The sequence below is a fragment of the Marinobacter sp. genome (genome assembly GCF_041687235.1).
In the GTDB taxonomy this organism is placed as follows: Bacteria; Pseudomonadota; Gammaproteobacteria; order Pseudomonadales; family Oleiphilaceae; genus Marinobacter.
Map to the genome: position 1 here is coordinate 1 of NZ_JAWLCH010000017.1, position 55,422 is coordinate 55,422.

At 59.1% G+C, this 55,422-nt stretch carries 52 protein-coding genes; 24 read left to right on the forward strand and 28 right to left on the reverse strand.

Going from position 1 to position 55,422, the window contains the following annotated elements; all coding sequences use genetic code 11:
* Positions 1–1,046, reverse strand: a 1,046-nt coding sequence (locus ACESMK_RS17360) for an acyl-CoA dehydrogenase family protein (protein WP_373001435.1), incomplete at its 3' end; no start/stop codon positions are given.
* 2 nt (positions 1,047–1,048) lie between these two features.
* Positions 1,049–1,681 (reverse strand): TetR/AcrR family transcriptional regulator, encoded by a 633-nt coding sequence (locus ACESMK_RS17365; RefSeq protein ID WP_104321109.1) that lies wholly within the window; start codon positions 1,679–1,681, stop codon positions 1,049–1,051.
* 272 nt (positions 1,682–1,953) lie between these two features.
* On the opposite strand from ACESMK_RS17365, the gene ACESMK_RS17370 reads away from it, so the two are divergent.
* From ACESMK_RS17370 to ACESMK_RS17390, 5 genes are all read left to right on the forward strand, one after another.
* Positions 1,954–2,175 carry a hypothetical protein gene (locus ACESMK_RS17370; protein WP_064229770.1) on the forward strand — a complete coding sequence of 74 codons (222 nt, stop codon included), beginning with the start codon at positions 1,954–1,956 and terminating at the stop codon, positions 2,173–2,175.
* 346 nt (positions 2,176–2,521) lie between these two features.
* Entirely contained in the window at positions 2,522–3,358 is an 837-nt protein-coding gene (locus tag ACESMK_RS17375; RefSeq protein ID WP_373001437.1) for a lipase secretion chaperone, read from the forward strand.
* Between the two features lie 141 nt (positions 3,359–3,499).
* On the forward strand, positions 3,500–4,519 hold the full coding sequence (gene hemB / locus ACESMK_RS17380; RefSeq protein WP_373001439.1) for a porphobilinogen synthase: 1,020 nt from the start codon (positions 3,500–3,502) through the stop codon (positions 4,517–4,519).
* A 50-nt stretch (positions 4,520–4,569) separates the two neighbouring features.
* Positions 4,570–6,711, forward strand: a complete 2,142-nt coding sequence (ppk1, locus tag ACESMK_RS17385; protein WP_373001441.1) for a polyphosphate kinase 1 — start codon at positions 4,570–4,572, stop codon at positions 6,709–6,711.
* 21 nt (positions 6,712–6,732) lie between these two features.
* Complete coding sequence (locus tag ACESMK_RS17390) at positions 6,733–8,022, forward strand: DUF945 family protein (RefSeq protein WP_373001443.1); 1,290 nt, start codon at positions 6,733–6,735, stop codon at positions 8,020–8,022.
* A gap of 58 nt (positions 8,023–8,080) precedes the next feature.
* Here the strand turns inward: ACESMK_RS17390 and coaD are convergent, their stop codons facing one another.
* The 4 genes from coaD to ACESMK_RS17410 all read right to left on the reverse strand — a co-directional run bounded on the left by coaD (position 8,081) and on the right by ACESMK_RS17410 (position 12,765).
* Positions 8,081–8,557, reverse strand: a complete 477-nt coding sequence (gene coaD, locus ACESMK_RS17395) for a pantetheine-phosphate adenylyltransferase (protein ID WP_008173494.1) — start codon at positions 8,555–8,557, stop codon at positions 8,081–8,083.
* 337 nt (positions 8,558–8,894) lie between these two features.
* Positions 8,895–10,484 (reverse strand): GMC family oxidoreductase N-terminal domain-containing protein, encoded by a 1,590-nt coding sequence (locus tag ACESMK_RS17400; RefSeq protein ID WP_373001445.1) that lies wholly within the window; start codon positions 10,482–10,484, stop codon positions 8,895–8,897.
* 27 nt (positions 10,485–10,511) lie between these two features.
* The gene (locus ACESMK_RS17405) at positions 10,512–11,150 is read right to left on the reverse strand and encodes a hypothetical protein (RefSeq protein ID WP_373001447.1); all 639 of its coding nucleotides are present in this window, start codon (positions 11,148–11,150) and stop codon (positions 10,512–10,514) included.
* 169 nt (positions 11,151–11,319) lie between these two features.
* A complete protein-coding gene (locus ACESMK_RS17410; protein ID WP_373001449.1) occupies positions 11,320–12,765 on the reverse strand; it encodes a coniferyl aldehyde dehydrogenase in 1,446 nt (481 codons plus the stop codon).
* 192 nt (positions 12,766–12,957) lie between these two features.
* Here ACESMK_RS17410 and ACESMK_RS17415 point away from each other — a divergent pair, with 192 nt between their 5' ends.
* Positions 12,958–13,638 carry a TetR/AcrR family transcriptional regulator gene (locus tag ACESMK_RS17415; protein ID WP_373001451.1) on the forward strand — a complete coding sequence of 227 codons (681 nt, stop codon included), beginning with the start codon at positions 12,958–12,960 and terminating at the stop codon, positions 13,636–13,638.
* 186 nt (positions 13,639–13,824) lie between these two features.
* On the opposite strand, the gene yihA is transcribed toward ACESMK_RS17415, so the two are convergent.
* Positions 13,825–14,472, reverse strand: coding sequence for a ribosome biogenesis GTP-binding protein YihA/YsxC (gene yihA, locus ACESMK_RS17420; RefSeq protein ID WP_373001453.1), 648 nt, complete (start codon positions 14,470–14,472; stop codon positions 13,825–13,827).
* Positions 14,473–14,648: 176 nt separating this feature from the next.
* On the opposite strand from yihA, the gene ACESMK_RS17425 reads away from it, so the two are divergent.
* The 3 genes from ACESMK_RS17425 to ACESMK_RS17435 all read left to right on the forward strand — a co-directional run bounded on the left by ACESMK_RS17425 (position 14,649) and on the right by ACESMK_RS17435 (position 16,957).
* A complete protein-coding gene (locus ACESMK_RS17425) occupies positions 14,649–15,257 on the forward strand; it encodes a c-type cytochrome (protein WP_373001455.1) in 609 nt (202 codons plus the stop codon).
* 143 nt (positions 15,258–15,400) lie between these two features.
* Positions 15,401–16,036, forward strand: coding sequence for a thiol:disulfide interchange protein DsbA/DsbL (locus ACESMK_RS17430; protein ID WP_373001457.1), 636 nt, complete (start codon positions 15,401–15,403; stop codon positions 16,034–16,036).
* Positions 16,037–16,096: 60 nt separating this feature from the next.
* Positions 16,097–16,957, forward strand: coding sequence for an endonuclease/exonuclease/phosphatase family protein (locus ACESMK_RS17435; RefSeq protein WP_373001459.1), 861 nt, complete (start codon positions 16,097–16,099; stop codon positions 16,955–16,957).
* A gap of 66 nt (positions 16,958–17,023) precedes the next feature.
* Here the strand turns inward: ACESMK_RS17435 and rpmG are convergent, their stop codons facing one another.
* The 3 genes from rpmG to radC all read right to left on the reverse strand — a co-directional run bounded on the left by rpmG (position 17,024) and on the right by radC (position 18,330).
* Entirely contained in the window at positions 17,024–17,179 is a 156-nt protein-coding gene (gene rpmG / locus ACESMK_RS17440; RefSeq protein ID WP_008173465.1) for a 50S ribosomal protein L33, read from the reverse strand.
* Positions 17,180–17,190: 11 nt separating this feature from the next.
* Complete coding sequence (gene rpmB, locus ACESMK_RS17445) at positions 17,191–17,427, reverse strand: 50S ribosomal protein L28 (protein ID WP_008173462.1); 237 nt, start codon at positions 17,425–17,427, stop codon at positions 17,191–17,193.
* Positions 17,428–17,655: 228 nt separating this feature from the next.
* Positions 17,656–18,330, reverse strand: a complete 675-nt coding sequence (gene radC, locus ACESMK_RS17450; RefSeq protein WP_373001460.1) for a RadC family protein — start codon at positions 18,328–18,330, stop codon at positions 17,656–17,658.
* 186 nt (positions 18,331–18,516) lie between these two features.
* On the opposite strand from radC, the gene coaBC reads away from it, so the two are divergent.
* The 7 genes from coaBC (at position 18,517) to argA (ending at position 27,883) form a co-directional block, all read left to right on the forward strand.
* Positions 18,517–19,716: a bifunctional phosphopantothenoylcysteine decarboxylase/phosphopantothenate--cysteine ligase CoaBC gene (gene coaBC, locus ACESMK_RS17455; protein ID WP_373001462.1), complete on the forward strand. Its 1,200-nt coding sequence runs from the start codon at positions 18,517–18,519 to the stop codon at positions 19,714–19,716.
* 42 nt (positions 19,717–19,758) lie between these two features.
* The gene (gene dut / locus ACESMK_RS17460; RefSeq protein WP_373001464.1) at positions 19,759–20,220 is read left to right on the forward strand and encodes a dUTP diphosphatase; all 462 of its coding nucleotides are present in this window, start codon (positions 19,759–19,761) and stop codon (positions 20,218–20,220) included.
* A gap of 96 nt (positions 20,221–20,316) precedes the next feature.
* Positions 20,317–22,959: a phosphomannomutase/phosphoglucomutase gene (locus tag ACESMK_RS17465; RefSeq protein WP_373001466.1), complete on the forward strand. Its 2,643-nt coding sequence runs from the start codon at positions 20,317–20,319 to the stop codon at positions 22,957–22,959.
* Between the two features lie 60 nt (positions 22,960–23,019).
* Entirely contained in the window at positions 23,020–23,916 is an 897-nt protein-coding gene (gene argB, locus ACESMK_RS17470) for an acetylglutamate kinase (RefSeq protein ID WP_373001468.1), read from the forward strand.
* 24 nt (positions 23,917–23,940) lie between these two features.
* The gene (locus ACESMK_RS17475) at positions 23,941–25,191 is read left to right on the forward strand and encodes an acetylornithine deacetylase (RefSeq protein ID WP_373001470.1); all 1,251 of its coding nucleotides are present in this window, start codon (positions 23,941–23,943) and stop codon (positions 25,189–25,191) included.
* Between the two features lie 26 nt (positions 25,192–25,217).
* Positions 25,218–26,387 carry an acetylornithine deacetylase gene (gene argE / locus ACESMK_RS17480; protein WP_373001472.1) on the forward strand — a complete coding sequence of 390 codons (1,170 nt, stop codon included), beginning with the start codon at positions 25,218–25,220 and terminating at the stop codon, positions 26,385–26,387.
* 188 nt (positions 26,388–26,575) lie between these two features.
* Positions 26,576–27,883 carry an amino-acid N-acetyltransferase gene (argA, locus tag ACESMK_RS17485; protein ID WP_373001474.1) on the forward strand — a complete coding sequence of 436 codons (1,308 nt, stop codon included), beginning with the start codon at positions 26,576–26,578 and terminating at the stop codon, positions 27,881–27,883.
* Here argA and ACESMK_RS17490 read toward each other — a convergent pair.
* A complete protein-coding gene (locus tag ACESMK_RS17490) occupies positions 27,857–28,927 on the reverse strand; it encodes an aminopeptidase (RefSeq protein ID WP_373001476.1) in 1,071 nt (356 codons plus the stop codon). The genes argA and ACESMK_RS17490 overlap by 27 nt on opposite strands.
* A gap of 171 nt (positions 28,928–29,098) precedes the next feature.
* On the opposite strand from ACESMK_RS17490, the gene ACESMK_RS17495 reads away from it, so the two are divergent.
* Positions 29,099–32,866 (forward strand): DUF1631 family protein, encoded by a 3,768-nt coding sequence (locus tag ACESMK_RS17495; protein WP_373001478.1) that lies wholly within the window; start codon positions 29,099–29,101, stop codon positions 32,864–32,866.
* Positions 32,867–32,884: 18 nt separating this feature from the next.
* On the forward strand, positions 32,885–33,751 hold the full coding sequence (locus ACESMK_RS17500) for a phosphoribulokinase (RefSeq protein ID WP_373001480.1): 867 nt from the start codon (positions 32,885–32,887) through the stop codon (positions 33,749–33,751).
* 4 nt (positions 33,752–33,755) lie between these two features.
* On the opposite strand, the gene ACESMK_RS17505 is transcribed toward ACESMK_RS17500, so the two are convergent.
* The 3 genes from ACESMK_RS17505 to ACESMK_RS17515 all read right to left on the reverse strand — a co-directional run bounded on the left by ACESMK_RS17505 (position 33,756) and on the right by ACESMK_RS17515 (position 36,218).
* A complete protein-coding gene (locus ACESMK_RS17505) occupies positions 33,756–34,604 on the reverse strand; it encodes a pirin family protein (protein WP_373001482.1) in 849 nt (282 codons plus the stop codon).
* 135 nt (positions 34,605–34,739) lie between these two features.
* A complete protein-coding gene (gene speD, locus ACESMK_RS17510) occupies positions 34,740–35,534 on the reverse strand; it encodes an adenosylmethionine decarboxylase (protein WP_064229797.1) in 795 nt (264 codons plus the stop codon).
* Between the two features lie 237 nt (positions 35,535–35,771).
* Positions 35,772–36,218: an OsmC family protein gene (locus ACESMK_RS17515; protein ID WP_373001484.1), complete on the reverse strand. Its 447-nt coding sequence runs from the start codon at positions 36,216–36,218 to the stop codon at positions 35,772–35,774.
* Between the two features lie 264 nt (positions 36,219–36,482).
* On the opposite strand from ACESMK_RS17515, the gene crp reads away from it, so the two are divergent.
* Complete coding sequence (gene crp / locus ACESMK_RS17520; protein ID WP_007153756.1) at positions 36,483–37,124, forward strand: cAMP-activated global transcriptional regulator CRP; 642 nt, start codon at positions 36,483–36,485, stop codon at positions 37,122–37,124.
* 93 nt (positions 37,125–37,217) lie between these two features.
* Here the strand turns inward: crp and modC are convergent, their stop codons facing one another.
* The 6 genes from modC to ACESMK_RS17550 all read right to left on the reverse strand — a co-directional run bounded on the left by modC (position 37,218) and on the right by ACESMK_RS17550 (position 42,534).
* Positions 37,218–38,300 (reverse strand): molybdenum ABC transporter ATP-binding protein, encoded by a 1,083-nt coding sequence (gene modC / locus ACESMK_RS17525; protein WP_373001486.1) that lies wholly within the window; start codon positions 38,298–38,300, stop codon positions 37,218–37,220.
* Entirely contained in the window at positions 38,297–38,977 is a 681-nt protein-coding gene (modB, locus tag ACESMK_RS17530; protein ID WP_373001488.1) for a molybdate ABC transporter permease subunit, read from the reverse strand. Before modB ends, modC begins: the two co-directional genes overlap by 4 nt.
* The gene (modA, locus tag ACESMK_RS17535) at positions 38,977–39,723 is read right to left on the reverse strand and encodes a molybdate ABC transporter substrate-binding protein (protein WP_373001519.1); all 747 of its coding nucleotides are present in this window, start codon (positions 39,721–39,723) and stop codon (positions 38,977–38,979) included. Before modA ends, modB begins: the two co-directional genes overlap by 1 nt.
* 41 nt (positions 39,724–39,764) lie before the next feature.
* Positions 39,765–40,727, reverse strand: coding sequence for an alpha/beta fold hydrolase (locus ACESMK_RS17540; RefSeq protein ID WP_373001490.1), 963 nt, complete (start codon positions 40,725–40,727; stop codon positions 39,765–39,767).
* Entirely contained in the window at positions 40,693–41,679 is a 987-nt protein-coding gene (locus ACESMK_RS17545; RefSeq protein WP_373001492.1) for a sterol desaturase family protein, read from the reverse strand. The genes ACESMK_RS17540 and ACESMK_RS17545 overlap by 35 nt, the downstream gene beginning before the upstream one ends.
* Positions 41,680–41,787: 108 nt before the next feature.
* Positions 41,788–42,534, reverse strand: coding sequence for a glutathione S-transferase family protein (locus ACESMK_RS17550; protein WP_373001494.1), 747 nt, complete (start codon positions 42,532–42,534; stop codon positions 41,788–41,790).
* A gap of 138 nt (positions 42,535–42,672) precedes the next feature.
* Here ACESMK_RS17550 and ACESMK_RS17555 point away from each other — a divergent pair, with 138 nt between their 5' ends.
* On the forward strand, positions 42,673–43,647 hold the full coding sequence (locus ACESMK_RS17555; RefSeq protein ID WP_373001496.1) for an META domain-containing protein: 975 nt from the start codon (positions 42,673–42,675) through the stop codon (positions 43,645–43,647).
* Here ACESMK_RS17555 and ACESMK_RS17560 read toward each other — a convergent pair.
* From ACESMK_RS17560 to ACESMK_RS17575, 4 genes are all read right to left on the reverse strand, one after another.
* Positions 43,623–44,462: a substrate-binding periplasmic protein gene (locus tag ACESMK_RS17560; protein WP_373001498.1), complete on the reverse strand. Its 840-nt coding sequence runs from the start codon at positions 44,460–44,462 to the stop codon at positions 43,623–43,625. The genes ACESMK_RS17555 and ACESMK_RS17560 overlap by 25 nt on opposite strands.
* Before the next feature lie 85 nt (positions 44,463–44,547).
* On the reverse strand, positions 44,548–45,606 hold the full coding sequence (locus ACESMK_RS17565; protein ID WP_373001500.1) for a glycine betaine/L-proline ABC transporter ATP-binding protein: 1,059 nt from the start codon (positions 45,604–45,606) through the stop codon (positions 44,548–44,550).
* 11 nt (positions 45,607–45,617) lie between these two features.
* Complete coding sequence (locus ACESMK_RS17570) at positions 45,618–46,652, reverse strand: ABC transporter permease (protein WP_373001502.1); 1,035 nt, start codon at positions 46,650–46,652, stop codon at positions 45,618–45,620.
* Between the two features lie 98 nt (positions 46,653–46,750).
* Positions 46,751–47,716 (reverse strand): ABC transporter substrate-binding protein, encoded by a 966-nt coding sequence (locus ACESMK_RS17575; RefSeq protein WP_373001504.1) that lies wholly within the window; start codon positions 47,714–47,716, stop codon positions 46,751–46,753.
* Positions 47,717–48,015: 299 nt separating this feature from the next.
* Between ACESMK_RS17575 and ACESMK_RS17580 the strand changes: the two genes are divergently transcribed.
* From ACESMK_RS17580 to ACESMK_RS17595, 4 genes are all read left to right on the forward strand, one after another.
* Positions 48,016–49,116 carry a M14 family zinc carboxypeptidase gene (locus ACESMK_RS17580; protein ID WP_373001506.1) on the forward strand — a complete coding sequence of 367 codons (1,101 nt, stop codon included), beginning with the start codon at positions 48,016–48,018 and terminating at the stop codon, positions 49,114–49,116.
* A 41-nt stretch (positions 49,117–49,157) separates the two neighbouring features.
* Positions 49,158–49,892 (forward strand): alpha/beta fold hydrolase, encoded by a 735-nt coding sequence (locus ACESMK_RS17585; protein ID WP_373001508.1) that lies wholly within the window; start codon positions 49,158–49,160, stop codon positions 49,890–49,892.
* Between the two features lie 91 nt (positions 49,893–49,983).
* Positions 49,984–50,601, forward strand: coding sequence for a glutathione S-transferase family protein (locus ACESMK_RS17590; protein WP_373001509.1), 618 nt, complete (start codon positions 49,984–49,986; stop codon positions 50,599–50,601).
* A 36-nt stretch (positions 50,602–50,637) separates the two neighbouring features.
* Positions 50,638–51,255: a DUF4202 domain-containing protein gene (locus ACESMK_RS17595; RefSeq protein ID WP_373001511.1), complete on the forward strand. Its 618-nt coding sequence runs from the start codon at positions 50,638–50,640 to the stop codon at positions 51,253–51,255.
* Positions 51,256–51,300: 45 nt separating this feature from the next.
* Here ACESMK_RS17595 and trpC read toward each other — a convergent pair whose 3' ends face one another.
* From trpC to trpE, 4 genes are all read right to left on the reverse strand, one after another.
* Positions 51,301–52,113, reverse strand: coding sequence for an indole-3-glycerol phosphate synthase TrpC (gene trpC, locus ACESMK_RS17600; protein WP_373001513.1), 813 nt, complete (start codon positions 52,111–52,113; stop codon positions 51,301–51,303).
* Between the two features lie 164 nt (positions 52,114–52,277).
* The gene (trpD, locus tag ACESMK_RS17605; protein ID WP_373001515.1) at positions 52,278–53,306 is read right to left on the reverse strand and encodes an anthranilate phosphoribosyltransferase; all 1,029 of its coding nucleotides are present in this window, start codon (positions 53,304–53,306) and stop codon (positions 52,278–52,280) included.
* A gap of 11 nt (positions 53,307–53,317) precedes the next feature.
* Positions 53,318–53,899, reverse strand: coding sequence for an aminodeoxychorismate/anthranilate synthase component II (locus ACESMK_RS17610; RefSeq protein WP_373001517.1), 582 nt, complete (start codon positions 53,897–53,899; stop codon positions 53,318–53,320).
* A gap of 16 nt (positions 53,900–53,915) precedes the next feature.
* Entirely contained in the window at positions 53,916–55,403 is a 1,488-nt protein-coding gene (trpE, locus tag ACESMK_RS17615; protein WP_373001521.1) for an anthranilate synthase component I, read from the reverse strand.
* Between the last annotated feature and the right edge of the window lie 19 nt (positions 55,404–55,422).

Here is a 55,422-nt window from a genome sequence, read left to right on the forward strand (position 1 = left end):
GCGCCGAAGGCGCTGCGGTGACGGCAGTGGTGACTGGCCTGGGCGATGGCCTGACGCATGCCGGCGGAGCTTCCGATCATGCAGTCGAAGCGGGTCATGGCCACCATTTCGATGATGGTGGGTACACCACGGCCTTCTTCACCAACCATCCAGGCCAGGGCACCGCGCAGTTCGGCTTCGCTGGAGGCGTTGGCGACGTTGCCCATCTTGTTCTTCAGGCGCTGGACCTGCCAGGGGTTCTTGGTGCCGTCCGGGCGCCAGCGGGGCATCAGAAAGCAGGACAGTCCCGCCTGTGTCTGAGCCAGAACCAGGAAGGCGTCGCACATGGGCGCAGAGACGAACCATTTATGGCCCACCAGCTCATAGGCCTGGCCGGGGCCTCCTGCGCCGATCGGATAGCCTCTGGTGCTGTTGGCACGAACGTCACTGCCACCCTGTTTCTCGGTCATGGCCATGCCGATGGTGACCGAGGTTTTCTGGCCGTCTGGCAGGTTACGGGGATCGTAGCTGTCGGCCAATATCCGGGCTTCCCAGTCCGCCGCGAGCTCCGGTTGTTTGCGGATCGACGGAATGGCGGCGAAGGTCATGGTCACGGGGCAGCAGTGGGCGGCCTCAACCTGGGAGTGCATGTAATACTTGGCGGCGCGGGCCACATGGGCGCCCTGACCGGGATGGCTCCAGGGGCTGCTGTGCAGGCCATTGTCGAAGGCAATCCGCATTAGCTCGTGATAGGCCGGATGGAAGTCCACTTCGTCGATGCGGTGGCCAAACCGGTCGTGGGTATTGAATACCGGCTTGTTGGCGTTGGCGCGGAAGCCAAGATCGATAGTCCCGGCAGCTCCGGCCAGGGCGCCGAATGCCTTGAGGTCCTCGGCGGCTTTGCCGGCACCTTCCCGGAGGGCAGCCTCCTGCAGAGCGACATCCTGCTCGAACAGGTTGTAGTTCTCCAGAGCCGGGGGCTGATTGAAGACCTCGTGAGTGCTGGCCAGGTAACGGTCATCCTGATCAGTTGATGGCATGTCGGGCCGGGGCTGCCGCGCGTTCATAGCTACCTCCTGGTGCCGGTCAACCCCTGCATACAAAAGCGGATGATGGAATTGACCAGCGGGTCATTGTTGTCTTCTGTTGCGCTGTTTTCCTGGCTGGTTTGTGTTGGTGACAGTGGGCCAACCAGGCTTTCCGCGATGGCGCCGACCAGGCATGTACTGCTCTGGCGGGCGTCCTGATCCGGGATGCATTCTTCTTCAATGCCTTCGCGGATCGCTTTCTCGAACAGATTGGCGTAGGCCTTGCGGTACGCCAGCCGTTCCTCCTCAACTTTCGGGTCGACCGGCTCGGCAATCAGTGACCACGCCATTTGCGGGCCTTTCAGCGCCCGCTCGGCAAATTGTCTCAGGGCCCGCTCCAGCCGCTCGGCGCCATTCCCGCCAGATGCCAGGGCTTCGGCGACCTTGTCGACTTCCCGCTGGGTCGCCAGTCGGAAAATTTCGGCGAACAGGTCTTCTCTGGACTCGAAATGCCGGTAAATAGTTCCTGTGGCAACACCGGCCAAGCCAGCGATACGGGTCACCCGGGCGCTTCTGAAACCGCCTTCGGCCACGCACTGATAGGTGCAGTCCACGATCCGTTTTCGCGCCTCGGCCTTACGCTGGCGCATTTTCTCCGTTTCTCGATAGGCCATTCCGGCTCCCTATAAGCAGTGAATCACTATTCATTTCTTGTGTCAATTTTTTGAGCTACAGACGATTATAAAATTTCCTGATACAATTCAATTGGTTGTTGATAGTTACAAAAAATTACAAAAAAGACGTTGCCAGGAAATAGCGTGGTCACAAAAAGCAGATTATAAAGACGCCAAGACGAAGCCGCAGGCGGTCGTTCGTCGATACGGAGTGAGGTTCCCTGCGGGGTCGCAGCACTCGACCATCTGTTTTCGTTGATGGAGAAAAGATCATGAGTGAATTCGACGAAAGCAACCTGGAGCAGTCCGGAAGCTGGACCAGCGACAGTGACGACAACCATTCCATCGCCGGCCGCGCGCGGGTTCGTGCGCAGTTGCAGGCAGACATCGAGGCGTTTTTGAGCCAGGGCGGGAAAATACAGGAAGTGGATACCTCCTTCCGCTCTGACACTCCGCGTAAAGTGGAAGTGGGTTTTAACAACCGCTCCCTCTGAACGCTGGCATGACGGTCCGGGGCGTTCCGCCCCGGCCCTGTTTTTGATCCCGGTCTCGGTATGGCTTGTCAGTCTGGTTTATCCTCGTTTTCTATTACCCTGTCCCGCTAACCGGGGCAAATCGCCAGTCACCCGATGATTCCGGACCCCTGTGGCCATGACATCCCGTATCCGTCTTTTTCTTATATTACCCGTGATAATAGCAGTTGTCGGCGGCTTCTGGCTGATGGGCAGAGATCCGGGAGGGGCGGCCGGACCGGCCGATTCGGGATCGGCGAACGAACCTCCGGTATCCGTTGCTGCCCAAGAGACTGGTGGTACAGGACCTTCGGAACTGGTTGGCAGGGTGTCTTCGGTCGATGTTCCGGAGCAGGTGCCCCCCTCGCTTGCCGGCACTTCGGTCCCGGGTGGCTGGGCGCAGACCGATCGGCACGGGAATCTGGTACCAACCCCACACCTGCGGCAACTGTTTGAGTATTTTCTTTCGGCCCTGGGCGAGGAGACGCTGGAACAGTTGGTGGCCCGCATCGAAGCGGCACTCTCGGCACTGGAGGAGCCAGCAAGGTCCCAGGCTCTGGCGACCCTTGGTGCCTACCTGGAGTACAAACTTGCGGTTTCAGAGCTGGAGCAGAGTTACAGTCAGGTGTCCGGGCTTGAAGCCGGGGAAATGCAGCGGCGTATGGCCGAGATTCAGGCCTTGCGCCGGACCTGGCTGGACGCGGATACGGCTGACGCTTTCTTTGCCGATGATGAGGCGGTGGACCACTTCCAGATAGAAAAGCTGAAGATTGCCGGAGATGACAGCCTGACGGACGCGCAGAAAGCTGAGGCTTTGCAACGGGCCGAGTCTTCGTTGCCTGCCCCTCTGCGGAAGGCCAGGGAGGAAACCCGCCGGTTTTCTGACTATGAGCAGGCACGTCTGGCGCTGGCCGATGATCCCCGGGCCCTTGAGGCCTGGCGGCAGGAGGCCTTTGGTGAGGAGGTGGCCGGTAAGCTGGCCCGGCTTGAGGAAGAACAAAAGGACTGGGACAGTCGCTGGCAGAGCTATTCCCGGGACCGGCACCGGCTGATGTCGTCCGGGCTGGCAGCACCCGAGCGCCAGGAGGCACTGGAACGGCTCAGGGCAAGCTACTTCAACGAGACCGAACGAATTCGTGCCGAGGCGCTGGATTCGATCCGGTAATCAGTCTGTCATTTAATCGCTTTATCCTGCTGAGGGAGTCTGCAACCAGCGGCGCTGGCCGTGTATGATGGCGCAAAGGGCGCCCGGCGGATGCCGTGACGGTCCATCAGACTTTTTGTTCAGCCATTCAGGAGGTTGTCAGTGCCGATTCCGACTCCCCGTGCTTTTCCCGCCACCCGTCTTCGCCGTAACCGGGCCAGTGACTTTTCCCGTCGCCTGGTTCGGGAAAACCAGCTCACGCCGGACAACCTGATCTATCCGGTGTTCGTGCTGGAGGGTGAGGGCCAGCGGGAACAGGTGCCTTCCATGCCGGGGGTGGAGCGTCTGAGTATAGATCTGCTGGTGGAGCAGGCGGCGGAGCTGGTGGACTTGGGGATCCCGGCCATTGCCCTGTTTCCGGTGGTTCCGGTTGAGAAGAAAAATCTCTCCGGCTCCGGGGCCTGGGATTCCGACGGTCTGGCCCAGAGAGCGGTTCGCGCCCTGAAAGCCGCCCATCCGGAACTGGGTGTGATTACAGACGTGGCGCTGGACCCGTTCACCACCCATGGCCAGGACGGCATCATCGACAATGACGGGTATGTTCTCAATGACGTAACCATCGAGGCGCTGGTCAATCAGGCGCTTTCCCATGCCGACGCCGGCGCCGATGTGGTGGCACCGTCAGACATGATGGATGGGCGGATTGGCGCCATTCGCGAAGCCCTGGAGAACGGCGGCCATGTGAATACCCGGATACTGGCCTATTCTGCCAAGTACGCATCAAGCTATTACGGACCTTTCCGGGATGCGGTGGGTTCGGCGGCCAACCTTGGCAAGGGTAACAAGGCCACCTATCAGATGGATCCGGCCAACGGCGATGAGGCATTGCATGAGGTCGCCATGGACCTGGCCGAAGGCGCGGATATGGTGATGATCAAGCCGGGTATGCCGTATCTCGATATCGTGCACCGGGTGAAGACGGAATTGCGGGTGCCGACCTTTGTCTATCAGGTCAGCGGTGAGTACGCCATGCACATGGCTGCGGCCCAGAACGGCTGGCTGGACGGCGATGCAGTGATGATGGAAAGCCTGATGGCCATGCGCAGGGCAGGTGCCGACGGCATCCTCACTTATTTTGCCGTGCGCGCGGCCCGATTGATGCGGGATCGTCAGAACGGATAAGCCAAGCAAGTCATTCGCCGGTAGCGGCGAACACACTGGAATCGAGGAATATGACAACGGAAACGGCGAAGAATCAGACGGCAGGGGATGAGCGGAGTGTGCCTGCGCCGGTAGAGGTACCCCCGGTTGGTGAGGAGATCAACCTGGATGCCAATGAAAACTACTTTAACCGGGAGCTGAGCCAGCTCCAGTTTAATTACCGGGTGCTCAAGCAGGCCCTGGATACCACGCACCCGCTGATTAACCGTCTCATCTTCTGCTGCATCTTCAGCAGCAACATGGACGAGTTCTTCGAGATCCGTGTGGCGGGGCTTCGGCAACAGATGAAATACGGCCGGGAGACGGTCGGTGCCGACGGCATGATGCCGGACCAGGCGCTGGCGGAAATTAGCCGGGTTGCCCACGAGTACATTCGCGAGCAATACGACATACTCAACAATGTCCTGATTCCCGAGATGGAGCAGGAAAACATCCACTTTGTAAGGCGCCGTGAGTGGACGCCGGCGCAGGCGGAGTGGGTACGCAACTATTTTGAAGAAGAGATTCTGCCGGTGGTCAGCCCCATCGGGCTGGATCCGTCACACCCATTCCCCCGCCTGGTAAACAAGAGCCTGAACTTTATCGTGGAACTGGATGGCAAGGACGCCTTCGGCCGGGAAACCGGCATGGCGATCGTGCCGGCTCCCCGTTCGCTTCCGCGTCTGGTGCGGCTGCCCGACGATGTTTGCAACGGTGGCGAAAACCTGGTGTTCCTGTCGTCCATGATCCACGCCCATGCCGATGAACTGTTCCCCGGCATGGAAGTGAAAGGCTGCTATCAGTTCCGGCTGACCCGCAACGCCGACCTTGAGCTTGAGGACGACCTGGAGGACCTGGCCTCGGCCCTGCGCGGTGAGCTGCTCAGCCGCCGGTTTGGTGACGGGGTGCGTCTTGAGGTTGCTGACAACTGCCCGGAAGAGCTGGTGCAGTTCCTGCTCAAGGAGTTCGGTCTGACCGAGCGGGATCTTTACCAGGTGCATGGCCCGGTCAACCTGACCCGGCTGATGGCGGTCGGTGGGCTGGTGGACCGGCCGGACCTTACCTATTCCGGCTTTTCGCCGTCGATCCCCAAGCAGATCCGCAGCAAGGAATCGATGTTCGACGCCATCCGCAAGCGCCCGATCCTGCTGCTGCATCCCTATGAGAATTTCAGCCCGGTGGTGGATCTGCTGCGCCAGGCCGCCAAGGACCCCCAGGTCCTGGCGATTCGACAAACCCTCTATCGTACCGGCGCCGATTCGGAAATCGTGGAAGCCCTGGCGGATGCCGCGCGCCGTGGCAAAGAGGTTACCGCAGTCATCGAGCTGCGGGCCCGTTTCAGCGAGGCCGAGAACCTGGAGCTGGCCAGCCGGCTGCAGGAGGCCGGGGTGATCGTGGTGTACGGCGTTGTGGGCTACAAGACCCACGCCAAGATGATCCTGATTGTCCGCCGCGAAGAGGGTCGGCTGCGTCGTTATGTGCACCTGGGCACAGGCAACTATCACGCAGGTAACGCCCGTCTTTACACCGATTACAGCTTCATGACCTGCGACGAATCCATCAGTGATGATGTCAACAAACTGTTCCAGCAGCTGACGGGCATGGGCAAGGCCCTGAAGATCAAGAAGCTCTTCCATTCGCCGTTCACCCTGCATTCGCGCCTGCTCAGCCTGATTGAACGCGAAGCGGGTTACGGTGAGGATGGCCGGATTATCTTCAAGTTCAATGCACTTACGGAGATCCAGTTGATCAAGGCACTTTACCGGGCCTCCCAGGCGGGTGTGAAAATCGATCTGATTATCCGTGGTATCTGCTGTCTGCGTCCGGAGGTGCCGGGTCTTTCCGAGAACATTCGGGTAAGATCCATCATTGGTCGTTTCCTTGAGCACACCCGGGTGTATTACTTCGGTAATAATGGTCGACCGGATGTGTATTGCTCGAGCGCTGACGGCATGGAACGGAACCTGCTCAGCCGTGTGGAAACCGCGTTTCCCCTGGATGATCCGGAGCTGGCTGCCCGGGTCAGAGAAGATCTGGACACCTACCTGGCCGACAATTGCCAGTCCTGGGTGTTGCAACCGGACGGCAGTTATATCCAGAACCAGCCTGCAGAAGATGAAGAACGCCTGGCCTCCCAGCTTGTTTTGCTGGAACGGCTGACTGGAAAGACCTGATTCCCGAACTGGAGAAAGCGTTTGAATGCCAAATGGATGATTGCCGGCGCCGGTGTGCTGGTTGTGGCGGGCGGTCTGCCCTGGGTTGTGGGGTACGTTACTGAACAGCAGTGGCAGCAGGCAACGGAGGAGGTGAACAATTCACAGCCGTTCCTGCGCCTGGAAACTGATGATTATCAGCGGGGCATGCTTGGAGCCCGGTTCACGGGTTCGGTGAACCTGAAGAATCCGGAAACCGGAGAATCCCGGCAGTTCGCCTATCGCGCCAATGTAACCCATGGGGTGACCGGCAGTCTGATGGATTTCCAGCCCGAAGATGGCTGGTCTTCCGGGGATACCGAGTGGTTTTCGGATGAGGAGCCAAGGCTGACCCTGGAAACCCGACTCTGGGGTACCGCGGTGCTGGAACTGGAAGCGCCTCAAATGAGCGTGACAGACGCGGATACCGGGGAGACGCTGACCTCAAGCGGTGGTTTGGCAAGAATCGAGATCAGTGACGCGGGTACCCAGGCTGACGCTTTGATGGTGTGGCCCGGATTGGCCCTGTCAGGTCCTGACGTGGATATCCGGGTCAGTGACTTCCGGCTGGAACAGACCATGAGCCACCTCACCGGTGATGTCTGGACCGGCTCCGGCGAGATTGTGGTGGATTCTGTTGCTGTTACGGCAGGGCAGGAGCCGCCCTTCAGCCTGCAGGATATTTCGGTTCGCAGCAGCAGCGAGCCCGTGAATGATGGCGAGCGTCTGGATTCACAAATGGCCTTTGAGGTTGCCGGGGTGTCAGTGGCCGATGACCGTTACGGCCCGCAGCGGCTGGTGTTCGCACTGTCGGGCCTGGATGTGGCGGCCTGGGGTGGCCTGACGGAGAGCCTGTCCGCATTGCAGACGCTGGCCATCAGCCAGACGTCCGGCGGTCCGGAATCGTTTGAACAGCAGATGGTTGCCATGCAGCAGGTAAACACCGCCGTACGTGACCTTGCTGCTGCCGGGTTTTCGGTTGGTTTTCCGGAACTGACCATAACAACCCCGGAAGGCGTGATCGAGGGCAGCGCCCGGATTACCCATCCTGAGCTGACTGCGGATCAGAAAGCCGAGATGCTGATGGTGATGCAGCAGCTCACCGGGGAAATGGGCCTCAGTCTGCCTCTGGCCCTGGCGGAGGAATACCCGGAATTCCAGATGCAGCTGGCGCCCATGATCAAGCAAGGGCTACTGGTCCAGAAGGGGGACCGATTGGTTCTGAATGCCAGCATGAATGATCTGATGCTTGATGTGAACGGGGTGGAGATTCCTCTGCCGCCGTTGCTCTGAACCCTGATCCAGTGTCAAAAAAAGCCCCGTTCCTCGGGGCTTTTTTCTGTCTAGAGGCTTAGCTGAACTTCTTTTTCAGGGCTGCCTCTACTGCCGGGTCGACAAATTCCGAGACATCCCCGCCCAGGGATGCGATCTCCCGGATCAGGGTGGAGGAGATGTAGGACAGGTGATTGGCCGGTGTCAGGAATACACTCTCCACTTCCGGCGCGAGGCGACGGTTCATGTCGGCCAGCTGGAATTCATATTCAAAATCGGACACGGCGCGAAGGCCACGCAGGATCACGGTGGCGCCCTGTTCACGGACGAAGTCGGCGAGCAGGTTGCTGAAGCCGGTAACGCTGACATTGGGGAGGTGCGCAGTAGCCTGGCGGACCAGTTCGCAGCGTTCTTCCAGATCGAGAAGTGGCTGTTTCTTGGGGTTGTAGGCGATGGCGACGACGATTTCATCAAACATTCTGCCGGCCCGTTCGATCAGGTCGGTGTGGCCGTTGGTGATGGGATCGAAGGTGCCCGGATAGATGACTTTGGACATGCACAGCTCCTTTCTTTGCAAGAGCCTAGGATAGCAGCATTTTTGGGCCACCTGTAGTTGGCGGCCAGGGCATTGGTAAATGCATGTTGGCTATGCGGGTGGTGCCAGCTGGAAGCGCTGATCCGGGAAACGCTACGAGCACCCCTTCGGGGTCCGGCCAGCAATCACAGATTGCTGTCGTTCGCCTGCGCATGAAGCTTCGCTTCATAATCGCTTGCCTCACCCATGTGCGCTTGAGCGAAGCCATCCCTGGCTTCTCACATTCCCGGATCAGCCCTTCCAGCCGGCCCTATCATCCCCGTGCAAGTCTCCCCGACTGGCAGCGTTAGCCGGATGATCAAGACAGTTTCTGCGCAAGCCTGGTGCTGTTTCTTGCGGCTAAAGCGTAAACCGATAGCTGCGGGTTTGCGCCGATGCTGGTGGGGAAGATGGAGGCATCGTGGATGCTCAGATTGCTGACGTGGTGGTGTTCGCCAAAGCCGTTGACGACCGAGTCTTGCGGATTGCTTCCCATGGCGCAGCCGCCCATCTGGTGGGCGGTGAACAGGCGGGCCCGGTGGGGTGCCATGGGGAGTTGGTTGATGGCGGCTTTGGCGTCGGCCCAGTTGGTGTACCAGTCGGAATCCAGGTGCATGAGGCGGACTTTGTCGGCGCCGGCGGCGAACTGGATTTCGGCCATGGTGTGGAAGGCTTCGCGGATGCCGGTCCAGAGGTAGTCGGTGACCGGGTAGTCCAGTACCGGGCTGCCGTCGTCTCGCAGCGACACGGTGCCGCCGGGGCTTTCAGGGTGGAAGCCGTCCCGGAGCAGGGCGATGACGGATTGCATGTAGGGCAGGCCGGCCATGTTGTTGATCTGGTTCTCGCCGTGGCCCGGGATGACACCGCTGGACATTCCCGGGTGCAATGGCGGTACCTCCAGTTTGTAGCCAACCGGGCCGTCAACGCCGTTGCGGAAGTTGAACTCGTCCGAGTAGATGGACTGCGGAGCGCCATAGTATGGTTCGACTCGTTGCGGCATCTGGGCCACGGTGGCGTTGACCGGGTGGATGAACGACCGCTTGCCGATGCGTTGGTTCGGGTCCGGAATCTCGGAGCGAAGGAGCAGGCCGGGGCTGCCGATGGCGCTGGCGGCGACCACGAAGTGTCTGGCTTTGAGCGTGACTTTGACCCCGGTCCGAGTCACGCCATCGGTCGCGAACGCGGAGGCTTCCAGGTGGTCGATCTGGTCCTGTTTCATGACCAGGCGGTCGGCGCGCAGGCTGTGGAATAACCGGGCGTTGTTATCGAGCGCGCCCGGGATGGTGGTCATCAGGGCGCCCTGTTTGGCGTTGGTCGGGCAGCCGACGCCGCAATAGCCCAGGTTCCAGCAGCCTTTGACGTTGCGGGGAATGATCTGCCAGCTGTAGCCCAGTTTCTCGCAGCCCTGGCGCAAGATGTCATTGTTGACGTTGGGGTCTGCCTGCCAGGGCGACATGGAATGCCGTTGTTCCCGGCCATCAAACCAGGGCGCCATGGCGTCTGGCCGGAGTTCTTCCAGGCCAAACCGCTCGGCCCAGTAATCAAGGGTCGGTGCTGGTGTCCGGAAGCTGCTGGTCCAGTTTACGGTGGTGGAACCGCCCACACAGCGGCCTTGTAAAATGGCTATGGCGCCATCCCGGGTTACCCGGCTCATGCCCTCCTGATACAGATTGGCATAGGAGGTCTGCTCGTCCATTTTGAAGTCTTTCTGGTAGTAAAATCGGCCCTCTTCCACAAGAATTACCGATAACCCGCTGCGGGCGAGAATTTCTGCTGTGGTGCCGCCACCGGCACCGGTTCCTACAACAACAACGTCGGCTTCTGTGGTCAGGTTCTCGGTCAGGTGGGCGCCGTCGGTGACCTTCCAGCCGGATTCCAGGCCCTGGGCAATGCGATCGGTTAATGACATGGTTGGCTCCGTCAGATCAGCTGGCAATCAGGCATTTTGAAATTGTGGCAATGCGTCGACCGCGTATTGCGGCGGTCCGGGATAACCGGACAAATGCCAGAAATCCCGGTAGCCATAGAATGCCACGTTGCTGATCTTGGTCAGCGCAATGTAGCCGTTGTTGAACAGCCCGATCCGGCTCGTACGCCAGCGCTCCAGAAACGCATGGGCTTCCTCTGTGGTTACATTTGGCCAGCTGGACCAGACCCGGGCAACGGTCACCCGGGTGAGCCCGAAGTTCAGCAGATCGAACAACCGCCGCAGTTCCTTCTGGTTGGCCGGCCCGAATTTGTGGATGCCGGCATCAATCCGCTCGATTGTCCCGGCAATTGCACTGTTCCTGGCCTGGGGCTGCTCCGGCAACCCCGGGCCAATCATGGCCGGCAACAGGGCCTCGAACAACGCAATGTCCTCCTTGGTCAAAAACCGGAACTGGTAACTGGCATCCATCCGGGTGCCAACGGCACTCAGCCGACCCGCCGGCTGCGTGGCACAACCGCTCAGGCCGGCGGTCACACTGACGGTACCCAGAAACAGAGCGCCGCCCAGTCCGGTTTTCAGAAAGCTTCGGCGATCAATGTTGGTTAGCTGGGATTGATCTGACGGATCAGAGGTCGCGTTGTTCATGAATCGCTTCTCTTTATTGTTTTTGGATAGCGGGGAAAATGCCGAATCGTCGAGGGCTGGTAGCCCCTTCCAAAACTGTGCAAAACAGGGATGTTTTGCTCAAGCCTACACGGACGTATTCACGGCGTGTTTTGGAAGGGGCTACCAGCGCTCGACAGATTCCCGGGTCTCAGCGGATAAAGAACTTGTAAACCATCTTGTGTGCAGTCGTTCCGTGGGGCGCGTAGACAAACTTGCCGCTGTTGAACTTCTGCTTGGTGAAAATGGCCCGGTGATGGGAGAAGGTCAGGAACCCTTCGCGGCCGTGGTAGTGACCCATGCCGGAATCCCCGATGCCGCCAAACGGCAGGTCGTCCTGGGCCACATGCATCAGGGAATCGTTGATACACATGCCGCCGGAGTGGGTGTTATCCACCACATGCTGCTGCTGGGTCTTGTCGTAACCGAAGAAATACAGGGCCAGGGGCCGTGGACGGTCATTGATATAGTGGATCGCCTCATCCAGGCTGCCATAACTGACGACTGGCAGAATCGGGCCAAAGATTTCATCCTGCATCACTTTCATATCCGGCGTAGTCTTCAGAACCAGCGTCAGCGGGATCTTGCGGGTGCCGTCCTTAAGGTTTTCCCGGGCCGGATTGATCTCCACCAGCTCAGCACCTTTCTTCCGCGCGTCCTCCAGGTAGCCCTGAAGACGATCATACTGTCGCTCGTTGATGATGGCCGTGAAATCGTCGTTGTCCCGCAGACTCGGATACATCTCGGAAAAGCGGGAGCGGAATTCGTCCACAAACGACTGAACCCGGTCGGCCGGGCAGAGCACGTAGTCCGGCGCGACACAGGTCTGTCCTGCGTTGAACGCCTTGCCGAAGGCAATTCGCTGGGCCGCGTCTTCCATCGGGATATCCGGCGATACAATGGCCGGTGATTTGCCGCCCAGCTCCAGCGTGACCGGTGTCAGGTTCTCCGCGGCCGCCCGCATGACCAACTTGCCCACAGACGTGGAACCGGTAAACAGCAGGTGATCAAATGGGCGTGACGAGAAGTCCGCCGCGACATCGGCCTCACCATTGATGACCGAGACCAGGTCCTCCGGAAAACTGGCTTCGATCAGTTCCTTGAACAGGGCGGAGGTGTGGGGTGTGTATTCCGACATCTTGATCATGGTGCGGTTGCCCGCAGCCAGAGAGGCGACCAGGGGGCCCACCGCAAGATAGAGGGGGTAGTTCCAGGGCACGATCACTCCCACTACACCCTTGGGCTGATAGTGGACCTTGTTGCTGGCCGGTTGGAACAGAACGGATACGTGGCGTTTGGACGGCTTCATCCAGCCGCTGAGATTTTTCAGCGTGTAGTTGATGCCCTGGATGGATGGCATGACCTCGGCAATCAGGGACTCGTCCTTCGAGCGGCAGCTGAAATCACGGTCAATGGCATCCAGAAGCCGATCCTGATTATTGAGCAGTACCCGCTTCAGGCGTTTCAGGTTTTCCTGCCGTTCGGTCAGGGAAGGCATGGGATTGTTACGGAACGCCTTTTTCTGATCCCCAAACACCCGGTGAGTGTGCTGGATCTGTTTCTTGCTCTCGGTGAGCTGGACGACAGTGGCTCCCATGATGCTTTCTCCTCTTTGGCGCTGATCAGAGTCAGTCAGCGACCTGTTATCTCAGGTATTGAACGGTTGGCGAAAAAGTGTTCAATTTGCGTCTGAGGGTATTATTAGAGTATATACTCTAGTGAGTCAAGCGGAGGCGGGTGGCGAATCAGGCCATCTGTGAGCTTTACAACAACAAACGCCGACGGGTCTATGAAGACAAGAGACAAAATACTGCTCTCCAGCCTGGAGTTGTTCAACGAACGGGGTGAGCGCAATGTCACCACCAATCACATTGCCGCGCACCTGGCGATCTCGCCGGGCAACCTCTATTACCACTTTCGCAACAAGTCGGACATCATTTACGAGATCTTCCTGGAATACGAAAAGCTGGTGGATTTCTATCTGGACATTCCGGAAGACCGGGCCATGACCCTGGATGACATGACCTTCTATCTGGAGTCGGTTTTTGACGGTCTCTGGAGTTACCGGTTCTTCCATCGGGATCTGGAATATCTTCTGGACAGCGACAAGCGGCTGCGACAGGACTATCGCGACTTCACCAACCGCTGTCTGGCGTCAATCAGTCGGATCTTCGAGAAGTTGGCGGAAGCGGGCATCATTGAGCCGCAGGAGGAAGACCTGCGGTCGGCCATGTCGCTGAACGTATGGCTTGTGATTACCAACTGGATGGCGTTCCTGAAAACGGCCCACGCAGCCGAAGAATCGGCCTGCCTGACGCTCACTGAGCTGAAACAGGGCATCTACCAGGTGCTTACCCTCGAGATTCCCTACCTGACCCCGGCCTACAGGGACCGGGTGATGGCGCTGAGAGAGAAATATCGGCCGTCACTGCACGACAGGGGCGATATGGATACCACTGTGTGTAAGTGAAACCCGAAAATATGGTCAAAAAATGATCTAACCCGGAACTTTCGACGAAAAAATCACTCATAGGGGGTGACGTCGGGAATTCGGACATTCCTTGCGTCTCCTGAGTGCGATCTCAGGTTTTAGCACGTCGCAAACCCTGACGTTTCACCGGTCTGTCATCTGGCAGGCCGGTTTTTTTTAGCCTGCTCAGAGGGCCGCATCTTCTTCCCCGAAATCGCCTTCCAGCCAGTTGATCAATGCATCCCGGCACTCGTCCACGCCACGCTTTGACGTCGCGGAGAACATGATCAGGTGCTCCACGCAGGTGTAGGCTTTCAGATCCCTGGCAATACCCAGCATGGCGGTCTTGGCCTGACCAAACTTCAGTTTGTCTGCCTTGGTGGCCAGAATCATCAGCGGCAGGTTGTTATGCTCGCACCATTCCACCATCATTTGGTCAAAATCGGTTAGCGGGTGGCGGATGTCCATCACCAGAACCAGGCCGCGCAGGCAGCGCCGGTCATTCAGATAGTGGCCCAGGTGTTGTTGCCAGTCGTCTTTCATGTCCCTGGAGACTTTGGCATAACCATACCCGGGCAGATCGACCAGGCGGCACTGCTCCCGATTGAGGGAGAAAAAGTTGATCAGCCGAGTACGGCCGGGGGTCTTGCTGGTGCGGGCCAGCTTGCCGTTCGCGGTAATGGCGTTAAGCGCACTGGATTTGCCGGCGTTGGAGCGGCCGGCAAAGGCAACTTCGGCGCCGATGTCAGGTGGGCACTCATCCAGACGGGAAGCGCTGATGAGAAAACGGGCGCTGTTGAACGAGAGGCTTTTTTGAGTCAGATCAGGGTCCACAGTGGTTGGCTTTCCTTTGGATTTCAGTTATCAGGGATTAATGTATAATGCTACACCAATTCCGGGCGGCGCGCTGCGCGCGACCGCTGTCAGCCCCGGTTTTGAGCCTGACTGGTCAGCGCCTGCCGGCTGCGTAGCGAAGAATACCCTTAAAAGATGAGAGAAGCGGAGCGAGCATGAAAAAACTGATCGCAGGAGTAGTTCTCGGTGTTGGCCTCACAGCGATGGCGCACGGGGCGGGAGATCCTAAGGCAGGCGAAGAGAACGCAGCGGTATGTGCCGGTTGTCACGGCCAGGGTGGTGCCAAGCCGGTGATGGGTGTGTACCCGAAGCTGTCCGGTCTGGGAGAGAAGTATCTTTACAACCAGCTGGTAGCTATCAAGGACGGCGATCGTGCCATTCCCGAGATGACAGGTCTTCTGGACGACATGTCTGACCAGGATCTGCAGGACCTGGCGGCGTATTATAATGACCAGGACATGGTTGTCAGCCAGGCAGATCCCGATCTGGTTGATCAGGGTTCAGCCCTGTATCGTGGCGGCAATATGGCATCCGGCGTTCCCGCCTGTGCTGGCTGCCACAGTCCGCAGGGCACTGGTAATGAGCCAGCGGGCTACCCTGCCCTGGGCGGCCAGAACGCCGAGTACCTGGTCGAGCAGCTGAAGGCATACCGCGACGGTGACCGCGCCGCTGGCTCCAATGCCGCCATCATGATGGACGTTGCTTCGAAACTGACAGATGCCGAGATCGAAGCGGTCTCCAGCTACATTTCCGGCCTGAACTAACGTCGCCGGACTGTGCCGAAAACCCCGCCTGGTGCGGGGTTTTTTGTTGTCTTTCGTTTCTGTAACTGCCGACCTGTGGAACTTTTCAGGTACGCTGGGTCATAATCCTCCCAAAACGATATTCAAATACTCGGAGATTTTTCATGTTTCGATCCTTCAGAACGGCCTTCCTGCTCCTGTTGGCGCTTTCGGTCTCTGGTCTGGCGAATGCCGCAGAGTGGAAAGAGGGTACCCATTACAACCGACTGGATTCCTCCGTGCGCACCGACAGCGATTCCGGTGTCGAGGTGGCGGAAGTCTTCTGGTACGGCTGTCCCCATTGCTATACCTTCAAGCCCCTGATTGAGGACTGGGCCGAGAAAGCGCCTGACTATGTCGATTACGTGAAAATTCCGGCCGCGCTTGGGCGGAACTGGGAGCCCCACGCCTACGCGTTCTATGCCCTCGAGGCAATGGGTGAGCTGGATAAAGTTCACGACGCGCTGTTCGAGGCGCTTGCTGGCGAGCGCCGGCCCCTGAATACGCCGGAAGCCCTGGCCGACTTCGTCGCGGAATACGGTGTGGATCCGGATGAATTTGTCAGCACTTACAAGAGCTTTGGCGTGAATGCCCGTATGCAGAAAGCACAATCGAAAATCCGGGGCGCGCGGATCACCGGAACCCCGACTATGCTGGTTAATGGCAAGTACACTGTCAGTGCATCCATGGCCGGCAGCCATGAGGCGGTTCTGGAGGTGGTTGATTACCTTGTCGCCAAAGAGCGTGGTGAGGTGGAATAACGCCGCGTTACCGAATCTGACCTGACGACGAAAAGCAGCCGGTCGGTCGAGTCCGCCACTATGTACAAGCATATCCGAAAGCAGTTAAATGGCATCCTGAAGCCGGCCGGCGGGCCAAGGGGTGCCTGTTCCGGGACCGAGCATGTACCCGAGTTCGAGCCGCAACGGCACATCCGCCTGCTCACCTTCAACATCCAGGTGGGTATCAACACATCGTCCTACCGCCATTACCTTACCCGGAGCTGGCAGCACATACTGCCTCATCGCAACCGTATCGAAAATCTCGATCGCATTGCCTCCCTGCTGCGTGGCTATGATGTGGTGGCGTTACAGGAGTGCGACGGGGGCAGTCTGCGCAGCGGATATATCAACCAGGTGCAGTATCTGGCTGAAGCGGCGGGTATTCCCTATTGGTATCAACAGCTGAACCGGAATCTCGGACAGATCGCCCAACACAGCAATGGTCTGTTAAGCCGATACCGGCCCCTGGATGTTACTGAACATAAGTTGCCGGGGCTGATTCCAGGTCGAGGTGCCATTATTGCCCGTTACGGAACCGAGCATGATCCGCTGGTGCTGGTGTTAATGCACCTTTCCCTCAGCAAAGCGGCACAGCAGCGCCAATTGGGCTACATCCGCGAGCTGATAGCCGATTACCGGCATGTGGTTTTGATGGGAGATATGAATGCCCATGCAGAGCAGCTGCTGACACAGACCCCCCTTAGGGAGACTGATCTCGTCCCTTTGCCGGACACTGCCCACAGTTTTCCAAGCTGGCGGCCCGAGAAGGCACTCGATCATATTCTGGTGAGCCCCTCGCTGGAAATCCGGCGCTCGGAAGTGGTGAGTTACCCGATGTCAGATCACCTGCCTATCGCCATGGATGTGGCCCTGCCAGAAGGCTATCTGGAAAAATTCTGAGAATGTCAGGCCCACAAAAAAGCCCGGCGCTTTGGCCGGGCTTTTTTGTGGATGCCGGATCAGGAATTACTTGATCTTGGCTTCCTTGTACGCAACGTGCTTGCGGACAACCGGATCGTACTTTTTGATCTCGATTTTTTCCGGCGTGTTACGCTTGTTCTTCTTGGTCGTGTAGAAGTGACCAGTGCCTGCTGATGAAACCAGCTTGATTTTCTCGCGCATGATGCGGCTCCTTAAAATTTCTCGCCGCGGGCACGAAGATCGGCCAGCACAGCGTCAATGCCTTTTTTATCGATGATGCGCATGCCCTTGGTGGATACGCGCAGCTTCACGAAACGCTTCTCGGACTCAACCCAGAAACGATGGTTCTGCAGATTCGGCAGAAAACGACGACGAGTGTGGTTCATCGCGTGGGAAACGTTGTTACCGGATACCGGACGCTTACCGGTAACCTGACAAACTCTGGACATACTTGCCTCCGACCTGAGCAATGGTCTCAATAATACGAATTCGTTTTTAATGCGTCTCTGGTTGCTAAGGAGCCGTTACACTCCCATTCGCGCCTCTAAACTGAACGCTGCTCGCCAGACGCCGCCAGAAAGGGACGCTTTTATACCAGAACTCGCCCCCCAACGCAAAAAATTGTTGGGAATTTGGCCAGTTTTCCGGCATCGCCGTGCACTGTCATACATCAGGCTTTACATCAGACCCCGTTCAGCGAGCGATATTACCTCACCATGACCAACAACCATATGGTCAAGAACCCTGATATCCACCAGGCCCAGGGCCTCCTTCAGTCGACGGGTCAGGGAAATGTCAGCCTGGCTGGGCTCCGCCACGCCCGAGGGGTGGTTGTGGGCGAAGATTACCGCTGCTGCGTTGTCTTCAAGGGCCTGTCGCACCACTTCCCTTGGGTATACGGCGGCGCCGTCGATGGTGCCCCGGAACAGTTCCCGGTATTGGATGACGCGATGGCGGTTATCCAGGAACAGCCCGGCGAACACCTCATGGGGATAGGTGCCCAGGCGGCTGGTAAGGAACCGGCGGGTATCTTCGGGGGATCGCAGGGGGTCTCCCTGGCGGAGTGGCTCATCCATGACCCTGCGCGCCATTTCCATGGCCGCCTGCACCTGGGCATACTTTGCCGTTCCCAGGCCTTTAACGTCGCAGAATTGGCGTCGGGAGGCGGTCAATAGCCCCCGGAGCCCGGAAAACTCCTCAATCAGGTAACGCGCCAGCGCCATGACCGGCATGCCGGTGGTGCCGGTGCGAAGAAAAATGGCGAGGAGTTCGGCGTCGGAGAGAGTTTGTGCCCCATGGGCGAGCAGGCGTTCCCGCGGACGTTCATCCGTGGGCCAGGCGGAGTCAGTCATCATGGCTTCCTTGCGTTGGGTATGGGTTTTCGTGGCGCTTCCTGCGCCGCGACGGGTGTCTCAAGGTTACAAAGGTTACTTTAAAAAGTAACAATCGGTAAACGTATGTCCGATCAGCCGGGCTGTCGCTCCGGCCAGAGCATGCTATCTTATAAGCCTTTCATTTTATGTGGAAACGGAGCCCCTATGGCCGCCAGACGAATCCTTCTGGGAGTGACCGGTGGTATTGCCGCCTATAAGAGTGCCGAGCTGGTGCGCCAGCTGAAGAAGGCGGGCCACGAGGTACGGGTGGTCATGACCCGGGGGGCGGAAGCCTTCGTGACACCTCTGACCTTTCAGGCCCTCAGCGGAGAGCCGGTCCGGACATCCTTGCTGGACCCTGAAGCAGAGGCAGGCATGGGGCACATCGAACTGGCCAAATGGGCCGATCAGGTGGTGATTGCCCCGGCATCCGCGGATTTTATTGCCCGGTTGGCGCAGGGCATGGCGGACGATCTGCTGACCACGGTGTGTTGTGCGACCGAAGCGCCCATCGCCGTCGCGCCAGCGATGAATCAGGCCATGTGGAGCAATGGTCGTACCCAGCGAAATCTCAGGCTGCTGGAAGAGGATCCCCAGATCGCATTGTGGGGCCCCGACCAGGGCGCCCAGGCCTGCGGCGATACCGGCCCGGGACGAATGCTGGAACCCGAGGCGATCCTTGGCCTCGTTGATGCCGGAACCACCGGAGTGCTTGCTGGCAAGAGGGTCGTGATTACCGCCGGTCCCACTCGTGAACCCATTGATCCGGTTCGCTATATCAGCAATCACAGTTCCGGGAAAATGGGCTATGCCCTGGCCAGTGCGGCCCGAAAGGCAGGCGCCCGTGTGGTTCTCGTGAGCGGCCCGGTGACTCTCGCGCCCCCTGTCGGTGTCGAAGTGCGCCAGGTGATAACAGCGGAGGACATGTTGCGTGAAGCGTCGGTTGCCGTGGATGAGGGCTGCGACCTTTTCATAGCGACGGCTGCGGTGGCGGATTACCGCCCTGAGACCTGTGCCGGAGACAAGATCAAGAAGTCCAGTGAGGCCATGGCGCTTTCGCTGGTTCGTAATCCAGACACCCTGGCAACCATTGCCGGGCGTGAGGACGCGCCCTTTACCGTGGGTTTCGCCGCCGAAACCACCGATGTGGCCCGATACGCTACCGACAAGATGCAGCGTAAGAAGCTGAACATGATCGTGGCCAACGATGTGTCGACTCCCGGGCTGGGCTTTAACAGTGAGAACAACGCGGTCACCGTGTTCTGGCCGGGAGGCCAGGAGTCGATCGGCCCGGACAGTAAAGCGAGCATTGCCCGACACCTTGTGGCAATGATAGGCGAACAACTTGGTCAGACCGCCCGCTGATTCAGCGCAGGGTGCCAGGCCGCACAACCGACAGGATCCTTCATGACCAGGAAAAATCTTCAGGTACGCATTCTGGATGACCGCATTGGCAACCAGATTCCTTTTCCCGAGTATGCCACCGAAGGCTCTGCCGGCCTTGATCTTCGGGCCTGCCTGGATGAGCCACTGACCCTGGAGCCGGGTGATACGCAATTGATCCGGACCGGGTTGTCGATTCACATTGCCGACCCGTCACTGGCGGCCATGATCCTGCCCCGAAGCGGTCTCGGTCATAAACACGGGATCGTGCTTGGCAATCTGGTTGGGCTGATTGATTCGGATTACCAGGGTGAGTTGATGGTGTCCTGCTGGAACCGGGGGCGTACCAGCTTTACGGTTGATGTGGGTGAGCGTCTGGCCCAGCTGGTGTTGGTGCCCGTCGTTCAGGCAGATTTTGAGGTGGTCTCCGAATTCGACGCCAGTGCCCGTGGTGACGGTGGCTTTGGTTCCACCGGTACGCGGTGACCGGGTAAGCCGGCCACGCAGAACGTCGCGCCGGCGTCTATACTTTGCGGATAACTGCTTGTCCAGGACGATAAAATTACAACTGCAGGATGGACTATGAAGCTGGGTAAAAAGAAGACTGCCGAGGCGTCCGTAGATGAAAAGCCGGCCAAGAAGCCGGCAAAAAAGGAAAAGCCAAAAGCCTCCGGGCCAAAGCTGAAACGGCTTAACTCCGTGGCAGTGAACCAGTCACTTGTTGTGGTTCTGGCGGGTGCGATCGCTGTAGCATTGCTTCATTTTCTGGTGGTTCAGCCTTCGGCGGAGGAGCGTTTCGAGTCACTGAAAGCGCTGGAGGCCGATGCCGCAGCGCTTCGGCTGAATCAGTATTTTGACCAGGTTCAAAAAAGCGTCAATGGCCTGGCTACACAGCCGCACGTCATTCAGGCCCTGGGTAACCGAAGTGGCGTATCCGAAACGGAACAACAGCTGGCGGATGCCCTGCCTGGTATTGAAGAGGTGCACCTGTTTCCTTACCGCCAGATTCCGCGTGCGTCGAGCGGTGATGGGCTGATCGGTTTCTCGGGTCTCGAGCTGGCCCGGCGCGCCGAAACCGGCCAAAGGTTTTTTCCCGATGCCTTTCCCAGGGATAACCGCTGGTTCGTCCAGGTAGCGACGCCGGTGCGGAATCCCACGAGTAACGCCGTTATCGGAAGCCTGCTGATCATTTTCGAGACTGGTCAGATCCAGCCGTTGCTGCAAGTGGTTAATGGCAGCCTGGGTGGGCAGCTCGCCCTGGTTCAGACCGTGTCGGGCTCATCCCGGACGGTGGTCAGCAACGGTACCGGCTCTGGAAACGCTGAATCCCGAAGGCTGAGTAACCCGGACTGGTCAGTGACCTACACCCCTGCTACTGCGTCCGCGGCGCCGGTGGATACGGTCATGATCGCGATCCTGGTTGGTGTTCCCGCGCTGGTCGCTGCAATCATTGTCTGGGTTCTGCTCGGCGGTGCCCAGAAGGGCCTGCGTCAGGATGTGACTGCCTTGATCCAGTGGGCCCACAAGGTGTTCGGCGGAGAACGGGTGAAACTGCCGACGTTCCGCTGGGATATGGTGGCCTCAACCGGTGAGGTCCTGTACCGCTTGTCCCAGGTTGTCGACAAGCGGGTCGCCAAGGCCGGAGAGATGGCAAGGCCCAAGCCGTCCGGTTCCGGAAAGTCTGGCACCGGTGCCGCCAAGGGTAGCGAAGAGCCCCTGTTCCAGGACAAGGATATGCCCGACATCGACATGCTGGATGGCGATGAGGATGTTCTCGGTTTTGGCAGCGGTGACGATACGGTCTTTGGTTCCGGGGATACCCCGGACGTCGAAGAGGTGGCCCTGCCCCAGGTGGAGCTCTCCCCGGACATCTTCCGGGCCTATGACATCCGCGGTATTGTGGGCGATACCCTCACGGCTGAGGGCGTTCAGGTGATCGGCCGGGCGATTGGTTCCGAAGCCCTGGAGCGGGGCGTTAACAGTCTCTGTATCGGTTACGACGGAAGGCACTCCAGCCCGGACCTGGCGGATGCACTGGCACGTGGGGTGATGGCTGCGGGATGCAACGTGATTCATGTGGGTGCGGTGCCCACGCCGGTGCTCTACTTTGCCACCCACGAGCTCCAGACCGGCTCTGGCGTCATGGTGACAGGCAGTCACAATCCGGCCAACTATAATGGGCTCAAAATCATGCTGGGTGGGGAAACCCTCTCGGGCGAGGCCATTCAGAAACTTTACCAGCGCATCCAGACCGGCGATTTCGCCAGCGGTCAGGGCAGTCAGTCCTCAGAGGATGTCCGCCGTGCCTATCTGGACCGGATTGTCGGCGACATCGCGGTGGCGGCACCGCTGAAGGTGGTGGTGGATGCCGGCAATGGTATTGCCGGTGAGCTCGGCCCCATGCTGATCGAGGAGCTGGGTTGTGAAGTGATTCCGCTTTACTGCGATGTGGATGGTGATTTCCCGAACCATCATCCCGACCCTGGCAAGCCGGCGAACCTTGCGGACCTGATTGCCCGGGTTGAGTCGGAAGGCGCTGATATCGGGCTGGCCTTCGATGGTGACGGCGACCGCCTGGGTGTTGTAACCAATTCCGGCAAGATTATCTGGCCCGATCGCCTGATGATGCTGTTCGCCCGGGACGTGGTCTCCCGCAATCCCGGCGCCGACGTGCTTTACGACGTAAAGTGCAGCCGCAGGCTGGCAGGTGTGGTTTCCGAAGCTGGCGGCCGGCCGATCATGTGGAAAACCGGCCACTCTTTGATGAAGGCCAAGATGAAAGAAACCGGCGCCCTTCTGGCCGGTGAAATGAGCGGCCACATCTTTTTCGGGGAACGCTGGTACGGGTTTGATGACGGCCTCTACTCGGCTGCCAGGTTGCTCGAAATCCTTGGCGTGGAAGACCGGCACAGTGATGAGGTTTTCGAGGACTTCCCGGAAGATGTCAGCACCCCCGAGCTGAATGTCGAGGTGACTGAGAGTTCCAAGTTCGACATCATTGCACGGCTCAGCGAGGCCGGGGACTTTGGAGACGGCAATATCAGCACCATTGATGGTGTCCGTGTCGACTACACCGATGGCTGGGGTCTGTGCCGGGCATCGAACACCACGCCGGTGCTGGTTCTGCGCTTCGAGGCGGAGACCGGGGAAGCACTCGAACGTATCAAGTCGGTGTTCCGGGAACAGCTGAAGAAGGCGGCGCCGGATCTGGTGGCGGATTTTTGATCGGTTCCCCGTCCGGTGATTCGCAGGTACGTATTCATTCAGGATTAACAAGGCAAAAACATGGCGTTGGATCGTGAAACAGCAATGCAGGTGGCCTCGGTACTGAGCCGGGGGCTGCCTTATATCCAGAGATTCACCGGTAAGACCGTGGTCATCAAATACGGCGGCAACGCCATGGAGAACGAAGAGCTCAAAAGCAGCTTCGCCCGCGATGTGGTGCTGATGAAGCTGGTGGGCATCAACCCGATTGTCGTGCATGGCGGTGGACCCCAGATCGGTGAGCTCCTGGAGCGTCTGAATATCCAGTCCCGGTTCGTCAATGGCATGCGGGTCACGGATTCCGAAACCATGGATGTGGTGGAGATGGTGCTTGGCGGCCAGGTCAACAAGGAAATTGTGTCACTGATCAATTCACACGGCGGAATGGCCGTGGGGCTTACCGGAAAGGACGCCAACCTGATCCGGGCTCGCAAGTTGGAGGTGGTCAACCGTTCTCCGGAGCTGGAGCGGCCGGAAATCATCGACATTGGCCATGTTGGCGAGGTCGCCAGCGTGAATGTGGACGTGATCGACATGCTCACCCGCAGTAATCTGATTCCGGTGATCGCGCCCATAGGCGTGGGCCCTGACGGCGCCTCCTACAACATCAATGCCGATCTGGTGGCGGGCAAGGTGGCCGAAGCCATGAAAGCCGAGAAGCTGATCCTTCTGACCAATGTTTCCGGGTTGAAGAGCAAGGACGACAAGGTGCTGACCGGGCTCACGGCCAAGCAGGTCAACGATCTTATTGAAGATGGCACCATCCATGGCGGTATGCTGCCCAAGATTCGCTGTGCCCTGAGCGCGGTGGAGAATGGCGTCCGCACCTCCCATATCATCGATGGCAGGGTCGCCCATGCGTGTCTGCTGGAGATCTTTACCGATGAGGGTGTCGGCACCCTGATTTCCCGTAACTGACGGCACCCGACAAGGAGTCTCCGGATGAAGCGCCTGCTTGCGACGCTGGTAATACTGGTTCTGGTCGGCTTTGCCGCGTTCAAGGCGGGCGTCTGGTGGCTGGCGGACCAGCGAATGGCCGAGGCACGGCAGGCGCTGGAATCGTTTGGCGTTCTGCATCGGGGCACGATCCGTTCGGGTATCGAGGGGCGCGTCGTTCTAAACGGCGCCAGCTGGCAGGATTTTGAACTGACCCAACCCCTGGACATAGCCCGGGCAGAGCTGGATACCGGTTCCCCCGTGAGCCTCCTTGCCGGGCTTGCCGATCCTTCCAGCCTGCCGACCGAGTGGACCTTGAGGCTGGATGGCCTGGGCTTGCCCCTTGACCCCACCATGCTGCGTAATTGGGTGACAGCGGAAGGATCTGACAGCGAAGGTGTCCAGGCTCTGTTTGTTCTCTCCTGCGCGCCCGACCCCCGCCAACAGCTCGGTAGCGGTGACCTGATCCGGATGGGCATTACTGCAGTCGGTGGTGAAGGCTTTCTCAGGCAGAGTCCTGAGGGAATTCATGCCGAGCTGAATACCATCAGTACCGGCAGCCTTGAGCTGTATTGGCCTGGTAGCCGCCTCCGCTTTCAGGATAAGGAGTGGACATTGTCGGACGGGGCAGAGCCATTAAGACTGACTCTTCGGGATGGCGGGCTGATGCGCCGGGTCGCCGCCTATTGTGCCCGTGAAGCCGGTGTTGAAACTGGCGATTGGGCTAGCCGTTCAATGGATGCGCTGATTGCCGGGCTGGAGGCGCGGGGCCTGGAGGCCAGTGATCAACTGATGGCGCTTTACCGGCAGTGGTTGCTTGAAGGTGGCGAGATTACGGTGAGTGTACAGCCAGGTGAGCCACTCTTTGGTATCCCGGTCAGAGCAGACATGATTGACGAAGCGGGTCGGAGCTGGGACGTTCGTTATAACGGTGCGGTTGTTCCCGATGTGTATCTCACCGAGGTGGAGCCGGTGGTTCAGGCATCGCCCGATGTGGCGGTGGAGCCGGTTGTGCCAAGGGAGGATCCGGGTACCCAGAGCTGGTACCCGGCCGACATTGAGACTGCCGGACAGTGGATTGACCGTCAGGTCAGGGTGACGCTTTCCAATGACAATGTGGTGGAAGGTCGACTGGTGAGTGTCAGCGAGCGGGAGCTGGAAGTGGCCCGTGTCGTTGCCGGTGGTGAAGTCGCCTATCCGATGCTGATCCGGGCTATTACCAACTTTGAAGTGTGGCGTCGTGGCCGTGCACAATGATTCCAACGGGAATCTGAGAGGAAACTATGTCGCAGTCCGATAGCAAATCCGCAGTGGTACCGGGCATTCGTGACATGCTTGCCCGATTGATATCCCTGCCTTCCATCAGCAGCGCCTCGGCGAAGTGGGATCACAGCAACGAGCCGGTGGTGAGAACCCTGGCGGAGTGGCTGGAGGCTCTCGGGTTTGCCGTGGAAATCCTGGAAGTACCCGGTATGCCGGGAAAGTTCAACCTGATCGGAACCCTGGGCAGCGGCCCGGGCGGTCTGGTGCTGTCCGGCCACACCGACACGGTGCCTTTCGATGACAAGCGCTGGCAGAGCGACCCCTTTACCCTGACCGAGCGGGAAAACCGCTGGTACGGGCTGGGCACCTGCGACATGAAAGGCTTTTTCCCGCTGGCCATCGAAGCGGCCAGGACCTTTGTCGGGGAAGATCTGAAACAGCCGCTGATCATTCTCGCTACCGCCGACGAGGAGAGTTCCATGGATGGCGCCAGGGCACTGGCGGAAGCCGGCAAGCCCAAGGCCCGCTACGCGGTCATCGGCGAGCCCACGAGCCTGAGGCCTGTGCGTATGCACAAGGGCATCATGATGGAGCGTCTGAAGTTCGAGGGCCAGTCCGGCCATTCTTCCAACCCGGCTTTGGGCCGCAACGCCATGGAAGGCATGCATGAAGCCATGACCGAGCTTCTGGCACTCCGGTCAAAATGGCAGGAAAAGTACCGGAACCCGAACTTCGAGGTTCAGTTTCCAACCCTGAACCTTGGCTGTATCCACGGCGGTGACAATCCCAACCGCATCTGCGCCCGGTGTGAGCTTCACTTCGATCTGCGCCCTCTGCCGGGCATGAACATGGAATCCCTGCGCCAGACGATCCTGAACAAGGTTCAACCGGTGGCCGAACGCCGTGAGTTATCCATGGTGTTCGAGCCCTTGTTCGACGGCGTGCCCCCATTTGAGACGCCGGCGGATGCGGCACTGGTTAAAGCCTGCGAGCAGCTGACCGGTCACACGGCCCATGCCGTTGCGTTCGCCACGGAAGCCCCTTGGTTGCAAAAGCTCGGCTTGGAAACCCTGGTGATGGGGCCCGGGTCCATCGATCAGGCGCATCAGCCAGATGAATTTATAGAGCTGTCTCAACTGGAACCAACCGTGAAGATTCTGCAGGGTCTCATCCGACAGTTTTGCCTTTAGGCTGGAGTCCGGGTCAAATAGGGGGCTGAACACTGTCGGGAGCCCTCTCCAAAACACGCCCGTAAATACGTCCCTGTAGGGCTCGGTCGCGCCATCCCTGGCGCTCCACGGTTTTGGAGAGGGCTCCCGACAGTGTTCGTCAGGCTGAATTGCAGGTCGCGTAAAGAAAAAAGCTTGGAGTATTCGAATTGAAATCAAACGACTGGCTGCATGGATTCCGGCATTCATCCCCCTACATCAACGCCCATCGCGGGCGCACGGTGGTGCTGACCATTCCGGGGGATGCCATTGAGCACGGGAACTTCATCAACATCATCCATGACATCGCGCTGCTGAGCAGCCTTGGTGTGCGACTGGTCGTTGCTTTTGGCGCCCGCCCTCAGATTCAGGCGCGGCTGGACGCAGCCGGCGTGGAATCGTCGTTTGCCAAAGGTCTGCGGATTACGCCGGAAGACCATCTTGGCATGGTGATGGAGGCCATCGGAGGCCTGCGAGCCTACCTGGAGAGTCACCTGTCCATGGGGCTGGTGAATTCGCCGATGCACAATGCCCGTATCCGGGTGAGTGGCGGTAACTATGTGGCGGCCAAGCCTGTCGGGGTGCTGGACGGTATTGATTTTGGCCATACCGGCAAGGTGCGCCGGGTCGATGTGGCTGGCATCGAAAAACTGCTGGAGCTTGGTCACATTGTTTTGTTGCCGCCCATGGGTTATTCGCCCACGGGAGATACCTTCAACCTATCCTACGAGGATGTTGGCAGCCAGGTGGCGGCGGCCCTTCAGGCCGAGAAGCTGATGGTGTTTATTGACGATCCCGGCTTGCAGGAAGAGGACGGTGCCCTGATCCGTGAGCTGTCGGCGCGCCAGGCGTCGGAACGGCTGGCTGCCGGTGCGGTTACCGGTCACGATGCTGACCTGCTCAGGGCGGCCTGTGATGCCTGTGTGAAGGGCGTACGGCGGGCCCACATCATCAGCTATGTGGACGATGGCGCCTTGCTGAAGGAGCTGTTCACGCGGGACGGGGCCGGCACGCTGGTCAGTGGTGATCACTACGAGCAGTTCCGTCAGGCCCGGGTGGAGGACATCGGCGGGATTCTCGAGCTGATCCAGCCATTGGAAGAGCAGGGCGTTCTGGTTCGCCGTTCCAGGGAGATGCTGGAAACCGAGATTGACCGGTTTGTGGTCGCCGAGCGCGACGGCACCATCGTGGGTTGTGCAGCCCTCTACAGTTACCCCGAGGAGGGCGCCGGGGAGTTGTCCTGTTTTGCCGTCGATCCGAACTATCGTCGGGCCGGACGGGGGGATGAGATTCTGGCAATGGTCGAGAAGCTGGCCAGGGGGCAGGGTATCCAGAAGCTGTTTGTACTGACTACCCAGACGGAGCACTGGTTTCGGGAGCGGGGTTTTCAGCCTTCCACCGTGCAGGCCCTGCCGGGGCCGAAACTGGCCTCCTATAACACCCAGCGAAACTCAAAGGTCTTCTTCAAACCGCTCTGACAGGGCAGCCAGATAGTCGGACCTCTGGGGTTCGGGTTTTTCTGATAGCGCCTCGACGGCCTGGTAAAAGTCCGGGAAGTCGTACTCTGCGTCCCGAAGCATCTGCCGGAATGCAGGTACATGCTGATTGTACTGACGAAACAGTGCCAGGTTGGCATTGTTCAGGCTGACCGGTGCGGGGCCGAACGGGCCGGGTTCGGGCCAGTCTGCGGTAAGTTCCTGGTAGGCAAGGGCCAGGTCCTTGAAGATGGCCGCCTTGCGGTGGCGTAACTGGTCGTCTGGCAATCTGTCCTGCCTGGCATACAGTGCCTCCAGTCGGGCGCTGAAGTCCTCGACCAGGGCAAGGGTCTGGTTTCGACGATCGAGGCGTTCCAGCGCCTCATCGAATTGTCCGGGCTTGCCTCGCTCCAGCAGCCACAGTCTGAGACCTTCCAGCTCAACCGCTGTCGCAAAGCTCTCGTTGAACGCCGTATCATCGGCAATATAGACCACCCGATGGGCCAGTTCGTGGAACATCAGGGCGACCATGCGGTCTTCCGCCAGTTGGGTAAACCCGGTGTGCAGCGGATCATCAAACCAGCCCAGGGTGGAATAGGCGGTCACGCCGCCAATGAAGGTGTCGAAGCCGTTAGTGAGGAATTGCTTTTCCTCGGCGCGCGCATCTTCAAGGCTGAAGTATCCCCGGTAGGCCTGACAACCGAGAACCGGGTAGCACCAGCGGTGTGGCTCCAGTGAGAACTCGGCCACGGCCACCAGATTCACCACCACCCAGGGTCTGTCCAGCCGCACATAGTCGCGAAAGGCGCCTCCAACTGGCAGTGCCAGTCGTTGTTCGGCGAAGTCCCGGGCCTGTTGCGCCAAAGCCAGTCTTTCCCGCAGCTCCTGTGGTGTGGTGCTGTCCGAGAGGACCTCGCCCACCGGTTCCCCGGACATCATCAGGGATAGATGACCAGTGACCGCCTGCGAATAGTAGCCAATGGTCGAACACCCGTTAAGCATTGTTACCAGTAGCAAAAGTAGATAGATCTGACTAAGCTGTTTCATGGGTCAGGATGTTATAGTGGATTGGTTTGCCTGAGGGGGCCAGGCCGCTATAGTACAGTCATGGTCTCTATAGTAGCAGCAGGTGGCATCCGCCATCGTTTCAGGGACGTGAGTCGGTATCGGGCAATGTGTCCGGTGACAGTTCCGGCTTTGCGAGATATCAGGTAGTTCATGGATCCGAGAGAACGTCGTAGCAGCCCCCGCCAACCCATCAAGCTTGCCGCCCAGATCGACCTGGGAACCGGTGAAGCCTGGCCGTGCCAGATTGCTGATTTCTGTGCGGAGGGTCTTTTCGTTCGCTATTCGAGCGAAACCTCGAAGAAGCTGGACCGGGCCTTTGCTTCCGGTACACCGCCGGAACTGGTGATACGTTTCCGTGGTCTGGACGGCGCGCGCCGTCATGAGCTGCATGTCAGCATTGTCCGCCGCATTGACGGTGCGATGGGTGTCAATTTCAGCCGCCCGAATCCTGAGGCGGTTGACGCCATGCTGCAACAATGCGGTGGCTCCCGTCGACAGGACCGCTCCTCTCTCCGTGCGCCCAGCGACAGGGTCCAGTTTGTTCTGCATCAGTCTGCCAAGGCGGTGATCCAGTTCATTGAGCCACTGATGGATGCCTGTTTTGTGCAGATGGTTGAAGGCCTCAAGCAGGCGGCCCAGAAAGCCTCGAACGACCAGCAGGCTAACGAATACATGGATGCGTCGGGTCAGATCCAGGCCCGGCAACGGGTTATGTGGCACCAGATGGCGCGCAGCCTTGAGTCGCCACTGAAACCCACCCCGAAGGGGTTTCCTGGCTCAGAGCTCTCGGTAGTGGACAAAGGTGAGTTCGAAGACTGGCTGACCATCCGGGTGATGGTGACCAAAGCCGATACCCAGTACCGGGGTGATCTGCTTCAGCTCAAGCTTCGGCTGGACAAGCTTGGCATTGCCAATGCCACGGGGCACCACAACCCCCTCGGACCCTCACTGGTCTGTGAGGCGTTCCACCATGGTCTCAATCAACTCAAAGCGACCCGTGAGGTGGAGAAGGTCTGTCTGCGGGTCTTTGAGCAGACGGTGCTGCAGCAGCTGGGCCCCCTGTACAAAGAACTGAATGATATTCTGATTCGCCACGGTATTTTGCCAGACCTGGATCTCAGCAAATATCTGAGCGAGCAGGCCGCGGTAAAGCCCGAGGAAAACAAAAAGCCGATTCGGCCAGAGCCGGTTACCAAGGAGAGTGCCGCTGCGGAGCCGAAATCGAAACCGAAGACGGATGAGGAGGCTGCCAAAAAGGCTCAGCCACGTAGGAAACCCGGGATGCTGGGAGGCGAGTTTCGGGGCTATGCCCAGGCCGCCCAGACTGCGTTCGCAACGGTGCGCAACCTGCTGAATACTCTGAGTGCAAGTCGTGTGGCCCGTGGTGATCCGGAGCCTTTGCCGTTTCAGCCCAACGCCAGGCCTCTTTCGTCCGGAGAGTTCCAGAGAGAGCTCCAGCAACTTCAGGCAGAGCCTGTTGATGCTGGCGAGGAGTTGGCGCCTCTGAAGGAGCGGGTGGTAGAGAAAGTAAAGGCAAGCGGTGATAACCGGCTGGATGACGACCAGCAGGAAACGGTCGATGTGGTCGACCGGTTTTTCAAGTCGGTGGTGGAAAGCCCCAAGCTCAGTGACTATGCCCAGCAGCGTATGCGGCAGCTTGAAGTGCCGGTACTCAAGGTTGTCATGCGGGACCCCGAGTTCTTTGACGATCAGGACAGCCCCGTCCGCGGTGTGATGAACCGTCTGGCGCAACTGGGCGTCAAGGGTGGCCGGATCAACCCGGTGGTGCAGCGTCGGGTAGATGAACTGATCCAGCGGATCACCACCGATTTCGAGCAGGACACCGGGGTATTCGAACAGACAGTTCAGGAACTGGACACCCTGATTGACCGCCAGAATCTCGTTTATCGCAGGAACGTCGAGCGTGTTACCGCCGCTGCGGAGGGGGCCCAGAAGGTCGCCGAATCCAAGAAGGCCGTGGCCGATGTGCTGGACCAGAAGTTGGGCGGGCGCAAGGTGCCCAAGGCAGTGCTCAGCCTGCTGGATGGTGGCTGGCGGGACCTGCTTTCACTGACCTGGATCCGACAGGGGCCGGACAGCCAGCTGTGGCAGGATTACCTGGCGGTGATCGATTCCCTGCTGTCTTTTGCAGACGATCCCAACAGTTCCATCAATCTGCCAGAGTTGCTGAGGGTCATTCAGGATGGCCTGGCTTCTATTTCCAGCAATCATATGCCGTCCTCCCAGATCCGCGACGAACTCAAACAGTTCCTGGTCCGCAGCCCTGATAAAAGCCCAGAGCTGGTTGAAATTCCGGCGACAAAGCCGGAGGAGCCGGATACGAAGAAATTGTCGGACCGGGAACAGCGCAGCCTTCAGCGCTGGATCAACCGGGCCCAGCAGCTGCGCACCGGCGACTGGCTTCGGGACCAGGAGAAACCGGACGAGCCCCAGTACATCCGTCTGGTCTGGATTGCCCGCGGTTTCAGTCGCTTTGTGTTTGTGAACCATCAGGGCATGCGCGTGGTGGAGCTGGAGCTTGAGGCCCTGGCGCGGCAGATGCGCAAGGGGATCATCGTACCTGACAGCCAGTATGAGCGGCCCCTGGTTGACGAGAGTATTGACCGGATGGTTCGCAAGGTTTATGACCAGCTGTCCTGGGCGTCGACTCACGATGAGCTGACCGGCCTGCTCGGGCGTCGGGAATTCGAGCGCATGCTGGACCAGCAACTGGCTCGTCGGGAGGACGAGCGCTCCCTCGTGCGCCTCGATCTTCGACGCTTTCGTCTGTTGAACGACACGGCCGGTTACCAGGCCGGCGACGAGACGCTCAAGCGGGTGGCCGATATTCTCCGGAGCCACGTGGGCGACGGTATGCCCGTAGCCAGACTGGCCGGAAACGAGTTCGCCATGCTGGTGCCCTCTGAGAGTGCCAGCGATGCGGCAAGTGAGCTTGTGCGGGCAATCGAGGCCGCCGAGTTCAGTTTTGGTGGCCGGGAATACAGGCTCTCGGCCAGCGCCGGGGTGGTTCCCACGCTACCTGCGCTGGTCAGCGCCGAGCGCTGGCTGAGGGCCTCTGAGCAGGCGTTGGCGGCGTCCCGACAGCAGGGCCATGGCAAAGTGTCGGAATATTCCCTGGGGGCAGAGGATCAGGCCCGTCAGGAGCAGATTGCGGCCAAGGTTGCCAGCCTCAGCGATCTGAATGAGGAGCGAATGCTGCTGCGCTGCCAGAAGATCATTCCTCTGCACGCCAATGCCTCCATGGCGGCACAGTATGAGGTGCTGATCAGCATGTACGATGATGAGGGCATGCTGATTACCGGCCGGGACTTCGTTCGCATGGCTGAGCGCTATGATCGTATGCAAGCGGTGGACCGCTGGGTGGTGGGGCATATGCTGGACTGGCTCAGGGAGCAGGCGCCGGATCCGCGCCATTTTGGCGGTGTCTGCATTAACCTGTCCGGCTATTCCATGAACGATCAGTCGCTGCTGGAATTCATCTACGAAAAACTGAGTGAAAAAGATGCACCCATTGAACGGCTCTGGTTCGAGCTTACCGAGGCCTCGGCCATCAATGACGTTCAGTCTGTGGCGGATTTTATCCTGGAAATGAAGGAGCTTGGCTGCCGGTTCTGCCTGGGTAACTTTGGCAGTGGCCCCAGTTCTTTCGAGTTCATGCGTTCGTTGCCGGTGGACCTGATCAAGATCGACAGTGCGTTCACTGGCCAGCTGTCCAACAGCGAGACGGACCGGGCAATGGTTCGCTCGATGGTGGACATGGCCCATTACATGAACCGCGAGGTGATTGCCTCGCAGGTTGAATCTCGGGACGTTCTGGATATGCTCAGACAGCTGGGCGTCGATTACGCTCAGGGATTTGTCGTCGAGAAACCCCGGTTGCTCGACAGTCTCACCTGATTCCGGCAGTCTCCCCCTATGTCAAAACGCCATCCGATTATTGCGGTCACCGGTTCCTCCGGTGCAGGAACAACCACCACCGGCCAGATTTTCAGTCGGATGTTTGCCAGTGAGGGTCTGAACGCGGCCATGGTCAGCGGGGACAGTTTCCACCGTTACAACCGGGAGCAGATGGCAAGGCTGGCGGCCAAAGGCCAGTTTGGTGAGCGTAACCATTTTGCCCTGGCAGCCAATCACATCGATAAGCTGGAAGCGCTTTTCTACGATTACGGCCACACCGGCAATGGCCGTTACCGGCAATATGTCCACGATGAAGACCGCAAACTGGTGGAAGCTGGTCATAAACCCGGGACGTTCACGCCATGGGGCCCGTTACCTGCCGACACGGACCTGCTGTTCTACGAGGGGTTGCACGGGGGCGTGGTCAGCGAAACCTGTAATATTGCCCAGTACGTGGATCTTTTGATTGGCGTGGTGCCGATCGTTAACCTGGAATGGATTCAGAAGATTCACCGGGACACACACAAGCGGGGATACAGTCAGGAAGCGGTGGTCGAAACCATTATCAACCGGATGGACGACTACGTTCACGACATCGTGCCCCAGTTTTCCCATACCCATATCAACTTCCAGCGGATTCCGCTGGTGGATACGTCCAACCCCTTTGTCGTCCGTGATGTCCCCACAGAGGATGAGAGCATGCTGGTAATCCGGTTCCGGGACCAGTCGGAGGTGGATTTCCCCTACCTGTTGCAGGTGATTTCCGGCAGCAGTCTGTCACGGCACGACACCCTTGTGATTCCAGGCACAAAAATGCCGCTGGCCATGGATCTGATTGTCAGGCCCATGGTGCAGCGGCTGATGGCGAGAAAGCCATTCGCCTGATCGGTCAGGCGGTCAGTCGGCCATCCCGGTAGTCACGGAGCGTCTGTTCGATCTCCTCCCGGGTGTTCATCACGAACGGACCGTACTGGACCACCGGCTCACCGATAGGCCTGCCGGCAATCAGCAGCAGGCGGGCACCGGTTTCTCCGGCATTCAGTTCAATCTTGTCGCCGTCGTCGCCAAGAATATTGGCGGCGCTGCGTTGCAGTTCGCTGTCTCCAAGGCTGGCCGTGCCCTCGTAGAGGTAAAGCATGCCGCTGTGGGTCTTCGGCACGGGCAGGGCAAGGGTGCCGCCCGGTGCCAGATGGATGTCAGCGTACACCGGCTGGGTACTGCGATCCGGCACTGCCCCTTCATGGGCCTGGCCGTTGACGGTCACTGATCCGGCGATAAGTTTCAAGGTGCCGCCCTCAAAAGCAATTTCCGGAATGTCTTCCGGCTGAATGTCCCGGTAGCCGGCTTCCGTCATCTTTTCTGCGGCGGGCAGGTTCAGCCATAGCTGGAAGCCGCGCATCACGCCTTCTTCCTGCTGAGGCATCTCGGAATGAATAATGCCACGACCGGCGGTCATCCACTGAACGCCGCCGTTGCGCAGATTGCCTCGGTTCCCCAGATGATCCTCATGCAGCATGTGACCTTCGATCATGTAGGTAACGGTTTCAAAACCCCGATGGGGGTGCGATGGAAAGCCAGCCATGTAGTCGGCCGCATCCGCAGAACCGAATTCGTCCAGCATCAGAAACGGATCGAGGCGAATGTTCTGTTGCTGGCCAATGGAGCGCTTGATACGAACGCCGGCGCCATCAGAGGTTTCCAGGGCAGGGATAATCTGTTTCAGGGAGCGCAGGGTCATGGTGTCCTCCTCTCGTTGGCTCTTGTGCCTATTTAAACGGGATGGGAGGAAAGAATAAAACGCAGAAATCTGGCGGGTGACATCAAAAAAACTGAAGGACCGGTGACGCCCATTGGCGGGCGTCACCGCAGGCCATTACTCCACGTTGCGGGAGTAGAAGATCTCCAGCATTTCCCGGCGCAGACGGTCCTCAATGGACTGAGCCTCGGCGGGATCGAGATCACCGGCGTTCACCCCGAACACATAGTTGTCGAGGTTGAAGTTCTTCAGCATCATCTTGGTGTGAAACAGATTTTCCTGGTACACGTTGACGTCGATCATCTGATAGGCGTTCTGGGTATCCTCGGTCAGGTAGTTCTGGATCGAGTTGATGTCGTGATCGATGTAGTGCTTGGTGCCATCCACGTCCCGGGTGAAGCCGCGAACCCGGTAGTCCACGGTGACCACGTCGGAATCGAAGCTGTGGATCAGGTAGTTCAGCACTTTCAGCGGTGAAATCAGGCCACAGGTGGACACATCAATGTCCGCCCGGAAGGTGCTGACGCCATCGTGGGGGTGGCTTTCCGGGTAGGTGTGCACGGTGACGTGGCTCTTGTCCAGGTGCGCCACGATGGTATCCGGCAGTGGCCCCGGAGATTCTTCGTTATCGGGCTCTTCACCGTTGGTGAGCTCATGCTCCGCAATCAGCATGGTGACAGAGGCGCCGTGGGGCTCGTAATCCTGCCGTGCAATGTTCAGCACGTTGGCGCCGATAATCTTGACGACGTCGGTCAGAATCTGGGTCAGACGCTCAGCGTTGTACATCTCATCGATGTAGTCAATGTAGGCCGTGCGTTGCTCTTCGGTCTGCGCATAACAGATATCGTAGATGTTAAAGCTCAGGGATTTGGTCAGGTTGTTGAAACCATGCAGCTGGAGTTTTGATTCCATGCTCAGCCCCTCCGGATCGTGGAGATGAATGACTGCAGAGCTGCATTACTGCGCTCTGCCGAGGCCGCCACCGACTACTGACCGGGTTGTTCACCTTTTGCGCAGACCGGCGGAGAGGGTGCGTATTATGCACACCGCAAGTGACGTTGAATAGTATTCGCAATGACATTTTAGCATTCGTGATTTCCCCTGCATCCGGCTCCAGGGGGTGCACCTCACGAAGGGCCGGAAAGGCGCTTATCGCGCCAGTCCGTCGGTGCTCTGGCCTGCCTCGTGAATCTCATAGCTGTGGCTGATCTCAACGCCAGCCTGTTCCAGCATGATAGAGGCCGAACAGTACTTCTCCGCCGAGAGGCTGACGGCCCGTTTGACCAGGTTTTCCTTGATGCCGTTGCCGGTCACGACAAAATGCAGATGAATCCGGGTAAACACCGCCGGTACGGCATCTGCCCGCTCCGCCTCCAGCTCCGCGTGGCAGGCGGTCACATCCTGCCGACTTTTCCTGAGAATGTTCATGACATCAAAAGAGGAGCAGCCACCGAGACCCATCAGCAGCATTTCCATCGGGCGGGGACCCAGGTTTTCACCACCATGATCCGGCGGGCCGTCAAGCTGGACGCTGTGGCCGCTGCCGCTGGTGACTTTGAAACTGGCATTACCGGTCCAGTCTACGGTTGCTTTCATGGGGCGCCTCTCCCTTGTGATTGCACAGGGCCAACGGTGTCTGCGGCCCGATAACGAGGATATGAGGCTGGATGCTAGCACAACTGGCCCCGCCAGGCAGGCCGATCACGGATACATGTTGTATACTCTTTCCGGTTGCCCGCAACAGACCTTCTTGTTATAAGTTGCGCAGTTTTGCAATAAAAAAGAACGAACCCGCATGGAAAGCCGGGTGAATAACAAACATTGGGACCCGCCAGTACCTGAGGAGGCACGACTCGCATTATGGCCACTATCGTCAAGCCGGTTGAGCAGAAAACCAAGCATCTCGACTATTTCCTTTCGCAGTGCCATCGCCGCCGTTACCCAGCCAAGAGCACAATTATCTATGCCGGTGACAAGAGCGATTCCCTGTTCTACATCGTCAAGGGGTCGGTAACCGTCATCATCGAAGACGACGACGGCCGTGAGATGATCATGGCCTACCTGAACGCCGGCGACTTCTTCGGTGAGATGGGGCTGTTCGACAACATGGATTCCCGCAGCGCCTGGGTGAAAGCCAAGACCGAATGCGAAGTGGCGGAAATCAGCTACACCAAGTTCCGGGAAATTGCCCAGCAGGATCCCAGGGTGCTTTACTTCATTGGCGAACAGATGGCCTCCCGTCTGCGCCAGACCACCCGCAAGGTGGGTGACCTGGCGTTCCTGGATGTCACCGGTCGAGTTGCCCGTACCCTTTTGGATCTGTGCAAGGAACCGGATGCCATGACCCACCCGGATGGCATGCAGATCAAGATCACCCGCCAGGAAATCGGTCGCATTGTCGGCTGCTCCCGGGAGATGGTGGGTCGGGTTCTGAAAACCCTGGAAGATCAGGGGCTGGTCAGGGTCAAGGGTAAGACCATGGTGGTGTACGGCACCCGTTAAGCTCAATGACTCTCGCAGTTCTGAAAAGGCCGCTGACATCAGCGGCCTTTTGCGTTAAATGGCTTGTCTGGCCAACGAATGCGCTAAGTAGAGTCACTCCACCAGGGCAACGGACTTTATCTGCATCCAGACTTGCATCCCCGGCGTGAGGCCCAACTGGGCGACCGCGCGGGTGGTCAACCGCGATAGGAACGCGGTCGGGCCGGCCAGCAGCCGCACCAGGGTGACGCCCGGAGCGACATCCGGATCGATCTGGTCGATGGTTGCCGGAACCAGGTTCTGGATACTCTGGTCGGAGTATTCGGCCAGCGCGAGGCTGATATCCCTGGCCAGTACCTGAACCCGCACCCTGTCTCCGGTTTTTACCCTGTCATCCCTGCGCAGCCAGAGCTGGCCGCCCTCGAATCTGAACAGGGCCAGATGCCATTGGTCGTCCAGTTCCATTATGCGGCCTTCCAGCAGGACCCCGGCATTGTCCTCCAGGCGGAAAGGGTTGTCGGTACCGGCCAGGGTTTCTCGCAGCGGCCCCTGCGCGACGACCCGTCCGGCCTCCATCATTACAATATGATCCGCCAGACGGGCGACTTCCGGGGTGGAATGGGAGACATAGATGATCGGAATAGCCAGGGTGTCCCGAAGCCGCTCCAGATAGGGGAGGATCTCCTGTTTGCTGGCAAGGTCCAGGGCAGACAATGGCTCGTCCATCAGCAGGAGCCTGGGGCTGGTCAGCAGCGCCCGCGCTATCGCGACCCGCTGACGTTCGCCGCCGGACAGGCCTGCCGGCATGCGGGCCAGGTGTGATTCCAGACCCAGCCAGTGAACAGCATCCTCGAAACCGATCTGTCGCTCCCGGGCGGGAATGCGCCGGTAACCGAATTCCAGGTTCCTGCGGACGTTCAGGTGCGGGAACAGGTGGGTCTCCTGGAACACGTAGGCCAGAGACCGCTTGTGGACTGGGCGTATGATCTCGCCGGCCTGCCAGGGCTCCCCAAGAACGGTCATGGTGCCAGGGGCGTTGTGCAGGCCTGCCATGCAACGCAGCAAGGTGGTCTTGCCACAGCCCGAGTGCCCGAACAGGGCGGTGATACCCGTGCCCGGGAGAGTCAGGTCGACGTCCAGGCTGAAGCCTGGAAATGTGCACTGGAAACGGGCATGGATGGTCCTGGAGTCGGTCATCTGATCGCTCCGGAGCGGGCTTTTCCGTTAAGGGCGTAGAGGGTTACCAGAACCACGAAGGAGAACACCACCATGCCCGCAGACAGCCAGTGAGCCTCGGTGTATTCCAGAGATTCCACATGGTCGTAGATGGCGACGGACAGCACCTTGGTTTCACCCGGGATGTTGCCCCCGATCATCAGGATTACGCCAAATTCTCCGATGGTGTGGGCAAAGGTCAGCACGGCTGCGGTCAGGAAACCGTTCCGGGCCAGGGGCACGGCGACAAAAAGAAACCGGTCCCAGGGCGCTGCCCGGAGTGTGGACGCAACTTCCAGAAAGCCGTCACCGACTGATTCAAAAGCGTTTTGCAGTGGCTGAACGGTAAAGGGAAGGGAATAAATAATGGATGCCACCACCAGGCCCTCGAACGTGAAGGGCAGCAGCCCGATGCCCAGCGACTGGGTCATCTGGCCGACCCAGCCCTCCGGTCCCATGACCAGCAGCAGGTAGAAACCGAGCACGGTTGGCGGCAGCACCAGGGGCAGTGCCACAACGGCGGCTATCGGCTGCCGAAGCCAATGGCGAGTCCGGGCCAGCCACCAGGCAATGGGAGTGCCGATGAGCAATAGCAGGAGGGTTGTCATTGTGGCCAGCTTGAGCGTCAGCCAGACCGGATCCCAGTAGGTTTCAAGCATCAGTTGGCCGTGTCGTAACCATAGCCCCGAATAATGGCAGTGGCGGTCTCTGATTTAAGGAAGTCCATCCAGGCCGTCGCAGCCTCTTTGCCTGCGCCACGTTCCAACAGGATGGCCTGTTGATCAATGGGCTGGTAGTAGGCCTGGGGCACATGCCACAGGGTGCCCTCGTCGTCTGACCAGGATTCTACCTGAGACAGGGCCAAAAAGCCGGCCTGGGCGTTGCGACTGACAACAAACTGGAAGGCCTGTGCAATGGATTCGCCGCGGACCAGTTTCGCCTGCAGGGCCTCCCAATGGCCCAGGTGCTCCAGCACCTGCCTTGCCGCAAGGCCATAGGGGGCCGTTTTCGGATTGGCCATCGACAGCCTGGCGAACGGTTGTTGGGCCAGATAGTCCTTGGCCTTTTCGAAAGCGTTCGGCGTCGGGCTCCAGAGCACCAGTTTGCCACGGGCATAGGTGAAACGGCTGCCCGGGACTCCGAGCCCCTCCTTTTCTATCAGTGCTGGTCTGCGCTCGTCGGCAGCCATGAATACGTCGAAAGGAGCGCCATTTCTGATCTGGGCGTACAGCTTGCCGGTAGAGCCGAAGCTGGCGGACACCCTGTGGCCGGTTTCGGCTTCAAATTGCTCAGCAAGTTCCCGGGTGGTATCGGTAAAATTGGCAGCGACCCCGATACTGACTTCGCCTGCCACAGCGCCAGTCGTGGCAATACCGGACAGCAGCAGCGCCAGGGCCCGGAGCATCCCTCGGGCTCGAGGATAACCCATACAACGTCCTTACAGGTTCAATCAATGATGGCATGAGTCTGTGCAGACTCTCCCGGGTGCACGGACGTCAGCGGTGAGTCCGATGGCTGGCACAGGGACTGAAGATATCCCCAGACCTCATCCCGGTTGGTCTCGTTGAGCATCTCATGTCGGCCGCCTTCGAACAATCGCAGGGTGACTTTCTCCAGACCCGCTTCCCGGATCATCTGGAAATGCCGACGCACACCGCGCCCCATTTCGCCCACTGCGTCTTCTGTGCCCGAGAACAGGTGCACCGGCAGGTCCTTGCGCCAGTGTGATGGCGAAATGCTCAACATCCCGCCGATAAAATCGCTCCAGAGGCCGACCGTGCAGTCGAACCCACAGAGGGGATCGGAGATGTAACGGTCCACCTGTTCCTGGTCCCGGCTCAGCCAGTCGGCGGTGGTGCGGTTCGGGCGGAATCTGCGGTTGAACTGCTCGAAGGTCATACGGGCAACCAGGCGGCTCCGGTGACGCCTGCCGCGAACCAGGCGGATCAGGCCGATGATACCCCGGGATGCGAGGAGGTGGCTCCGGTCAATGCGGTTGGTGGCGCTGAGAATCAGAGAGTCCAGGTTGCTGCCATGTTGCTGGGCGTAGCTCTGGGCGATAAAGGAGCCCATGCTATGGCCCAGCAGATGCAGCGGCAGCCCGGGGAATTGCGAACGGCCGTGTTGAACCACCCGGTGCAGATCGGCAACCACACTGGCCCAGCCATGTTGGTTGGCATAGTGCCCCAGGTTATCGGGGCAGCAGGCCGGACCATGGCCGCGATGATGAAAGGTGACAACGGCCACGCCCTGTCCGCTGAGCCAGCGTGCCAGTGGTCTGTATCGGTCGCCGTGTTCGGCCATGCCGTGGCTGATGACCAGAATGGCGGCAGGCTCCGAAGGGGTGTAGACCGTTCCGGTTATGGTGTGGCCATCAGGTGCGTTCAGCGTCAGGGGGTGTTCGTTCATTGTGACTGCCCGGTTCCTTGTTGTTGTTCTCCGTTGCCGGGCGTTGCCACTCCGGCGGTTTCCACAGATGTGTGAGGCGAGACAATAATCCGCCAGGCTGGGCCATGTCGCGGAACAGGTCCACGTATTCGTGGGTCCAGAGAACAATCAGGTTGTTGGAGTGAACCGGACGGGTAATGCCGTACTCAGGTGGGTGCTGGGCGTCTTCATCCACGAAGGTGCCGAACAGGCGATCCCACAGGATCAGGGTGCCACCGTAATTCCGGTCAATGTAACCGGGATTGCGACCATGATGGACCCGGTGATGGCTCGGGGTGTTGAAGATCAGTTCGACCCAGCCGGGCAGTTTTCCCACCAGGGTGGTGTGAATGAAGAACTGGTACACCAGTGACAGGGCATAGGCTACGCCGATCCAGACGGGATTGAGTCCCAGCAATGCCAGGGGCAGGTAGAAAACCCACATGCCGTTGAAGATGTTGGTGGCATTCTGGCGCATGGCGGTGGAGAAGTTCATCCGCTCGGAGGAATGATGCACCACATGCGCTGCCCAGAACCAGCGCATTCTGTGGCTCGCCCGGTGCATCCAGTAGAAACAGAAATCCACGCCCAGGAAGGTCAGCAGGGCGGTGAGCCCGTTCAGTTCCACATCAAACAGCCGATAGTGATAGCAGAGGGCGTAGACGGGAAACGCAATGAGGCCGGCAAAGAGCAGCTCGGTAACCTGATAGCCGGCGCCCAGCGCAAAGTTCCTTACCGCTTCACGGGTATCCATCAACCTCGGGTCGTGACGGATCCTGAGATATTCCCAGAGGGTGACGGCCACGAAAACCGGGGTTGCAACCACAAAAATCAGTTGGCGCTCATCCAACGCCAGCCAGGGCGACGCCACTTGCCAGAGTGCCAGTAGACCGCTTTCCTCAAGCACGGTCAGCATCATGTCGGTCAAAGCCATAGGGTTCCTGCCGGTTTCCTGTCCTTATATGCCTATTCTGGCACGGAACCCTGCAGGTGGAATGTCGGTTCACGCCAGATTGGCTGGCGATTTCCGCCAGGGGCAACCTCAGGCCGGCTGGCGGTTATCCCGGTAGATTTTCTCCAGAGCACGGATCTGCGGTTGCCACTGATCGAGCCAGGTCTTGATGTCCTTGGGAATCCGCTCAGGCTTGGGCCAGGGCACCGGGTATTCTGCTGGCTGGAATATGGGCGCGAACAGCGCGGCGGCGGTCAGATCGGCCCGGGTGAACTGATTGCCAACCAGGAAAGGACGTTGGCTGTAGATCTCAGCCAGCTCGGTGAGCAGGTCCTCCATGACCTGCCGGGACTTGCCTGCGGTTTTCTCGTTGATCTTCATCCATTGGCGCATGACTTCGTCGACCCGGCTGAAGGCCAGGCTGAGCAAAATCCGGTTATAGAACGGCGTTCCGGCGGCCAGCATGGGTACCACGATTTTCGGCCGTTGAAGAAAGTGGTGGTAGGAATAACAGCGAATGGCCGGACCGGCTTCTTCGTCCAGTCGGCGTTCCCAGGCCAGTGCCTGCTCGCGAAGGTCCGGGTCGGCGGGTGTCAGGGGCGGCTCGGGAAAGGCCTTGTCCAGGTAATCGAGAATGGCGGCTGAGCCCTGAACCACCTGCCCATCATGGGCCAGCACCGGAACCGAGGATGCCTCACCGGTCAGTTTCCGTATGGCTTTTACATGCTGGCCGGGCAGCAGGTTGACCGCTTCGTAGTTGAGGCCCTTGTAGTCCAGGGCCCAGCGGATTTTCTCGCAGTAGTGCGAAATGGCAAATTGATAGAGTTTCAGCGCCATGGGATGTCTCCTGAGTTTCTGCTCTAGCATACTGTTGGTAACGCAGCATAAGAAGCCTCGTCGAATACTCCCGTTGGCCTCCGTGGTCTTTGGGTTTTAAACTGTCGGTCGAAAATCATGCCTACAAGGGAACTGACCATGTACTCACGACGAGTTGTGATGTTGTCCGTCGTCACCGCGGCCGGGCTCGCCCTCTCTGCCTGTTCCTCATTACCTGAAGCCGGCCAGCCGGTGTACGGGGAATATGCCTGCGGCCAGCTTGACATTGCTGTGTCCGGGAAAGAGAACAGCGACCTGATCAGTGTTGATTATCTGGATCGGCGTGTGCTGCTCAAGCCGAAAGTGGCTGGCTCGGGTGCACTGTATGTTGCCCCCGGCGATGACCAGACCCGCTTCTGGAGCAAAGGTGAAAAAGCGACCCTGACAATACAGGGCCAGACTTACCCGGAATGTCTGCAGGCGGGCGATCTGGAAATGCCCTTTGAGGCAAGGGGCAACGAACCCTTCTGGCATGCGACCATTGAGGGGGACGAACTGTTGCTGACCCGTCCCTTTGAAGAGCAGCAAACCCGTCGTATTCCGGTGGAACTGAAAACCGCCAACCGGCACGGTCGGGAGTTCAAGGCGACTCTGGACGACCTTCCCATAACGCTCACCGTGGCCCGACAACTTTGCGAGGACAGCATGTCGGGGGCTCAATATCCGGCCCAGGTTCGCCTGGTGGTCGGCAATGAGGAATTCACCGGATGTGGCGGCGATCGCCAACGGCTGTTCCAGGGCGCGGTGTGGGTTGTTGAGGATCTCGCAGGCGCGGGCATCATCGACCGTTCCCGGATTACGATCGAGTTCCTTGAGGGGAATCGGCTCGCTGGCCGGGCTTCCTGCAATCGATACACCGGTACTTATGAGCTCCGGGGCGAAGGGGTTGGTATCGGACCCGTGGCATCAACCAGGATGGCGTGCGCGCCTGCGTTGATGAATCAGGAGGACCGGTTCCTGACCCTGCTGAAACAGGTGACTGAGGTACAGATCGGACGACAGGGCGAGCTGCTCCTGTCGACACCGGAGGGCGACACGATCCGGGCGTTTCAGTCCGACCATGAGAGCCCGTAGCGCGCCAGGATCTCAGCAACCCGCCCCGTGCTCTGCAGGGTTTTGGCGCCTTCTGACAGGACCCCTGCGAGCTCGGGGGAGTCGCTTCCGACCGGTGAAAACGCAACGTACAGTGGCGATTCGTGGATCACGCCGGCCATTCTCAGGCTTTCGGTGCTGTCATCCTGTTCAAGTTGCCACTGCATCACGTAACGGTCTTCAGGGAACACGTCGGAACGGCGTTGATGCAGCAGTTCAATCGCTCGGCCGAGGGGAGCGGGCCCGGACAGCACCCAGACCCGCTCGGGGTTGTCCTGGTAGCTCGCAATATAGTCATCGAGTTCCGGTGAGTACGCGTAGCCATTGATCGCCAGGAGGGTGAAATCTTTAAGCGATTCGATGCCACCATACTGCCAGGTGTTATCGGGGTGGGTGTAGAGCGCAATTCTGGAGTAACCAATGGCAGCGTCCGGGAACACGAAATCCGGCGCATCCCCCGGCAAGGCTCCGACAACGGCGTCCACATAGCCGTCCCGGGCCTGTTGAAGCGCCCGTGCCCAGCTCATGTTGACATACTCCACATCGATACCCGCCAGGCCGAACGCCTCCCTGGCTATGTCGATCATGTAGCCTTCGTGGTCGGATCCGGCCTCACAGTTGTGGGGACACCAGGGATCAGCGGCAATGACAACGCTCCGGCGGGGGTCGGCTGCCGGTACTGCACGAACAGTCTGTTCCGTCTTCGCCGACGTTTCAGAAACCAGTGGAAGAGGGTCCTCCGGCTCTGAGCAGGCGACAAGAAAGAAAACGATAGAAACAACCAGGGTTTTTGCCATGGCGATAAAACCGCAATGCCGGAGACGTCGGCTTTATCTGAAAGCATAGACCCTGGCCCGGGTTTTGTAATGGCTCGAAGGGCCACTAGGCCGCGTTTTTGTTTCTGTCTGCCGATGCCGCTGTCGGCACCAGGGCCCGTGCCAGATCCTCCATGTGCAATGTGCCCACGTGCTGATTGTCCCTCACCACCCGGAAATGCAGGGACATGTCGCCCTGGGATTTCAGGAGTACCGATTCCAGGTTGTCCTTCTCGGAGACATCGCCGGCAAACGGTGTGTCGGCGTTATCCGCCGGGGTCATCACCGACCGTACCCGAAGCACCCGGGCCCGATTGATATCACTGATGAAGTCGACAATATAGGGATCACCGGGGTTGAGCAGAATCTCCTGAGGGTCTCCCTGCTGCACGACCTCGCCGTCTTTCAGAATAACCAGGTGGTCTGCCAGTTTCAGGGCTTCATCCAGGTCGTGGGTGATGAACACAATCGTTTTCTTCAGTTCTTCCTGCAATTCCAGCAGCAGGTCCTGCATATCCGAGCGAATCAAGGGGTCCAATGCCGAGAAGGCTTCGTCCATCAGCATGATGGGGGCGTCGGACACCAGTGCCCGGGCGATACCAACGCGCTGCTGCATGCCGCCGGACAACTGATGTGGGTACTGGTATTCGTTCCCTTCCAGTCCGACCCGTGCAAGCCATTTGCGGGCATCCGCCTCGAAATCCGATGTCGTGTAGCCCCGGATGTCCTTGGCCATGCCCGCGTTCTCGAGCACGGTCTTGTGGGGCAGGAGCGCGAACTTCTGGAACACCATCGACATACGCTCACGGCGGAGCTGTCGAAGTTGCTCCTCGGTGTAGCTCATGATGTCTTCACCGTCGACGCGTATCTCGCCGGCAGTGGGGTCTATCAGCCGGTTCAGGTGCCGGATCAGGGTGGATTTTCCGGAGCCGGACAGGCCCATGATCACTGTGATCTCGCCGTCGTGCATATCCACATTGATGTCCCGAAGACCAAGGACGTGCCTTTGTTTTTCCAGCAGTTCGGCTTTACCCATCCCTCTGCGAACATACTCCAGGGCAACATCCGGGGTCGGCCCGAAGATCTTGTACAGGTTCCGGATCGAAATCTTGATGTCTTTCGCCATGGGGGCTTTCCTCACTGCTTCTGAGAGACGTTAATGCGTGCCAGGGATGCCTTGGTTACCCGGTCGAGAATAACCGCCAGGATCACGATGCCAAGGCCGGAGACCAGGCCAACACCCAGCTCCAGATTACGGATACCCCGCAGAACCAGGACACCAAGGCCGGGTGCGGACACCAGCGATGCGATCACGACCATGGCAAGACTCATCATGATGGTCTGGTTGACCCCGGCCATGATGTTGGGCAATGCCAGTGGAATCTGCACCTTGTAGAGTTTCTGTCGGGGCGTCATGCCGAAGGCATCGGCGGCCTCGATCACGTCCTTGTCGACCAGCCGGATGCCCAGATTGGTCAACCGGATAACCGGAACGATGGCGTAGAGAATGATGGCGATTCCGTACAGTTTTGACTCGGTGACACTGAACAGGAAGATAAGCGGGATCAGGTAAACAAAGGGTGGCAGCGTCTGTAGCATGTCCAGAACCGGTATGATCATTCGCTGCAATGAATTACTCCGGGCCATGGCGATGCCTATGGGTACCCCGAGCAACACGCACAGGAAGGCGCAGACGAAGATGATCGCCAGGGTCTGCATGGCGTAATCGTAGTGGTCAATGAAGGCCAGCAGCACGATACTGCCGCCGACAAACAGCATCAGCTTCCAGGATTTGGTCACCAGATAGACAACCGCTAAAAGCAATGGGATCACGATCCACCAGGGCGTATTCAGCATGGCGTAAAGAGCCCCATCCAGAAACCAGCTGAGTGGCTGTGTCAGCGGGTCTAGAACCAGGCTCAGGCTGTCCTTCACTGCCAGGAAGCCCTGTTCCAGCCCCTTGGTGAGTTCCCGGGACTGGGGAAAAGCCGCACAGGATTCGTTGAGTGCATCCATGGACGGAAACGGGAGTTCCCATAACGAGGCCGGTTCGGCGCTCTCTCCCCTGGTTTGGTTCAGCAAATCGGCCATCGACATGGGGCCGCTGCTTTTGCCTTCCGAGCACCATTGCTCAAGGCCCAGTGATGAAAAAAGGGAATCGTAGGTTGCCATGGGCGGTCAGTCTCTCCTGCGCGCTTCTGAAATCGGAACGGTTTTCGGTAAACGGCCCGGGACATCCCCAACAGGATGTCCCGGGAGAGGCAGGTTGATCAGTTAAGGATTTTGGCCAGCCGCTGTCTTGCGGCGTCGTCCAGCCAGGTTGACCACTCGTCGCTGTTGTTGCTGAGGTAGTAAACCGCAGCTTCCTCGCCCGACGCATTGTTGGCGTCCATCCAGGCCAGGATGGAGCTCATGGTCTCGGTTTTGAATGTCAGCTTGCTCAGCATCTCGGCGACTTCCGGCTCACGCTCTTTAAAGTCAGTAGTGATTGACGTCAGGATTGTTGCCGCCGGGAAATCGGAGACCCCCGGGTTGTCTGCATCGGCTGTCTGGTTCTTCTGGTGTACGTCCGGCTTGACGTCGCCGAGGTCCACGCGGGTCATGTCATATTTGCCGAGAGGCACGGTGGGACCCCAATAATAGCCGAACCATGGCTCTTCATTCTGGACAGCTGACGCCATGGACGATGCCAGAGTCTCCCCGGAACCATGATTGAAGACTTCAATGCCGGAGTCTTCCAGATCCAGGGCGCGTACCAGGTTGTCACTGACAACACGGCAACCCCAGCCGTCCGGACAGTTGTTGAAGCGGCCCCCAACGAGCTCGGGATTTTCCATCACGCCTTCAATGGTGGTCAGTTCCGGGTGCTTTTCAGCGAGGTAGGTGGGAATCCACCAGCCCTCAACACCGCCCGGGTCCAGAACCTTGCTGACCCGTTCGACCTTGCCCTGCTCTTCCAGGCGCAGATAGGCCTCGCCTGCGGAATTCAGCCACAGCTCGGTAACAATGTCAGGTTCACCATTTTCGGCAACCGAGGTCACTGCAGGGACGGTATCGGAAGGAACAATGGTGACATCACAGCCATAACCCTGTTCCATGATAAAGGTGGCCACGTTGGTGACGATCGTGTTCGACGCCCAGTTCATTTCTGTGATGGATACCTCGCCGCAGTCGGCCTGGGCTACGAGGGGTGAGGATAGCGCGCAGAGCAATACAGCAGACTTAAGCTTTCGCATAGTCACTTCTCCTTTTCAGGGTTTGTGATTCTTGGAAGATGTTGTCGGTGTCAATGCCGATACAGGGGAGCCGCGATCCAGAGGGATCGGAAAAACAGCTGTTTTATGGTTGCTGTTGCGGTAAAGCAAATCAGGACGTCTCGGTTAATACCTACGTACAAGAATAACGAACCAAGACTCAGTTACAAGGGCGTATTCCAAATCCGTATATAAGAGAGACACATTATGTCGCCCGGGAGGTGTCAATAAGTTGTAGCAATCCGTGGCTATACTCCGCGGACCTAACACCGGAGAACGCCATGACAGAACTGCGCGACCTGACGCCACACACGTCGATTACCCAGGAGCAGGCCAGCCGTGATGGTCGTCAGCGCCGGTTGCTGCGAACCTTTCTTCCGGAACTGGTTACCCTTGAGCGTCTGCTGGCGGAGGCGCCGGATCAGGTGGCCACCCGTGTGGTTCAAAGGGTGGCAATGAAAGACCTGTCGCTGCCTGTCTACCGGGCGGATATCGGCTCAACCCGGCCCGATGTCCCCGTTGTGCTTGTCGTTGGCGGCGTGCATGGTCTGGAACGGATTGGCAGCCAGGTGGTCACTGCCTGGCTCAAGTCGCTGCTGGCCAGAGTAACCTGGGACGAACACCTGGCAGCCTTGTTACAGAAAGTGCGGATTACCCTGTTACCTATCCTCAATCCGGGTGGCATGTACCTGAACCAGCGCAGTAATCCAAATGGTGTGGATCTGATGCGCAATGCGCCGATCACCGCCCAGGACCGCAGCGCGTTCCTGCTTGGTGGGCAGCGGTTCTCGCCCCGGTTGCCCTGGTATACCGGAGACCCGGAGCAGGGCATGGAGCCTGAGAACCAGGCGCTGGAAGCCGTGATACAGGAACTGCTGCCAGGCAGACCGTTCAGCGTGGCGCTCGACTGCCATTCCGGATTCGGTATGCAGGATCAGATCTGGTTTCCCTACGCCTACCGCCGGCGTCCCATGCGCCGAATAGCCTCGGTCATGGCGCTGAAACTGATCTGGGAACAGGCATACCCCAACCACGACTATCGGTTTGAGCCCCAGTCCCGTCATTACCTGACCCACGGTGATTTGTGGGACTATTTCTACAAACAGGTCAATCGTGAAAATGCAGGCGTTTTCCTGCCGCTCACTCTGGAGATGGGTTCCTGGCGCTGGATCCGCAAGCGTCCCCGGCAGCTACTGAGGCTGGACGGCTTTTTCAATCCCCTGGTTCCCCATCGGCACAAGCGGGTCCTGCGCAGTCATCTGGCCTGGATGGATTTCCTGGTCAATGCCGCTGCCAGCCACGAAAACTGGTTGCCGGTCCGGGAAGAGGAGTCCATGCTGAGGGAAGCCGCCATCATGCACTGGTATCGCGATTCTCACTAGCGAATCAGTGGGTCTGGGCATCAATCAAACGGAACGCTCGTATGCACTGGATTCTGTTGCGGGGCCTCACTCGGGAGCAAGCGCACTGGGGGAGCTTTCCGGCCCGCCTCCGGGATGCGTTTCCGGAACACCAGTTCCACATGGTCGACCTTCCCGGCACTGGCGTGCATTACCGGGAGGACTGTCCGTCAACCGTAGCTGCCATCCGCGAGAAAGTTTGCAGCAACGTCAGCCATATTCCTGGCCCCTTCAGCGTCCTGGCACTCTCGATGGGCGGCATGGTGGCGCTGGATTGGGCCCAGCATGCCCCCGAGGGCCAGATCCAGAATCTGGTCCTCCTCAACACCAGTTCCGGCTTCAGCCCGCCATGGCAGCGCATGCGACCGGGTGCCTGGCCGAAAATTCTGCGCCTGTTGGCCCGCCGGGAACTGTTTGATCGTGAGCGGGACATTCTCAGGCTTACCTCCAATCGTGAGGTGCCACTGTCACTGGCGAAGCAATGGTACAGCATCCAGCGCCAGCGCCCGGTCTGTGTCCGCAACGCTCTGAATCAGCTGGCCGCGGCGGCTCGCTACACACCCGGCAAAAAACGCCCCTTGCCGGAAGCCCTGGTGCTGGCCAGCCGTGGTGACCGGATAGTTCACTGGCGCTGCAGTGCCGCTCTCGAGCAGCGTTGGCAGTGGACTATGAAACTGCACCCGGATGCCGGCCATGACCTTCCCCTGGATGATCCGGACTGGATTATCCAGCAGATTCGAAACTGGTTGCCCCGATAGCGTTGGTTGCTTGACGCAACTCTTCTTTCCGGTCAGTCTTCTCGTTTTCAAACGCCGAAGCCGTCATTGATAAAGAGCGGAGCTGATAACAATGAAAATCTTTGAAACCAAAACTGCACCCAACCCCCGTCGTGTCCGTATGTTCCTCGCTGAAAAGGGCCTGCTGGACAAGGCCGAATTCATCGAGATCGACCTGCAGAAGGGCGAAAACCTGACGCCTGAATACGTCGCCCGAAACCCGATGAAGAAAGTGCCGGTGATGGAACTCGACGACGGCACCTGCATCGCTGAAACCATGGCGATCTGCCGCTACTTCGAGGAAAGCTATCCTGATACCCCGAGTCTTCTGGGTGACACGCCGCTGGAGAGAGCAAAACTCGAACAGTGGCTGCGCTGGATCGAGTATTACTTTTTCATGCCGACCGGCATGTGTTTCCAGCACACCACCGGTTACTTCAAGGACCGAATGAATCCGATCAGGGAATGGGGTGAGGAATGTGGTCAGAATGTCGAGAAGTTCATGCATTTCCTCGACAAAGAGCTGGAGGGCAAAGAGTACATCTGCTGCGACAGGTTCACTGCGGCGGACATCAATGCGTTTACCACGGTGGCGTTCGCACGGGTGGTGAATATCCGCATCAAGCCGGAGCAAACCAACCTGCAGGCCTGGTACGACCGCATCAAGGCCCGTCCTTCGGCCCAGGCCTGAGGCCCCGGCTACCCTGAAACTGGAAGAGAGATGTTAATGACCACAGCGGATTCAAGCCTCCAATGCGCGCTGGCTGCCATCGACAAGGCGAATCAGGCCGACCCGAACCAGGAATGTGTCGGCGACGAACGCCTGCCCAAGGAGTACGCCTACAGTCTTCATATGACCCGTTGGTTGTTCGAGCTTGAATCCGATCCTTCCGAGCGCATGCAGATCGCCTGCCGCGCCCAGCATATCGAGCGCTGGACCCTGCCCCGCAAGCACTATCCGGAGGGCCGTAAAGCCTATTACCAGTGGCGCCAGGCCTGTGGCCGGATGCACGGCCGTCGGGCGGCGGAAATTATGGCGGACTGTGGTTATCCGCCGGCCGAGTGCGAGCGGGTGGAAACCATCCTGACCAAGCGGGAACTGAGGCAGGATGAGGATACCCAGCTCCTGGAAGACGTTGCCTGCATGGTCTTTCTGGAGCGATATTTCGCGGATTTCTACGCGGAAAAAGCGGACTACGACCGGGAGAAGTGGCTGCGCATCGTGCGCCGGACCTGGGGCAAGATGTCGCCCCGCGGGCACGAAGCGGCACTCAAGCTGGCGGAGGGTATGCCGGCGCATTTGTTGGAGTTGCTGCAGGAGGCTTTGGCGGAGCCTGAAGAGTAACTTTGTGGTCTTTGAATCAGTGCACGGGGCGGCAGGTAGGGCTGCTCAGAAAAACAATTCCCTCAACTTGCCACCTGGCTCCTCGGCCCGCATAAACGATTCGCCCACCAGGAACCCGTAGATCCCTCGGTTGGTCATGGCCTCGACGTCACTGCGGGTCATGATGCCACTTTCTGTAATAGTCAGCCGGTCCTGTGAAATCCGCTCGTGCAGATCAAAGGTGGTGTCCAGAGACACATCAAAGGTATGCAGATTGCGGTTATTGATGCCGACCAGAGGCGTCGTAAGCGTCAACGCATCGTCCAGTTCCTCACCATCGTGCACTTCCACCAGCACATCCAGACCGATCTCATGGGCAATGCCCTCCAGTTCCTGCATCTGGTCTTTGGTCAGGCAGGCGGCAATCAGGAGTATGCAGTCGGCGCCGATGGCGCGGCTTTCGTAGACCTGGTAGGGCGCGACCATGAAGTCCTTGCGAATCACCGGCAGACTGCAGGCATTGCGGGCGGCAACCAGATAGTCCTCGTGGCCCTGGAAGAAATCGCGGTCGGTAAGCACGGACAAGCAGGCCGCGCCGCCGTTCTCGTAGCTCTCGGCAATGACGGCTGGCTCGAAGGGATCGCGCAGGATGCCCTTGCTCGGTGAGGCTTTCTTGATCTCCGCGATAACAGCGGGAGTCCGCTGTTCAATTCGGCTGCGCAGGGCGTTGGCAAAGCCTCTAGCCGCCGGTTGATCACCAGCTTTGGCTTTCAAGTCTGCAACGGAAACCTTTCCCTTGCGCTCCTCGATTTCTTCCCACTTCCGATCAACAATTTTCCGAAGAATCGTAGGCGTCTTATCCAAATGTCTGTCAGTCATATCAGGCCTGTACAAAGTTAGCGAGAGACGGAGGGGAGGGAGCTTCCAAAACTGTCTGCAGCCACGGATGGCTGCAGCCAAGCCCTACAGGGACGTATTCACGGGCGTGTTTTGGAAGCTCCCTCCCCTCCGACTCGTCCGGCTGCAAAATCAGCAGGCCAGGATCAAAAGCACTGAGAAAAATCAGCCAGCTCCGACATCTTGCCGGCAGCGAGGCCAGAGCCCATGGCGTCCAGGGCCATATCGACGCCTTCTTTGGCGTTGCTTGCCAGTCCTGCAACGTAAATCGCTGCGCCAGCGTTCAGAGCAATCAGGTCCCGCGCTTTCTCGGCCATTTCGTCGTGGCCACGGCCGAAGGCCGCCTTGATCAGCTTCAGGGAATCCTCGGCTGTGTCTACAGTCAGGCCCACCAGCGACTGGCTCTTGATCCCCAGATCCTCGGGCGTGATGTCGTATTCGGTGACTTTGCCATCTTTAAGTTCCGCCACGTGGGTCGCGCTGGCCAGACTGATCTCATCCAGCCCGTCTTTGGAATGGACCACCATAATGTGCTCGGCGCCAAGACGATGCAGCACTTCTGCCATCGGGCGACACAGTTCCCGGTTGAACACGCCCACCAGTTGGCGTTTAACACCGGCCGGATTGGTCATCGGGCCGAGGATATTGAAAATCGTCCGGCAGCCGAGTTCCTTGCGGGGACCGATGGCGTGTTTCATGGCGCCGTGATGGGCCGGGGCGAACATGAAGCCGACGCCGATTTCTTCGACGCATCGGGCCACCTCTTCCGGCCCCATGCTCAGGTTGATGCCCAGCTTCTCTAGCAGGTCGGCGCTGCCGCTTTTGGAAGACACCGCCCGGTTGCCGTGTTTGGCGACAAAGCCGCCGGCGGCGGCCACCACGAAAGACGCAGCGGAAGATACGTTGAACAGGTTGGCGCCGTCGCCGCCGGTGCCGACGATATCGATCAGCGGCTCGGCCTTCACCGTTACCCCGGTGGCCAGCTCGCGCATGACCTCGGTGGCGCCGGTAATTTCATCAATGGTTTCGCTCTTCAGACGCAACCCCATGAGAAAGGCGCCAATCTGGGCGTCCGTAGCCTCGCCGTTCATGACGATACGCATCACGTCCTTCATTTCCTCCCGGGACAGGTCCAGGTTGGAGGCGATGCGGTTGAGAGCTTCTTTCATGTCCATGTGTCGGCCTCTTATTGTGTTCTCAGAAAGTTGCGCAGCAGCTCGTGGCCCTGTTCCGTCATAATAGACTCCGGATGGAACTGCACGCCTTCAATGGGCAGCGTCTTGTGGCGAACCCCCATGATTTCCTCGATGGAACCGTCGTCGTTGCGGGTCCAGGCGGTGACTTCCAGGCAGTCGGGCAGGGTGGTCTTGTCGATCACCAGGCTGTGGTAGCGGGTCGCCTGCAGCGGGTTGCTCAGGCCACGGAATACGCCCGTATCCTTGTGGAATACCGGGGATACCTTGCCGTGCATGACCCGACCGGCGCGGATGACATCGCCGCCGTAAACCTGACCGATGGCCTGGTGGCCGAGACAGATGCCCAGAATCGGCAGCTTGCCGGCGAAGTGGCGTATGGCGGCCATGGAGATGCCGGCCTCGTTGGGCGTGCAGGGGCCGGGGGAAATCACCAGCCGTTCCGGGTTCAGGGCTTCAATCTGTTCGATGGTGATTTCATCGTTCCGGTAAACCTGCACGTCCGCGCCCAGTTCGGCCAGATACTGCACCACGTTGTAGGTGAAGGAATCGTAGTTATCGATCATCAGCAACATAATCCGTTCCTCCGCCTCAGTGGTCGAAAGCGTTGTAGGTCATGGCCACCGCCCGGAAAATCGCGCGGCCCTTATTCATGGTTTCCTTCCACTCGAGGCGGGGCACCGAATCGGCCACCACGCCGGCGCCGGCCTGGATATGCAGCGTGCTGTCCTTGATCACCGCAGTGCGGATGGCGATGGCGGTGTCCATGTTGCCATTGAACGACAGGTAGCCCACGGCGCCGCCGTAAACGCCGCGCTTGACCGGCTCCAGTTCGTCAATGATTTCCATGGCCCGGATCTTGGGAGCCCCACTGAGGGTGCCGGCGGGCAGGGTGGCGCGCAGCACGTCCAGGCAGCTGGTGTTGTCTTTCAGCCGGCCGGTGACGTTGGAGACAATGTGCATCACGTGGGAGTAGCGCTCCACAATCATCTTGTCGGTCAGCCGGACTGTGCCGGTTTCTGAAACCCGGCCGGCATCGTTTCGGCCCAGATCGATCAGCATCAGGTGCTCAGCGATCTCTTTCGGATCGGCCAGCAGTTCCGCCTCCAGCGCCTTGTCCTCGGCATCGGTGGCACCGCGCTTGCGGGTGCCGGCGATGGGGCGCACGGTGACTTCCTCGTCTTCCACCCGGGCCAGGATTTCCGGGGAGGAACCCACGATGTGGAAGTCCTCGAGATCCAGGAAATACATGTAGGGCGACGGGTTCAGCACCCGCAGGGACCGGTACAGGTTCAGGGGCGGTGCCTCGAACGGAATGGACATGCGCTGAGAGATGACGGTTTGCATTACGTCACCGTCGAGCACGTAGCCCTTGATCTTGTCCACGGCGGCTTCGAATTTGTCCTGGGTAAAGCCGGAGATGAAGTCGCTTTCGTCCACCGTCTTGCCACGAAGGTGTTCGGGCGTGCGTGGGGCGTCCGCGGTTTGCCTGTGCAGGCGGTTCTCCAGTTCATCAATTCGGGTCTGTGCCTTGTCAAAGGCGCCTTCCTCGGCGGGATCGGCATGCACGATCAGGTGCAGCTTGCCCCGAAGGTTGTCGAACACCACGATCTCGTTGGACACCATCAGCAGGATATCGGGCGTGCCGATTTTGTCCGGCGGACAGCTCTTGCGCAGCCGCTTTTCGATGTAGCGCACGGTGTCGTAGCCGAAGTAGCCCACCAGGCCCCCGTTGAACCGGGGCAGTTCGTCCAGGTCCGGCGCATGGAAGCGTTTCTGATAAGCCTCGACAAAGGCGAGCGGGTCGTCCACTTCCTCGGTTTCGACGATCTCCCCACCTCGGCTGATCTCCACCCGGTGGTCAAAGACCTTCAGCACCTCGTGGCTGGGCAAACCAATGATCGAATAACGGCCCCATTTCTCGCCGCCCTGGACGGATTCGAACAGATAGGAGTAAGGCCCGCTGGCGAGTTTCAGATAGGTGCTCAGCGGTGTATCAAGGTCGGCCAGAACCTCGCGATACACAGGGATGCGGTTAAAGCCGGCGTTGGCGAGCTCGGCGAATTGCTCGGGTGTCATGGTGCGGTTTCCTGAAATC

Coding starts and splice junctions, on each gene's coding strand:
- coaD (WP_008173494.1), bottom strand. CDS start 8,557: ATGTCCAAAGTCATCTATCCGGGCACCTTCGATCCCATCACCAACGGC.
- ACESMK_RS17595 (WP_373001511.1), top strand. CDS start 50,638: ATGACCACAGCGGATTCAAGCCTCCAATGCGCGCTGGCTGCCATCGAC.
- ACESMK_RS17580 (WP_373001506.1), top strand. CDS start 48,016: ATGACAGAACTGCGCGACCTGACGCCACACACGTCGATTACCCAGGAG.
- ACESMK_RS17545 (WP_373001492.1), bottom strand. CDS start 41,679: ATGGCTTTGACCGACATGATGCTGACCGTGCTTGAGGAAAGCGGTCTA.
- ACESMK_RS17490 (WP_373001476.1), bottom strand. CDS start 28,927: ATGAAACAGCTTAGTCAGATCTATCTACTTTTGCTACTGGTAACAATG.
- ACESMK_RS17370 (WP_064229770.1), top strand. CDS start 1,954: ATGAGTGAATTCGACGAAAGCAACCTGGAGCAGTCCGGAAGCTGGACC.
- ACESMK_RS17475 (WP_373001470.1), top strand. CDS start 23,941: ATGAAGCGCCTGCTTGCGACGCTGGTAATACTGGTTCTGGTCGGCTTT.
- ACESMK_RS17505 (WP_373001482.1), bottom strand. CDS start 34,604: ATGACCCTGCGCTCCCTGAAACAGATTATCCCTGCCCTGGAAACCTCT.
- ACESMK_RS17435 (WP_373001459.1), top strand. CDS start 16,097: ATGTACAAGCATATCCGAAAGCAGTTAAATGGCATCCTGAAGCCGGCC.
- trpC (WP_373001513.1), bottom strand. CDS start 52,113: ATGACTGACAGACATTTGGATAAGACGCCTACGATTCTTCGGAAAATT.
- ACESMK_RS17570 (WP_373001502.1), bottom strand. CDS start 46,652: ATGGCAACCTACGATTCCCTTTTTTCATCACTGGGCCTTGAGCAATGG.
- ACESMK_RS17365 (WP_104321109.1), bottom strand. CDS start 1,681: ATGGCCTATCGAGAAACGGAGAAAATGCGCCAGCGTAAGGCCGAGGCG.
- argB (WP_373001468.1), top strand. CDS start 23,020: ATGGCGTTGGATCGTGAAACAGCAATGCAGGTGGCCTCGGTACTGAGC.
- ACESMK_RS17540 (WP_373001490.1), bottom strand. CDS start 40,727: ATGAACGAACACCCCCTGACGCTGAACGCACCTGATGGCCACACCATA.
- ACESMK_RS17425 (WP_373001455.1), top strand. CDS start 14,649: ATGAAAAAACTGATCGCAGGAGTAGTTCTCGGTGTTGGCCTCACAGCG.
- modC (WP_373001486.1), bottom strand. CDS start 38,300: ATGACCGACTCCAGGACCATCCATGCCCGTTTCCAGTGCACATTTCCA.
- ACESMK_RS17590 (WP_373001509.1), top strand. CDS start 49,984: ATGAAAATCTTTGAAACCAAAACTGCACCCAACCCCCGTCGTGTCCGT.
- ACESMK_RS17410 (WP_373001449.1), bottom strand. CDS start 12,765: ATGGGAGCCACTGTCGTCCAGCTCACCGAGAGCAAGAAACAGATCCAG.
- modA (WP_373001519.1), bottom strand. CDS start 39,723: ATGCTCCGGGCCCTGGCGCTGCTGCTGTCCGGTATTGCCACGACTGGC.
- ACESMK_RS17405 (WP_373001447.1), bottom strand. CDS start 11,150: ATGAACAACGCGACCTCTGATCCGTCAGATCAATCCCAGCTAACCAAC.
- ACESMK_RS17495 (WP_373001478.1), top strand. CDS start 29,099: ATGGATCCGAGAGAACGTCGTAGCAGCCCCCGCCAACCCATCAAGCTT.
- ACESMK_RS17515 (WP_373001484.1), bottom strand. CDS start 36,218: ATGAAAGCAACCGTAGACTGGACCGGTAATGCCAGTTTCAAAGTCACC.
- radC (WP_373001460.1), bottom strand. CDS start 18,330: ATGACTGACTCCGCCTGGCCCACGGATGAACGTCCGCGGGAACGCCTG.
- speD (WP_064229797.1), bottom strand. CDS start 35,534: ATGGAATCAAAACTCCAGCTGCATGGTTTCAACAACCTGACCAAATCC.
- ACESMK_RS17550 (WP_373001494.1), bottom strand. CDS start 42,534: ATGGCGCTGAAACTCTATCAATTTGCCATTTCGCACTACTGCGAGAAA.
- ppk1 (WP_373001441.1), top strand. CDS start 4,570: ATGACAACGGAAACGGCGAAGAATCAGACGGCAGGGGATGAGCGGAGT.
- rpmB (WP_008173462.1), bottom strand. CDS start 17,427: ATGTCCAGAGTTTGTCAGGTTACCGGTAAGCGTCCGGTATCCGGTAAC.
- ACESMK_RS17465 (WP_373001466.1), top strand. CDS start 20,317: ATGAAGCTGGGTAAAAAGAAGACTGCCGAGGCGTCCGTAGATGAAAAG.
- ACESMK_RS17610 (WP_373001517.1), bottom strand. CDS start 53,899: ATGTTGCTGATGATCGATAACTACGATTCCTTCACCTACAACGTGGTG.
- trpE (WP_373001521.1), bottom strand. CDS start 55,403: ATGACACCCGAGCAATTCGCCGAGCTCGCCAACGCCGGCTTTAACCGC.
- ACESMK_RS17400 (WP_373001445.1), bottom strand. CDS start 10,484: ATGTCATTAACCGATCGCATTGCCCAGGGCCTGGAATCCGGCTGGAAG.
- ACESMK_RS17565 (WP_373001500.1), bottom strand. CDS start 45,606: ATGGCGAAAGACATCAAGATTTCGATCCGGAACCTGTACAAGATCTTC.
- dut (WP_373001464.1), top strand. CDS start 19,759: ATGACCAGGAAAAATCTTCAGGTACGCATTCTGGATGACCGCATTGGC.
- ACESMK_RS17585 (WP_373001508.1), top strand. CDS start 49,158: ATGCACTGGATTCTGTTGCGGGGCCTCACTCGGGAGCAAGCGCACTGG.
- modB (WP_373001488.1), bottom strand. CDS start 38,977: ATGCTTGAAACCTACTGGGATCCGGTCTGGCTGACGCTCAAGCTGGCC.
- ACESMK_RS17415 (WP_373001451.1), top strand. CDS start 12,958: ATGAAGACAAGAGACAAAATACTGCTCTCCAGCCTGGAGTTGTTCAAC.
- ACESMK_RS17555 (WP_373001496.1), top strand. CDS start 42,673: ATGTACTCACGACGAGTTGTGATGTTGTCCGTCGTCACCGCGGCCGGG.
- ACESMK_RS17430 (WP_373001457.1), top strand. CDS start 15,401: ATGTTTCGATCCTTCAGAACGGCCTTCCTGCTCCTGTTGGCGCTTTCG.
- argE (WP_373001472.1), top strand. CDS start 25,218: ATGTCGCAGTCCGATAGCAAATCCGCAGTGGTACCGGGCATTCGTGAC.
- ACESMK_RS17560 (WP_373001498.1), bottom strand. CDS start 44,462: ATGGCAAAAACCCTGGTTGTTTCTATCGTTTTCTTTCTTGTCGCCTGC.
- crp (WP_007153756.1), top strand. CDS start 36,483: ATGGCCACTATCGTCAAGCCGGTTGAGCAGAAAACCAAGCATCTCGAC.
- coaBC (WP_373001462.1), top strand. CDS start 18,517: ATGGCCGCCAGACGAATCCTTCTGGGAGTGACCGGTGGTATTGCCGCC.
- rpmG (WP_008173465.1), bottom strand. CDS start 17,179: ATGCGCGAGAAAATCAAGCTGGTTTCATCAGCAGGCACTGGTCACTTC.
- trpD (WP_373001515.1), bottom strand. CDS start 53,306: ATGGACATGAAAGAAGCTCTCAACCGCATCGCCTCCAACCTGGACCTG.
- ACESMK_RS17575 (WP_373001504.1), bottom strand. CDS start 47,716: ATGCGAAAGCTTAAGTCTGCTGTATTGCTCTGCGCGCTATCCTCACCC.
- ACESMK_RS17500 (WP_373001480.1), top strand. CDS start 32,885: ATGTCAAAACGCCATCCGATTATTGCGGTCACCGGTTCCTCCGGTGCA.